Below are 40,813 nucleotides of genomic sequence, written 5' to 3'. Positions count from 1 at the left end.
CGCAGCCGCAGCCGCAGCCGCAGCCGCAGCCGGACGCGGAGCCGGCCGCCGCGTCGGCGGCACCCGTGCGTGACCCGGCTCCGGCTCCCGAGCCGGAGCCCGGCTCCCCCGGCACTACGCGGCCCCCCGTGCTCCAAACCCCGTGGCACAGTGGCAGCAAGCCGCCCATGTACCCGCCCGTCCCCCAGGGACTGCCGGGCGTGGGCGCCGACCCGGAAGCCGCCGTCCTGCCCGACATCGTCGTGGACGGTGCGGCGTACGGTCCCTTGACCGTACGGGCCGTGTCGGTCCGTGGTGACTCCCACCGGTATCTGGGCGAACCCCGGCAGGACGCGCTGTGCGTCACCAGGATCGGCAGCCCCGGCACAGGGGAAATGCTCCTCCTCGCCGTCGCCGACGGTGTCGGGTCCGCGCCCCGCTCACACATCGGGTCCAATGAGGTCTGCCGCCTGGCGGCCATCTACCTGGACAGGGAGGCGGCAGGTCTGTCCGCCGCGCTCGACGCCGGTGACGGAAGGACCTTCGCGGAGCTGGCCGACACAGTGGTGGGCCAGATCGCCGCGCTGGTCACGGACCGGGCGGTGAGTGCCGAGCACGATCCCGGAGCGTACGCCACGACTCTGCGAGCCCTGCTCGTCCCGCTCGACCCCGCCGTACGCAGCCGTGGATTCCTCGCCGTCGGAGACGGCGGAACGTCGCTGCTGCGAGAAGGCGCCTGGCAGCTGGACATCACGGGCGAGGAGGGTGAGGGCTCGGGGATGATCGACACCCGTACGTCCGCCCTCCCGTTCGCCCGCACCGCGGTGACACGGCTACTGGGACCCGCCCGGTCCGGTGACGTTCTCGTGCTCTGCACCGACGGTCTCTCGACCCCCCTGGCGGGAGAACCGCAGATGCGTGAGTTTCTTGGCGCGGCGTGGGGGAGCGGCGACATCCCCGGCCCCGCCGACTTCCTCTGGCAGGCGCAGTTCAGAGTGAAGTCGTACGACGACGACCGCACCGCCGTCGTCCTGTGGGAAGGCACCGCGTGAGCGTTCACGACGGAGCCGACGTACCGTACGCGTCCCTGAAACTGCTCGCCAAGGCCGGCGACGGCGGACAAGGGGAGGTGCACGCGGTCGGCGGTCCCGGAGGGCTCCTGTACAAGAGCTACCGGGAGCCGCACAAGCTCAACGGCGCTGCCCTGGCTGCCCTGGTGTCCCTCCGCCAGGCGCTGGCGGCTGCCGACCGCGACCGGCTCGACCGCGAGACGGCGTGGCCGCTGTGCAGGGTCACCGACGGCGGCCGGGTCACCGGGTTCCTCATGCACAGGGCACCCGACGTCATGACCTGGCAGACGTCCAGGGGGAGCAGCAAGCTCGTTGAGCTGACCTATCTGCTGCATCCCCCCAAGGCCGCCTGGCAGCCGGTCCGCCAGCCCTCTCCCGCGGAGCGGTACACGCTGGCGGTCGTGCTGGTGGAGCTGTTCCAGTGGCTGCACGCGATGGGCCTGGTCATCGGGGACGTGTCCCACGCCAATGTGCTGTGGACCCTGCGTCCGGCCCCGGCCGCGTACCTGCTCGACTGTGACGGAATCCGTCTCGTCGGACAGCGCCCGGTGCTCGACCAGGCGGACACTCCCGACTGGCACGATCCCCTTGCCCCGCCCGGAACGGTTTCCGTCGACAGCGACCGTTACAAGGCCGCACTGATGATCGGCCGGGTTCTCGCCCAGGATGCCTACGCGTCACCGGGCAAGTCGCTGAAGCCTGTGCCGGGAGTACTGGACGACCGCCGGGAGGCGGCGGTGCTGCGCCTGTGGGAGCAGGCGGCCGGTGCGTGCGGAACCCGGCCCGACCTGGGGCAGTGGCGTACCGCTCTGGCCGGACGGGACACGATCAAGCTGATCGCGGCCCGGCCGGCCCCGCGCCCCGCGATCGACCGGTCGAAATTCGACGGCGCCAAGGAGCGGGGCACGATCAGCCTGCGGGACTGAGCACCACGCCGAAGGGGCTGGGACGGTGATCCGTCCCAGCCCCTTCGGCGTACGCACCCGCCGGCTCTAGCTGCCCTTGACGGTGACCTTCTCGTCGTTCTTGAGCTGGTCCACGAGCTGGGCGACCTTCGCCTTGTCCCAGACCAGGTTGCCGCCGTTGCTGCCCGCGATCGGGATGTTCATCGACGTACCCTCGCCGCCCGTGACGCCCTTCATCGCGAAGAACATCTGGCCCAGGGACCACAGGCTCATGTCCTTGTCGACGATGAGCGTGTCGAGGCCGGCGCCCATGGTCGGGTAGAGCTTGAACGGGTTGAGGATCGTGCCCGGCGTCGCCGTCTGGCTCGCCAGGGCCGCCAGGAACTTCTGCTGGTTCTTCGTGCGGTCGAGGTCGCTGCCCGCGAACGCGTACCGCGTGCGGACGAAGGCCAGGGACTGCTCGCCGTCGAGGGTCTGCTTGCCCGCCTGGAAGTCGGCGCCGGACTTCTTGTCCTTGAACGCCTTCGGGATGTCCATCTCCACCCCGCCGATCGCGTCCACGATGTTGGCGAAGCCGGCGAAGCCGATCTCGACGTAGTGGTCGATGCGCAGATTGGTGTTGTGCTCGACGGTACGGACCAGCAGCTCGGGGCCGTCCTCGGCGTACGCCGCGTTCAGCTTCACGCGCCGGCCCTGGGCCGGGAACGTCTTGCCGGACTCCGAGCCGACGAAGGAGGGGATCTCCACGTCCGAGTCGCGCGGCAGCGAGATGAGAGTCGGGCCGTTGGAGCCGTCGTGCAGGATCATCATCGAGTCGGTCCGCTTGCCCTCGGCCGACCCGGTGTGCAGCTTCTTCTTGTCGTCGGCGCTCATGCCCTCGCGGCTGTCGGAGCCGACGATCAGGTAGTTCGTGCCGTCACCGGCCTCCGGCCGGTCGATGACCTTCGCCAGGTCGACCTCGCGCTTGAGCTTGCCGTCCGCCCAGAAGTACGTGCCGATGGAGACGGCGAGGAGCACGACGACGAGCGTCAGTGATCCGACCTTGATACGGCGTCTCCAGTCCGGCGCCGGACCGACGCGCGGCCCGCGGGGCGGGCGGCCGCCACCGCCGTACACCTGGCCGGTGTTGTATCCGTCACCGCGGGAGCCCTGGCCGTAGCCGTCGTCGTACCCCTGCGACTGCGGCGGCACCGGGTGGTGCACCGGAGGCACCGGGGCGGCGGGCGGCGGGACCTGGCCGCGCTGGACATGCCTCATGACCCGCGCGCCCTCGGGCTGCGCGCCGCCGCTGCCGCGTCCGTGCGGGTCGCTGCGGTCGTTCCATCCGTCCGGCCAGTCACTCATGCGGACCAGTGTGCAGGCAGGGGGCGGGTCGCTTACAGGGCGGGTGGGAAATCGGGGCAGGGCTGTTGCAGAGCTGATGCAATGCGCCCCGCGCATAAGGTGGAGGGCATGACAGATCAGCCCCAGCACCCGGAAGGCGATATTCCGGGCAAGCCCACTGCCGCGTCCCGCACCACGCTCAGCCACATCATGACGGGCAGCGACACCAACCTCCTCGGCACGGTGCACGGTGGCGTGATCATGAAGCTGGTGGACGACGCGGCGGGCGCCGTCGCGGGACGGCACTCCGGCGGGCCGGCCGTTACCGCATCCATGGACGAGATGGTCTTCCTGGAGCCGGTCAGGGTCGGGGACCTGGTTCATGTGAAGGCCCAGGTCAACTGGACCGGCCGGTCCTCGATGGAGGTCGGCGTACGGGTCCTGGCCGAGCGCTGGAACGAGTCGACCCCGGCCACGCAGGTCGGCAGCGCCTACCTCGTGTTCGCCGCCGTCGACGCGGACGGCAAGCCCCGCCGCGTACCGCCCGTCGTACCCGAGACGGAGCGCGACCGGCGCCGCTACCAGGAGGCCCAGATCCGGCGCACGCACCGCCTCGCGCGGCGCCGCGCGATCAAGGAGCTGCGGGACAAGCGCGCCGCCGAGGGCCTGGACACGGAAGGCTGACGCGCCGGCCATTGGCCGACGACCAGGTACGGGCCGACGGCCAGGTGCGGGCCGACCACGAGGCGCGGGCCGGCGACGTTACGGGCAGACGACCTGGTCGCCGGTGACCGTGCCGAACTCGCCCCGGTACGGGTCGTCCGCCCGTACCGCCCGCACCCCCTTGAAGTCCGTGCCCGCCAGCACCTTCAGCAGCCCGCCCTGCCCCTCCACCGCGCGCAGGTCGCATCCGGGCAGCGCCGCCTGGAGCGACTTCGCCGAGCGGTCCCAGCGCGGGTCGTACGTGACGAGCGTGCGCTTCACGTCCTGCCGGTCCGCGTCCTCGGGCGCACGGGTGGTCTTGAAGCCGGTGGACCGCAGCGCGTCGTCCACCCGCTTGCCCAGGCCGCGGGTCAGCGTCCCGTTGTAGACCTGTACGGCGATCTGCTGCGGCGCCACCTCGACGACCGTCGTCTTCTTCGCGGGCCGCGGCGGCGCGAGCGGCTTGTCGTCGCGCAGGGCCTGGAACAGCTTCCTGGACTTCTCCTCGTCCCACCTCACGGTCGAGCCGATGCCCTCGACGGGCGGATTGACCCCCGCGACCGGTACGGACGCGAACTCCGACGACGAGGGAGTGAAGCCCCGCATCGCCTGCCCCAGGGCGAGGATCTCCTCCGTACCGAAGCCCTTGTCCGCCCGTACCGAACCGAGCAGCGTGGACGTCACCTCCCGGAACTTCACCGGGTTCAGCAGGACGCCACGCGTGCTCGCCCTGGCGATGAAGGCGGCGAGGAAGCGCTGCTGGCGTTGCATGCGGCTGAAGTCGGAGGCGCCGTCGATGTGCCGGGAGCGTACGTACTGGAGGGCCTGGCCGCCGTCCAGCCGGTGGGTGCCGACGGGCAGGTCGAGGCCGGTGTAGTCGTCCTTGAGCGGGCGGACCGTGCAGACCTCCACCCCGCCGAGCACGTCGACCGTCTTCATGAAACTGGTGAAGTCGACCTCCAGATAGTGGTCGATCTTCACCTTCGTCATGTGCTCCACGGTCCGTACCGTGAGTCCGGGACCGCCTTCCGCGTACGCCGCGTTGAGCTTCGCCGGGTGCGCGTTGTGGTGCTTGCCCGTGGACCGGTCGGTGTGCTCGGGCACCTGGGCGTAGCTGTCGCGCGGCAGGCTCACGATGCTCGCCCGCTCCCGGTCGGCGGAGATGTGCACCACCATGATCGTGTCGGTGCAGTGGCAGGGTTCACCGCCCAGCCGGTACTTCCGCTTCTCCTCCGGCGTGATCTTGTCGCGGCCGTCGGTGCCGACGAGGAGGATGTTCGTGCCGTGGCCGGCCGCGGGGCGGTTCTTCATGTCCTTGAACGGGTCGACCCGCTCGATGCCGGTCTCCATCCCCGTGACGACCGCGTGACCGATGCCTCCCGCGCACAGCACCAGGACCGAGATCGTGGTGAACAGGCGCATCGACCACTGCGGGCGCTCGTCCTGCCTTCGGCTGCGGCCCTGCGGTGGACGGGGCGACTTGGGCACGTGGGAAACCTCCGCGAAGGCAAGGGGGGATCACGGGCAACGTAAGCCCATACGATCAACGACTCCGGGCAGCGACGCGGCTGCCGCGCGACCGTGTCCCCCGTTCGCGGTAACGTGACCCCGATATGAACGCCACACCCGCAGTCTCCGTGATCATGCCGGTCCTCAATGAGGAGCGGCATCTGCGCAACTCGGTCCGTCACATCCTGGAGCAGGATTACGACGGCGAGATGGAGGTGGTGATCGCGATCGGCCCGTCCTCGGACCGGACCGAGGAGATCGCCGCCGAGCTGGTACGGGAGACCGCCTCCAGCACACGCGCCCGCGTCCACACCGTCCCGAACCCCACGGGCCGTACCCCAGCGGCGCTGAACGCCGCCATCAAGGCCTCCCGGCACCCCATCGTGGTGCGGGTCGACGGCCACGGGATGCTCTCGCCGAACTACATCGCGACCGCCGTACGCCTCCTGGAGGAGACCGGCGCGCAGAACGTCGGCGGCATCATGCACGCCGAGGGTGAGAACGCCTGGGAGGACGCGGTCGCGGCCGCGATGACCTCGAAGATCGGCGTCGGCAACGCGGCGTTCCACACGGGCGGCGAGGCCGGGCCCGCCGACACCGTCTACCTGGGTGTCTTCCGCCGCGAGGCCCTCGAACAGCAGGGCGGGTACAACGAGGAGTTCATCCGCGCCCAGGACTGGGAGCTGAACTTCCGGATCCGCGAGGCGGGCGGCCTGATCTGGTTCTCGCCCGAGCTGCGCGTCCAGTACCGCCCGAGGCCCTCCGTCAGGGCCCTCGCCAAGCAGTACAAGGAATACGGCCGCTGGCGCCACGTCGTCGCCCGCTACCACGCCGGCTCCATCAACCTGCGCTACCTCGCCCCGCCGACCGCGGTCTGCGCGATCGCCGCGGGCATCGTCGTCGGCGCCGCGCTCACGCCGTGGGGCTTCGTGGTCCCGGCCGGCTACCTGGCCGCGATCACGGCGGGCTCGGTCCCGGCGGGCAAGGGCCTGTCGCTGAAGGCACGGGCGCGGATCCCGGTCGCCCTGGCGACGATGCACATGTCGTGGGGTTACGGCTTTCTGACGAGCCCCCGATCCCTCGCGAAGAAGGTCATCGCGAGCCGCCGCCCGGCGGTGCGGACGGCTGCGGCCGAGGCGCGGACCCAGGCGTAGTACGTACGAGGAAAAGCCCCGGCCACGCGGTATGCGCGTGGCCGGGGCTTTGTCGTATCACCGCACCCGCTACCAGGTGAAGCCCGGCTGCACCTCCATGCACGCCCCGGTGTCCTCGCCGTTCAGCGCGCGGCCGGACTTGAGGGCTTCGTCCTTGCCCTTGTCGTCGTCCTTCGCCGCCGACTTGGGGTACGTGCTGCCGGTGCGCCAGTCGGCGCCCACGACCAGCGTGACGCCCGAGACGTCGGTGGACTTCTTCACCGAACCGGCCGGCAGGCCCAGGGACTTGGCGACCGCCCGGGCGTCGCCCTCCAGGTCGACGCTCGGGAAGTAGACCGTCGTCCGCTCCTGCGGGTTGCGCTGCGTGTCGGCCTTCGCCTGCGTGAAGCCCTTCTCGGCGAGTACGCCGGCGACCGCGGCGGCGCGTCCCGTCGCCGCTCCGAGGGCGTCCGTGTAGGTGCCGTTCTGCACCATGATCCCGATCTCCGCGTCCGGGGCGGCCGGGTCCTTGGATGCCTTGGGCTTCTGCTTCTTCGACGCCTTGCCGTCCAGCGGGGTGTCCTCGCGGACCATCTCGAAGAGCAACTCGGCCTCGCCCGGCTTGGGGAGGACCCGGCCGCCTTGAGGTATCCACGGCATGGTGGCCATGGTGATGCGGGCTGCCGGGACCTTCTTGAGCTCCTCGCCGAGGTCGTACAGCTTCTTGACGGTGTCGAGCCGCTCGTCGACGGTGAGCGCCCGCGTCGCGGACTCGGCCAGCTTGCGCAGCTTGTTCGGGTCGCTGAGCTTCGTGCTCTTCTTCAGCTCGCGGACCATCGAATTCATGTACATGTGCTGGGCGTGCGTACGGGCGAGGTCGGTGCCGTCCTCGAAGCCGTAACGGGTCCGCAGCCACTGGAGGGCCTGCTCGCCCTTGATGTAGGTCGTGCCCTTCTTCAGCTTCAGGCCCGAGCCCTTGCCTTCGGGGTTGCGGGATTCGACGTTGTCCGTGACGCAGACCGGGACGCCGCCGATGGCGTCCGCCATGGAGACCACACCGGAGAAGTCGATCATCATGAAGTGGTCGATGGTGATGCCGGTCAGCTCGTACCAGGTCGCGACCGTACAGCCAGGACCGCCGCGACCGAGACTCTCGTTCGTCATCCGCAGATTCGTGGTCGCCGGATAGACCTTATCCGTTTCCGGGTCCGTGCACTTGGGCATCTTCAGCAGCGTGTCGCGCGGCATGCTGATCACCGAGATGTTGCTGCGGTCGGCGGAGAGATGCAGCAGCATCTGTACGTCGGCGAGCGGCGGGCTGTCGAAGGTGTCCTTGGCGCCGCCGAGCCGCTTGTTCTCGTCGGAGTTACGCGCGTCCGAGCCGATGAGCAGGATGTTCAGCGGGGTCTGGCCCGCCGCGTTGACCTGGTGACCGGCCATGGGCTTGTCACCGAGGTTGAGTTCTTCCTTTCTCAGGATGCTGTTGAGGTGGCGGTAATAGAGGTATCCGGCGCCGGCCGTGCCGAGTATCAGCAGGGACAGCACGGCGGCGACCCAGCGCAGGACCCGCCGTTTGCCGCGACTGCCGCGCCGCTGCCCGCTCCCGCGCTGCCGGGGCGGCCCGGTGCCGCCGGCGGCGCGGCTCACCGGGGCCGGCGCCGTGCCGTCCGCCGCCCCGGCCGGCCCGTCCTCGTACAGGCTGTCGTCCCAGCCTCGTTCGCCGGCGTCCCGGACGCCGCGCCGCGTCCTCACCCCACGCACGCTGTTCTGCCCCACCCCTGGCCCCCCTGTCGCTCAGGCGCGCCGCATCATCCGGTGACCCGGTTTCACTTGGCGCAGATCTTCTTGTCTGCTTCGACCTTGTCCACCTCGGGCGCCTTCACCGGACCCGAGATGGGCACCCCCTCGCCCTTGAAGTCGGCGCCGAGAGTCAGGACCATCGCCTGCATCTCGCCGGCGTCCTCGGTGCCCTTCTTGAGCGCCGTGGCGGGCAGACCCATCAAATCCGCGAGCTTGCGTGCCTGGTCGGCCTGGTTCGGTGCGTACTCAAGAGTAGTCTTGTCGATCTTCTCCGGGGCGTTGCTCTTGTTGGTCGACTTGAGCACGCCCTTCTCGACCTGCAGCCAGTTGAGGGTCTTCTGCGCGGCTCCGGCGGTCTCGCTGCCGTTGTAGACGTCGACGCGCACCTCGGAGGCTTCCGCCCTCGGGCCCTTGAGCAGCGCGGCCTGCTTGCCCTTGGCGGCCTTCTCCTTCTTCTTCACCTCGGTGAAGGAGGTGTCAGTCTGGATCATGCTGAAGACCTGGGGTGCCTTCACCGGGTCCAGTACGACGGTCGCCCTGACCTGCTCATTGGGGTTGTCGATCACGGGGATCGTCGTAAACGTGATGTTCTTGAGGTTGATCCGGCCCAGTTCCTCGGCGAGACCGGTCAGCTTCGGGATGTCACCGATCGCCTTGTCCACCGTGAGCGCTTTGGTGGCCGCGTCCGCGAGCGCGAGCATCCTCTTCGGGTTGCCGAGGGTCTCTTCCTTCATCTTGCGGATCATCGAGGCGATGAACTGCTGCTGCATCTTGATCCGGTCGAGGTCGCTCTCGTTGCCGAGGCCGTGCCGGTTGCGGAGGAACGCGAGCGCGTCCTCGCCCTCCAGCGTGTGGTCCCCCGCCGCCAGATCGAGCTTGGAGTACTGGTCGTCCTTGATGGGCTCGGTCAAACAGACGTCTACACCGTCGATAGCGCTGGTCAGCGTCTTGACCGCGTTGAAGTCGGCCATCATGAAGTGGTCGACCGGGATGCCCGTGAGCTGCTTGACCGTGCGCATGGTGCAGCCCGGATCACGGCCGGCCACGCCGAAGCTCTCGTTGAACTTCGTGTACGCCTTGCCGGGAATGATCTTTGACGAGCCGTCCGGCTGCTTGGTGGGGCAGTCGGGGATGTCGGTCTTCAGGTCGCGGGGGATGCTCAGAGCGGTCGCGTTGGTGCGGTCCTCGGACACGTGGAAGAGGAACGTCGTGTCGGCGTGACCTGTGGTGTTCTCCCGGTCCCCGTAGCCCTCGTTGCCCTTGCCCGTGCGCTTGTCCGTGCCGATGATCAGGATGTTGAGCGGCCCGTCCTTCAGGGAGCCGCCGTTGGCGGCGTCACCGACGTCGACCGAGTTGATGTTCCCGTTGAGGCGGTCGTAGACGACGTACGCGCCGACCGAGACGCCGACGAGCACGAAGCCCATGACGCCGCCGGTCCACAGCATCGCCTTCTTCTTGCCGGACTTCTTCGCCTTGCGCTTGCGCCGGCCGGCCTGCGGGTCGGAACCGCCGGAGCCCCTGCCGTCGGAGCCGTTCGCGGCCCGGCGACTGCGCTGGACCGGAACCTGCCGCCGGGGGGTGGCGGTTGCCTCCCGTACGGCGCCTCTTCTGGACCGGGGACCCCGGGGAGGAGATGCCGGTGACTGCCCTGCGGATTGGTCCAGTCGCAATTCGTAATCACCGGTGGCCGGGTTGAGCACCCACTGGTCTGCGGGGTCGATTTCGTCGGCCCGCCCACGGTTTTGCGCATCCACGGTTGCTTGAGTCCTCCGTCGGGTGCCACACGAGGCGCCTCCCCCAGGCCCTCTGGCGTTCTTTCCAGCAGTGCGACCTCAGGGCCGGAAGCACCGGATCGCGTCACACTATCTGCCCAGTTCAGCGCGGAGCGACGTCCGTGACAAATTCCACTCCCCTTACAACTGGGCAATACGCCCAATCCAGCTCTGTTGATTGGCCGACCTTGGCCATGGCTTTACTCGCACTCGTCCGTGGCGGCATTGCTGCCGGTGAAAGTCGGCGTCGGAGCCGGACTCTCCGAGCCCACATCGTCCGGCTTCTCGTCGGCCGGAGACCCGCCTTCCTTGTCCGGCTTCCCGGAGTCCGCCGGTACGACCGAGACGGGCGCGTCCTCACGCAGTTGCTCGAACAGGCGGCCCGCGGCCGGCTCGACGAGCTCGTCGCGGTTCGGGTCTCGCGCGTACGGCTGCCGGGGCACCGTCATGAACTGCACCTGCGCGGTGGGGATGTCCCGCATGCCGCGCACGAGGTTGTACAGGTCCTTGAGCGAATTGAGCCCCGGATCGGTCGTGAGGGACTTCGTCGCCTCGTCGAGCACCGGGTAGAGCCTGGTCGGATTGAGCAGTACGCCGTTGCTCTGCACCTTGTTCACCAGCGCGCCGAGGAAGCGCTGCTGGCGTTCCATGCGCTCGGTGTCGCTGCCGTCGCCGATGGTCTTGCGGGCCCGTACGAAGCCGAGGGCCTGCTCGCCGTTCAGCTTCTGGCGGCCCTTGTCCAGGCGCAGAAGAGCGTCGTCGTCGTCGATCGGCTCCTTGAGGCAGATCACGACGCCTTTCACCGCGTCGACCATCCCCTTGAAGCCGGCGAAGTCGATGACCATGTGGTGGTCCACGCGGATGCCGGTGAGCCGCTCGACCGTACGGATCGTGCACGCCGTACCGCCCGACTCGAACGCCGAGTTGAACTGGGTGAACTGCTTCTTCGTGCGCGAGCCGTCGGGCTTGCGGCAGCTCGGGATTTCCACCATCAGGTCGCGCGGCAGCGAGACGGCGGTCGCGCTCTTACGGTCCCCGGCCAGGTGGAGCAGGATCGTCGTGTCCGAGCGCTGGGTGCCCTTGTCCGGGCCGTACTTGCGATTGTCCTTGCCGGAACGGGTGTCGGAGCCGATGAGCAGGATGTTCTGGGCGTCCAGCGCGATCGGCGTGGGGCGTTCCCTCTCGTACGCCTCCAGCTCGGCGGCGGCGGTGGTGTCCGTGGTGATGTTGCCGTCGAGCTTCCGGTAGAGCCACGAGCCGACGCCGGCCGCGAGGAGGAGTACGAAGGAGGCGCCGAGGGCGGTCCAACGAAGCCAGCGCCGCGCGTCGTTGGCGTCAGGGCCGGCATCGGCGCGACGGCCTTCCCAGCCCCGGCCCTCGCCTTCCCCCGTACCCTCCGTGGCCCGGTCCTTCGCCTCGTCCTCCCCGGCCGGGTTGTCCGGTCGGGAGGGCGTGCCAGCACTGTCGGTCACGTCTGCGTCCATCCTTCACGGAGTCGGCGGCGCGCTGGGGCCGCCGGTCGCAGGGGTAGACGGCTGAACCTCGCGCTTGGTTGTGCGGTGCGTACCGTCGATCATCTACCGGAGTCCGGCGCTCCGGCCGGAGGGCTCGGCAGCCGGTGGGCCGGACGGGTGGCCTTCAGGGCGCTTGTAGTACCGCCGTGTTGGTGACCCGCTCGCTCTCGATCCGCTGGGCGAGGCCGTCTTCGGAGAGCCGGCCGAGATTCCGGCAGAGCACCACGGAACCCCCGACCGCGAGCGGCGCGAAGAGGCCCGAGGACAGCCCCTCCCAGGTGTCGTACGCCAGCCCCGACAGCACGCGTGCCCCACGGCCGAGCCCGAGGGTTTCCGCGTCCGCGCGCGCCCGGTCGACCAGCTCGGCGCCCGTGAGTTCCGTACCGCCGACGCGCAGCGCGGGCTCATCCGGGTCCACGGGGGCGTACGGCGCGAAACGGTCGCCCTGCCCCGGCACCTCGACGGCGTAGTCCGCGAACCCGGCCGGCGACTGCGGGAAGCGGCCTCCCAGGGGGCGCAGGGCGAGCGCCACGCGCTCCCCGCCGCAGGCCCGCGCCTCCTCCAGCGTGTCGGGCCCGCTGACCACCAGATCGGCGCCGGCCGGGTCCGCGCCCACGTCGGCGACCACACCGACGGACGAACAGGCGAGCAGCCAGACGGCGGTCTGCCAGTGCGCGGGCAGCAGCAGCGCGAGCCGGTCGCCGGGGGCGGCGGCGAGGTCGCCCTGGAGCAGATTGGCGGTCTTGGCCACCCAATTGGCGAAGGTGGCGACGGACAGTTCCACGCGCTCGCCGGTGGCGTCGTCGTAGAAGGTGACCAGGGGGTGGGCCGGGTCCGCGGCGAGCGCGGATCGCAGCAGGTCGGCGGGGGTGCGATCGGTGGCGTTCACTCGCGCAAGAGTACGCCGCGCCTTCGTGCGGAGGGTTGCGCCGCCGGGGTGCGGGAGGGGCGGCCGTACACCGGTTCGGCCGACGAACCGTCAATTCCCCAATGGACATATTTGTCTGGTTATGTCCAAGATCTGCTTCATGCGTGCATTCCTTGCTTCCGCGATCGGAGTCGCGTGCACCGCCGCTCTGGTCCTGCCCACCGCTGCCCTCGCCGCTCCGGCCCCCGCCGTCCCCGCAAGTGCGGCGCCACCGGGCTCCACCCAGTCACTGCCACTCGTGCCACTTCTGTCGGACGCTCCGGGGGACGACCGGGCCGCGGGCACCGTCCCGCAGGGCCTGACGGAGCGTGACGCCAAGCCGTTCTCCCTGGTCGGGGTCATCTGGAACGACCCCGAGGCCGAACTCCACGGCACGGTCCAGGTCCGTACCCGCTCCACCGGGACGGGAGCCTGGTCCGGCTGGCAGTTCCTGCAGACGCACCATCACGAGCACGCCGCCGACCCCGGTACGGTGGAGCGCGAGACAGGGAAGGTCCGCGGCTCGACCGCGCCCCTGTGGGTCGGCGCGAGTGACGGCGTAGAGGTACGGGTACGGCCCGAACGCGACGCAGCCGTACGCGGCGCCGCCCCCGCCCCGCTCCCGTCCGGCCTGCGCCTCGAACTGGTGGACCCCGGCGACGACCCCCCTGCGGGCACGACGACCACCGCCGCTGACGCCGCCGAAGACAACGCCGACGACGCGGCCGCCCAGACCGGCGCCGCCGACGACGCGGACGACCCCCGGACCTCGGTCCTGACCGCGGAGGACGCCGCGGCCTCGGCGGTCAACGCCGACCTCGTACCGCTCGGCGCCACCGAAGTACCGGCCCTCAGCAAGGCGGAGACGGAGGCCCAGACCTTCGTACTCGGCGGAAAGCCCCGCATCGGACCCCGCCCGCGCATCGTCACCCGCAAGGGATGGGGCGCGAACGAGCAGCTCCGCGAGCGCAACTTCGTCTACACCAAACGCGTCAAGGTGGCCTTCGTGCACCACAGCGCGACCGGGAACAACTACAGCTGTTCGCAGGCCGACTCCGTCCTGCGCAGTATCTACCGCTACCACGTCAAAAGCAGTGGCTGGCGTGACCTCGGCTACAACTTCGCCATCGACAAGTGCGGGAACATCTACGAAGGCCGGGCCGGGGGAGTGGCCAAGCCCGTCATGGGGGCGCACACTCTCGGTTTCAACACCAACAGCACGGGCATCGCTGTCCTCGGCACATACAGCAAGACCAAACCACCCGCCGCCGTGGTGAAGGCAGTTGCCGGCCTCGCCGCCTGGAAGCTCGGTCTGTACGGCGCCGACCCGCGCGCGATGACCACGCTCAAGTCCGGTGGCGGAAACCGCTACAAGAAGGGCACCATCGCCAAACTCCATGTCATTTCCGGACACCGCGACGGAGTATCCACCGACTGTCCGGGAGTCCACCTCTACAGCAAGCTCGACGAGGCCCGGGCCGACTCGGCCCGACTTCAGGGCCGCTGACGGGGCGGCCGGGGCCTGTCGAACGGTCTGCATACACTGGCCTGCCCGTACCCGGCCGGCCCCAGCAGGAAGCAGAGACGACAAGGTGACTGAAGCGATCCTCCTGGTCGGCGGCAAGGGCACCCGGCTGCGCCCGCTCACCGTGCACACGCCGAAGCCGATGGTCCCGGCGGCAGGCGTGCCCTTCCTCACCCACCAGCTGGCCCGCGCGCGGGCGGCCGGAGTCGAACACATCGTCCTCGCGACGTCGTACCTCGCCGAAGTCTTCGAGCCGTACTTCGGCGACGGCTCCGCGCTGGGCCTGCACCTGGAGTACGTCACCGACGAAGAACCACTGGGCACCGGCGGCGCGATCCGCAACGTGGCGTCGCGCCTCCACTCGTCCCCCGACGACCCGGTCCTCATCTTCAACGGCGACATCCTCACGGGCCTCGACATCGGTGCCCTGGTCTCCACGCACACCACATCGGGCGCGGACGTCTCCCTGCACCTCACCAGGGTCGAGGACCCCAGAGCCTTCGGCCTCGTCCCCACCGACCCCACGGGCCGGGTGACGGCGTTCCTCGAAAAGCCCCAGACCCCCGAGGAGATCGTCACCGACCAGATCAACGCGGGGGCGTACGTCTTCCGCCGCTCGGTCATAGACACGATCCCCGCGGGCCGCCCCGTCTCGGTGGAACGCGAGACCTTCCCGGACCTCCTGTCCTGCGGAGCACACCTCCAGGGCATGGTCGACTCGACGTACTGGCTGGACCTGGGCACCCCCCAGGCCTTCGTCCGGGGCTCGGCCGACCTGGTACTGGGCCGGGCCCCGTCCCCGGCGGTGCCGGGCCGCTGCGGCGACCGCCTGGTCCTGCCGACCGCGTCCGTCGCCACGGACGCGAAGCTGACCGGCGGCACGGTGGTGGGGGAGGGCGCGGTAGTGGGCGAGGGCGCCCGCATCGACGGAAGCGCGATCCTCGCCGGGGCTGTGATCGGCGCGGGCGCGGTGATCACCGACTCCCTCATCGGCGCGGGCGCCCGGGTCGGCGCCCGTACGGTCGTGTCCGGCGCGGTGGTCGGGGACGGCGCGACGGTGGGCGCGGACAACGAGCTGCGCGAGGGCGTACGGGTGTGGTGCGGCGCATCGCTCCCCGACGCGGCGCTGCGCTTCTCGTCGGACCAGTAAACGGCCGGCAGCACCCGCCCCACGAAACCCGTAGGCTCGAAGCCACGCACCCCTCCCGCCCCAAAGGACCACCACCGTGTCAGGCCGCTTCGCGCCCCGCCCCGTAACCCGCACCACGGTGCGGGACGGCGACACGACGGTCCCTCCCCAGACACCACGCGAACCCCCCGCGGGCACGCAGGCCGGACCCGCCCGGACCCGGACCTGGACGCCACCGTGGCCACTGGACCTGGGCCTGGTCCTCGGACCACTCCGCCGCGGCCCGGCCGACCCGACGTTCCGTACGACCCCCGACGGCGCCTTCTGGCGGACGTCCCGCACACCGGCGGGCCCGGGCACCCTGCGGGTGGCCGCACGCGGCGGTGCGGTGGAGGCGACGGCCTGGGGCGAGGGAGCCGAACAACTCCTCGACCAGCTCCCGCCCCTCCTGGGGTCGCTGGACGACCCTTCCGCCTTCGAGCCGCGGCACCGCGTGGTCGCCGAGACCTGGCGCCGCCGCCCCGGCCTGCGGCTGGGCCGCACCGGCCAGGTCCTCGAATCGCTGATCCCGTCCATCCTGGAGCAGAAGGTCACGACGGACGAGGCCTACCGGGCGTGGCGCCTGCTGCTGCGCAAGTACGGCGAACCCGCGCCCGGCCCGGTGGACGGCCGCATGCACGTCATGCCCTGCCCCCGCACCTGGTCCCTGATCCCCTCCTGGGAGTGGCACCGGGCAGGCGTCGACAGCAAACGCTCGGCGACGATCCTGCGAGCGGTACGGGTGGCGAGGCGCCTGGAGGAGGCGTCCGAGATGCCCCTTGTTGAGGCCTCGGCCCGCCTGCAACTGATCCCGGGCATCGGCCCCTGGACGGCGGCGGAGACCCTGCAACGCAGCAACGGAGCCCCTGACGCGGTGTCGGTGGGCGACTACCACCTCCCCAGCATGGTCGGCTACGCCCTGGCGGGCGACCGCGACGCGGACGACGAGGCGATGCTGGAACTCCTGGCCCCGTACGCCGGCCAACGCCACCGAGCGGCCCGCCTGATCCTCCTCTCCGGCACCACCCCGCCCCGCCGGGCCCCCCGAATGACCCCGCGCAACATAGCCGCGCTCTAACGACCAACCCCCAACCCCGCCCGCGCCTACGAGGCGCAGCTTCCCCCTACGCCGACCAGCAACTCCCCGACGCGCATGCGCACAACCCCCGCCCCCGCTCAGCGCACCTCGATGTACGCCGCCGAATCCCTCGGCGCCCGTTCCTTCGGCGGTGTCGCCGCGTGGCCCACCGCGACCGCGCCCATCGGGTCCCAGCCCTCCGGCAGCCCCAACACGCCCCGCACCACTTCACGGCAGAACATCGTCGACGAAACCCACGCCGACCCCAGCCGTTCCCCCGCCAGCGCCACCAGGAAGTTCTGCACACCCGCCCCGGCCGCGACCACGAACATCTCCCGCTCCGCCGCGTCCCGACGAGCATCCCCGTACACATGCGAGCCGTCCATCACCAGGCACGGCACCACCAGATAGGGCGCCCGGCGCAGCACATCCCCCCGCCGCACCCGCTTCGCGATCGACTCCTCCGACTTCCCGTCGGCCCGCAGATCCGCCACCCAGGCATCCCGCATCGCATCGAGCAGCGCCCCCCGCGCCGCCTCCGACTCCACCAGCACGAAGCGCCAGGGCGTCGTGTGATGCGGCGCGGGCGCGGTAACAGCCGCCGCGACCGCGCGCCGTACCGCCCCCGGATCCACCGGCTCGTCCGTGAACTCCCGCACCGTACGCCGCAGCGTCACCGCTTCCCGTACAGCCTCGGACGTCCCGAGCCGGAACATGTCGTCACCTGCCGACCGGACCAGGTCACCCGTGCCGCCGTCCTCCTCGCCCACCACCCGCGAAAGCCCCCGCACCACCGCGACCGGCAGCCCCTCCGCCTTCCCCTTCACCAGATCACCGGCGGCCGCCAGTTCATCCCCGACAGCGACGACCGTCACGTTCAGCGGATTGCCGTACGCATCAGTCCCGCCCCGCAAATCATCGAGAACCCGGACACCCGCTGCCCCGATCGCGACATCCGTCAGCCCGTTGCGCCAGGGCCGTCCGAAGGTGTCGGTAAGAACGATCCCCACGTCCACGCCCAGCGCGTCCCGCAGCCCGCTCCGGATCCGCCGCGCCGAGGCGTCGGGATCCTCGGGCAGCAACAGCACGGTCCCGGCCTCGGTGTTGGACGCGTCGACTCCGGCCGCGGCCATGACCAGCCCCTGCCGGTTCTCGACGATACGAAGCGTTCCGCGCCGTGCGACCACACGTACCGTCTCGGCGTCGATGGCGGCGTCACGGTCGGCCGCCTGTACGACGCGGCCCTCCGCCTTGCTGACGATCTTCGAAGTGACGAGCAGGATGTCCCCGTCGACGAGCCCGGGCCCGGTGGCCGCGATGAGCTTGGCGATGTCGTCCCCGGCCCGCACCTCCGGCATCCCACCGAGCGCCCACACCCGATACCCCACAGCTCCGCCCGCCCCCTCCGAGCCCACAGCTCCGCCCGGACCCACAGCTCTGCCAGGACTCACGGCCCCCTCCACAACCCGCCCCGCCCCCTGCGCCGGCACCACCGAGCTCACCCCCGAACCTCCTCGGCCAGGACCAGCGCCTCCCGCGCCATCGCCGCGGTGGCCTCCACGTCGGTCATCATCAGCGGAACGGCCCGGCACCGGATCCCCGCACTCTCCACCTCGTCCACCACACCCGCGTCCACAGTGTCGACAAGCCACCCGTCGAGCAGCCCCGACCCGTAGTGCCGGGCGACAGCCGCAGCGGTCGACTCCACGCCGACCGCGGCCAGCATCTTGTCGGCCATGCCCCGGACAGGCGCGTCCCCGACGATCGGCGAGAGCCCCACCACCGGCACCCCCGCGTCGGCGATCGCCTCGCGGATGCCGGGCACGGCCAGAATGGTCCCGACGCTCACCACAGGATTGGACGGCGGGAAGAGAATCACGTCGGCCGAACCAATGGCCTCCAGGACCCCCGGCGCCGGCTTCGCCTGCTCCGCGCCCACCGGCACGACCGCGTGCGCGTCCACCGACGCGCGCAGCTTCACCCAGTACTCCTGGAAGTGAACGGCCTTGCGCTCCCCGCCCACATCCACGGCGACATGCGTCTCGATACGGTCGTCGGACATGGGCAGCAGCCGAACCCCCGGCTGCCACCGCTCGCACAGCGCCTCCGTCACCGCGCTCAGCGGATATCCCGCGCCGAGCATCTGCGTACGGACGATGTGCGTCGCGAAGTCACGGTCGCCGAGCCCGAACCACTCGGGTCCCACGCCGTACGCCGCGAGTTCGCCCTTCACCTGGAAGGTCTCGTCCGCACGCCCCCAGCCCTGTTCCTCGTTGATGCCACCGCCGAGGGTGTACATCACGGTGTCGAGGTCGGGGCAGACCTTGAGCCCGAACAGATGAATGTCGTCACCGGTGTTGCCGATGACGGTGATGTCCGCGTCAGGCGCGGCCGACTTGAGGCCGCGGAGGAAGCGAGCGCCACCAATACCGCCTGCCAGAACCACAATGCGCATGCACAGCAGTCTGTCAGGCCGGTACGACATCCTGTGACTGGGCGGCCGGGGAGGAGCACCGCGCCGAGTGCATCGGCATCTCGGAGAGGCCGGGGAAGTAGACGTGCAGGCTGACCGCCGGCTCCAGCGCGTCGTTGACGACCTCGTGGACGTACCCGGGCGCGAACACCCGCTGCGAACCCGCCCCGAGGGTGCGCCGCACCCGCCCCGTCCCCGCGTGCTCGGTCAACTCTCCGTCGAGGACGGTCAGTACGCCGGACGACGGCCCGTGATCATGCATACCGCTGCCCTGTCCGGGCACCCAGCTCAGCAGCCAGACCTCGTATCCGGGTCCGGTACGCAGCCGGTGGTACCAGCGGCTGGTCGCGTCGTACGAAATGAGGTGCTCCCATTGCGCGCAGTCGGCGGCGATGGAACGGGCGAGGCCGGCGAACTCGGCGACGGTGGCCGGGTGCTCGCGGGCGGGCTGGAGGAGGTGCTGGACGGCGAGGATGTCGCCGGCGATCTGGAGGTCGCTGTCGCTGTTCATGGTGCGGGGGTTCCTCGGCATGAGAGTGCTGGGGTGTCGCAAGGAAAGGTGTCGCAAGGCAAGTGCAAGACCAGATGCTGCGGAGGCGTTACGCAGAGTCAGGCACAGTCAGGCAGATTCAGCTGGAGCGCGGAGGCTTCAACAGCTGGAACAACAGCAACAGCAACAGCCGAAACGGACCTGGGCAGCACGACGGAACCCACAGGTGTGGGTTCGGAAGAGCACTGCGGTCACTGGCATGCCTTCAAGGAGACCCGCTTGCTCACGCGCTGTCAACCTCGTGACCGTTTTGGGGGTAATGTTTCACCTCATCCGGTTAATGGATGTGGAGAAAGGTTTGTGCAGCCGAGGGGGCGGAGATGTGGCGCATCAACCGCGCAGGCAAACCTCGTTGAGGCGTCGCAGCCGGACTGTGATTCGGATCGCTTCCGCGGGCCGACCGCAACAAGATCAAACCCGCCCGCGTCTCACCCTGGTGAGGGGCTGTGGATGAGCCAGTGGCATGTGCTGCAGCTTTTACCGATTTGAACACTTTCCGCATAGCTTTGGTTCCGCCGGGTGAATAACCGGCTCAATAGCAGATCTCGGCTTGACTGCCTCGGATCCGCACACTTGTAATTTCACTCGTGTCGTTCGGCCGAAAACGGCAACGACTACATCACGGGGAAGCAAAGACAGACGAGGGGCGCACATGACCGAGCTGTTCCAGCAACTGCTGGTCGAGGACGCGGACGAGGAAATCGGCTGGCAGGAGCGCGCCCTGTGCGCACAGACCGACCCCGAATCCTTCTTTCCCGAGAAGGGCGGCTCCACCCGCGAGGCCAAGAAGGTCTGTCTCGCCTGTGAAGTCCGCTCGGAATGCCTTGAGTACGCGCTCTCCAATGACGAACGGTTCGGAATCTGGGGCGGTCTGTCCGAGCGCGAACGCCGGCGACTGAAAAAGGCCGCCGTCTGACCGCCCGACTGTCACACACAGTCGCGACCCACCGGGACCCACCGCGATCCACCGCGACACCGGCCGCGACCCGGCCCCGCGCCCGACGCCTTATTGACCAATTGGCACAAGCGTGCACGTATCAACCGGTCCGTCGCCCGGCCCCCGGCCGCAGGCGGCGGACCGTTGTGCTGCCCAGCCGTTAGTGTGGGGCGCTGTCCGAGACGCAGCAACCGCCCCCAAGGGTCGCGCGCGTCGACGCAGTCAGACAGCAGCCTTCCGGGGGGCGACCCCCGGACCCCGGCCGGAGGGCCCGTACCCCGATGTCCGTGCACAGCCAAACGTCGGCGCCGTACGCGGCGGCCGCTCCCGAGTTCCCCCGCCATGTCGTCACCGCCGTGCTCGTCTCCCACGACGGAGCGCGCTGGCTGCCCGACGCCCTCGCCGGGCTCCTGGGGCAGGAACGCCCCGTACAGAACGTCGTCGCCGCCGACACCGGCAGCGCGGACGACTCCGCCGAACTGGTCACCGAAGCGATCGGTCCCGAACGCGTACTGCACCTCGCGCGCCGCTCCGGCTTCGGCACCGCCGTCGACGAGGCAGTCCGTACCGCTCAGGTGCTCACCCCCGAGGAACTGCCCTACCTGAAGCGGCCCAGCGGCTGGGACCCGGTGAGCAGGTCCTGGCGCGACGACGCGTACGACCTGCCCGAACTCCCGCACGGCGAACCGGTGCAGTGGCTGTGGCTCCTGCACGACGACTGCGCGCCCGAGCCGGACGCGCTCGCCGAACTGCTGCGCGTCGCCGACTCCGACGAGCACGCCGCGATCATCGGCCCCAAGCTCCGCGGCTGGTACGACAGGAAGCAGCTCCTCGAAGTCGGCGTCTCCATCGCCAACAGCGGCCGCCGCTGGACCGGACTCGACCGGCGCGAACAGGACCAGGGCCAGCACGACCAGGTCCGCTCCGTACTGTCCGTGTCCACCGCCGGCATGCTCATCCGCCGCGACGTGTGGGAAGAGCTCGGCGGGTTCGACCGCCGGCTTCCCCTCATGCGCGACGACGTCGACCTGTGCTGGCGCGCCCACGCCGCCGGCCACCGCGTCCTCGTCGCCCCCGACGCCGTACTGCGGCACGCCGAGGCATCCGCGCGCGAGCGCAGGCCCATCGACTGCGCCGGCCGCTCCGTTGCCAGCCCGCACCGCGTCGACAAGGCGGGCGCCGTCTACGCGATGCTCGTCAACGCGCGCGGCGCCCTCCTGCCGTACGTCATGCTGCGGCTCGTCTTCGGCACGCTCCTGCGCACGCTCGCCTACCTCCTCGGGAAGGTCCCCGGACAGGCGGTCGACGAGGTCACCGGCCTGATGGGCACCCTGCTGCGCCCCGGCAAGATCCTCGCGGCCAGAAAGCGGCGCGGAAAGGGAAAGGTCGACGCGAGCGAACTGCGGCCCCTCTTCCCGCCGACCGGCGCGACCGTCAGAGCCACCTTCGAACAGGTCGCGGGCAGCCTCGGCTCCCGCTCCGAGCCCGACTCCGCCTCCGGTTCGCGGCACGGCGTCGTCGAGTCGGGCCCCGGCGGCGACGACGCCGACTACATGGAGATCGAGCAGTTCGCGCGGCTGAAGCGGATCGCCCGCAAGCCGGGCCCCGTGCTCTTCCTCCTGCTCCTGTTCGTCTCGCTCGTCGCCTGCCGCGGCCTCCTCGGCGGCGGTTCGCTGGCAGGCGGCGCACTGCTGCCCGCGCCCGCCGACGTGTCCGACCTGTGGTCGCGGTACGCCGATGTCTGGCACCCCATCGGCACCGGCGGCACCCAGACGGCGCCGCCCTACCTCGGCGTCCTCGCCGGCCTGTCGGCCGTCTTCCTCGGCTCCACCGGGCTCGCGCTCACCGTGCTGCTGGTCTGCTCGGTGCCGCTGGCCGGCCTCACCGCCTACTTCGTCTCGCGCCCGCTCGTCGAGTCCCGGCTGCTGCGCGCCTGGGCGGCCGTCGCGTACGCCTTCCTGCCCGCCGCCACCGGAGCCCTCGCGACCGGCCGGCTCGGCACGGCCGTCCTGGCGGTACTGCTGCCGCTCATCGCCCGGTGCGCCGTCTCCGCGAGCGGTTTCCGCGCCGGGGGCGCGCGCTCAAGCTGGCGCGCCGTCTGGGCGTACGCGCTCCTGCTGACCTTCGCCACGGCGTTCACGCCGGTCGTGTGGCCGATCGCCCTGGTGCTCGGCATCGGCGTACTGGCGCTGCGGCGCGGCGACATCACGGCGTACGGACTGCGCTTCCTCGCCTCGCTCGGCACCCCCGTCCTGATGCTCGCCCCCTGGTCGCTCTCCCTCCTCACCAGCCCCGCCGGCTTCTTCCGCGAGGCGGGCCTCGACTTCAGTACGGGCCCGGCCGGCGCACTCGACCTGCTCGGCGCGAGCCCCGGCGGCCCCAGGGCGACGGGTGGGCTGCTGCTCATCGGCATCGTCCTCGCAGCGCTGGCGGCTCTGCTGCGCAGTGAGCGGACGTATCCGATCCGCACCGCGTGGGTGGTGGCGGTCGTCGCCCTCCTCTTCGCCGTGTTCGCGAACAGGTCCGAAGGCGGCTGGGCCGGACCCGCGACCCTCGTTTACGGCCTGGCGCTCATCGGCGCCACCGTCCTCGGCGCGGACGGCGCGCGCGAACGCGTCGCCACCCAGAGCTTCGGCTGGCGCCAGCCCGTCGCCGTACTGATCGCCTTCGCCGCGGCGGCCGGACCGCTGCTCGCCGCCGCCGGCTGGATGATCGGCGGCGCGGCGGGGCCGCTGGAGCGGCGGGACCCGGTGCAGGTGCCGGCGTTCGTCGCGGAGGAAAGCGGCACGCGCGACCAGGCCCGCACCCTCGTCCTCGGGGGAACGTCGGCCGCGAAGGTCTCGTACACGCTTGTACGCGGCTCCGGAGCCCGGCTGGGTGACGGGGAACTCGCCGCGGCGGGCGGCAGCAGCCCGCAGCTCGACAAGATCGTCTCCAACCTGGTCGCGGGCTCCGGCGCCGACCAGGCCGACCAGCTCGGCGGGTACGCCGTCCGTTACGTCCTTGTACGGGACGGGGCGCCGCGCGCGATGAGCCGCGTCCTCGACTCGACCCCCGGCCTGAGCCGGCTCAGCCAGCTCGACGGCAGCGCGCTGTGGCGCGTCGACCGCCAGGTCGCGCGGGCCACGATCGTCTCCGGCAAGGCGGGCGACGAGCCGCTGTCGGTCGCGTCGAGCACGGTCGAGGCACACACCACGATCCCGGCAGGCGAGGCCGGCCGGGTACTGCGCATCGCGGACTCCGCGGCCGAGGGCTGGCAGGCCACGCTCGACGGACGCGTATTGGAGAAGAAGACCGTCGACGGCTGGGCGCAGGGCTTCGAACTGCCCGCCGAGGGCGGCCGGCTCGACCTTACGTACGAGGCCCCCGTCGCCCACACCGTGTGGATCTGGACCCAGGTCGGCCTCTGCCTGCTCCTGTTGGTGCTGGCCCTGCCGGGCCGCCGCCGCGAGGTCGACGACGACCTGCCGGAGGAGGAGATCGACGTACCCGTGCAGCCGGTGGCGGGCGAGGGCCGCCGGGCGCGCAGGCTGCGCGCGGCGGCGCAGACGGAAGCGCCGCACGCCCCCCAGACGGACGCGCAGGAGGATGACGGGGACCAGCCCCCCGCCGACCCGTACGGTCAGCCGCCCCAAGGGCAGGACGGGACCGCCGTGTACGCGTCCGTACCCCAGCAGCAGCAGCAGCAACAACAGCAGCAGTACGGCGAGTGGGACGCGCAGTCGTACGCGGGCACCGAGTACGGACAGCAGCAGCAGTACGGCGGCCAAGAGCAGCACCAGGGTTACGGCGGCGAGCAGTACCAGGGCGACCCGTACCAGGCGGCCGGGCAGTACGGCGACGGCGGGCAGTACCAGGCGGACCCGTACCAGCAGGCGGACCAGTACCCGTACCAGGAAGGCCAGTACCCGGCGGCCGACCAGTACCAGGAGGGCCAGTACGACCCGTACGGCTACGGGCAGCAGCAGCAGCCGCAGCAGCATCCCTACGCCGAAGGCAACGAGCCCGAGCAGCGTCCCGACGGGAGCAACAACCGATGAACCGCACCACCCTCTCCCTCATGGCCGCCGTCACCGCCCTCGCCGCGGTCACCGGGTTCGCCGTGGTCTTCGCTCCGGAGGACGGCACGACCGGGGCCGCCGCCGGCACGGCGACCCCGGCGCGGATGCCGGTGGAGCGCTCCAGCCTGCTGTGCCCCGCGCCCAGTACGTCCGAGGTTGCGGAGACGGCGTACACGTCGTTCACTCCGGCGGGAACCGGCGCCGCGGACGCGAAAGCGGGCTCCGCCGCACTCGTCCCGACGGACGCGACCCTGGCGGCCCCGGACGACGGCAAGGACAAGAAGCAGGACAAGGACAAAGACAAGGACAAGGACGCGGGAAAGACGGAAGCGAGCAAGCCGGTCCTCTCCCTGAAGGAGCCCGGCAAACCCGTAACCGCCGAGGCGAACACCGCCGAGGCCCCCGCCCTCGTCGGCTCGGCCGACGGCCGCCTGGCCCCCGGCTGGGCCGCCCAGCAGACCACCAAGGTCAGCGCGGGCCAGGGCCGGGGGGTGCTCGGCGTCAGCTGCACCGCGCCCGACACCAGCTTCTGGTTCCCCGGCGCGAGTACCGCCGACGAGCGGCAGGACTACGTACACCTCACCAACCCGGACGACACCGCCGCCGTCGCCGACATCGAGCTGCACGGCAAGGACGGCGTCCTGGAGTCGGACTCGGGGGAGGGCATCACGGTGCCGGCCAGGTCGAGCGTGCCCGTACTGCTGTCCACGCTGAGCGCCGACAGCGCCGAGGACGTGACCGTCCACGTCACCACCCGCACCGGCCGCGTCGGGGCCGTCGTGCAGGCCGTGGACGAGGAGGGCGGCAGTGACTGGCTGGCCGCGTCGGCCGAGGCGTCCGGCAGCGCTGTGCTGCCCGGTATCCCGGCGGACGCGACGTCCGTACGCCTGGTGGTGTTCGCGCCCGGTGACGACGACGCCGACCTCAAGGTGCGGCTCGCGGGCCCAACCGGTTCGATCACGCCCGCCGGCCACGAGACGCTGCACGTCAAGGCGGGGATGACCACGGCCGTCGACCTCAAGGACGTCACCAAGGGCGAGGCGGGGTCCCTGCTGCTGAGCCCGGCCGCACCGGGGCGCCCGACTCCGGTGGTCGCCGCGCTGCGCGTGGTGCGCGGCAAGGGCGCCGCCCGGGAAGTGGCGTACATCCCGGCGACCGGGCAGGTGGGCGAGCGGGCCACGGCGGCCGACAACAGGGCGAAGGGGTCGGTGCTCTCACTGACCGCGCCCGGCGCCGCGGCCGAGGTCAAGGTGACCGCGTCGGCGGGCAGCGAGGCTGGCGAGGCGGTCGTCAAGACGTACAAGGTGAAGGCGGGCACGACGCTCGCCCTGACGGAGCCGCCGGTGCCGTCCGGGCTCAAGGGCTCGTACGCGCTGACGGTCGAACCGCGGTCGGGCGGCCCGGTCTACGCGTCGCGGGCGCTCGAACTGCCCGAGGACGGCGTTCCGATGTTCACCGTGCAGACGATGCCGGACGACCGCGGGACGGTCGCGGTGCCGGAGGCGGAACAGGATCTGTCGGTACTGGACGACTGACCGGGCCGGACTGACCGGGCCGGAGGACGGGCGGGCGGGCGGGCGCCGGCATTCGCCCGCCCGCCCGCCGACCGGTCAACTCCGCCCAGCCGTTCCCCCCTACCCCTCAGTCCTGCCCGTCCCCGTACCGCGGATCGACGGATTCCGGTGACAGGCCGAGCAGTTCCGCCACCTGTTCCACGATGATCTCGTGCACGAACATGGCGCGCTCGTCGCGGCTCTTGGTCCGGATCTCGACGGGCCGCCGGTAGATGACGATCCGCGCCGGATGCGCGCTCGTCGCGGCGATCATGCCGCCGAGCGGCACGGACTCCGCGGCGTAGGGGCCGGAATCGTCGCCGCCGGCGGGCGGCACGTCGAGCACCAGGAAGTCGACCTCGGCGAGCTGCGGCCAGCGCCGTTCCAGGCGCTCGACCGAGTCCTGCACGAGGTCGCCGAAGGCGGCGGCCCGGCTGGTCGAGAGGGGCACCTGCGGCGGGGCCACGGGGCCGCGCATGCCGCGCCCGTGGCGGTCGCGTCGCCGCGGCCCGGGGCCGGCGGGGAGGGGAGGTACGGGACTGTCCATCACTGACGCAGGGTAGCCCTCATCGGGACGGTTGAATCGCGCCGGAGGGGTGGCATGGGGCATGTCGCATATTGAGCATTCCAGCCAAGATTGGGCTCGATTTCACGCCCGTACGCGACCGTCGATCTCGCATCGCTTGTCGGCATTTGCCCCAAGTGGCGACTGGTCACGGCCCGGTCACCGGCTGTGCCCACCGGCCTCCCCGCAGGTCAGGGCAGTTGCGCAAGGGGCCGCTGGGGCGAAGTGAGACCCGCGACACGGTGGAGTGACGTGGGGGAGAGTCGTCGCGGCCCGCTCAAGAGTGCGGTACCGTCCAACGTCGTGAGCCCTGTACGTCGCTGTTCGCGCACCGCGTGCGGCCGCCCTGCCGTCGCGACACTGACGTACGTCTACGCGGACTCGACCGCAGTCCTCGGCCCGCTCGCCACCTACGCCGAGCCCCACTGTTACGACCTGTGCGCCGAGCACTCGGATCGGCTGACCGCGCCGCGCGGCTGGGAGGTTCTCCGGCTCGTCGACGGCTCGGCCCCTTCCCACCCCAGCGGCGACGACCTCGAAGCGCTCGCCAACGCCGTACGTGAGGCCGCCAGGCCGCACGAACGCGCAGCGGAAGCGGGCGGCGGGCCCCGTGCCGCGGACCCGATGGAGGTCGCGCGCCGCGGGCACCTGCGCGTACTGCGCTCCCCGGACTCCTGAGCAGGCTCCTGAGCGCCTGCGGGTAGCCTCAGGGCACCAACGGGGACTTCAGGAGGGCTGACCGTGGCTGCTGACCGGGCTGATCTGTCGCAGATCGTCAAGGCGTACGACGTGCGCGGAGTGGTTCCCGATCAGTGGGACGAGTCGCTGGCGGAACTGTTCGGAGCCGCGTTCGCGCAGGTGACGCAGGCCGATGCGATCGTCACCGGGCACGACATGCGGCCCTCGTCGCCCGGTCTCTCGCGGGCGTTCGCGCGCGGGGCGGCGGCGCGCGGAGTGGACGTGACGGAGATCGGTCTGTGCTCGACCGACCAGCTCTACTTCGCCTCCGGGCAGCTCGGGCTGCCGGGCGCGATGTTCACCGCTTCGCACAACCCGGCGCAGTACAACGGCATCAAGATGTGCCGGGCGGGAGCGGCGCCGGTGGGGCAGGACACGGGACTGGCGGAGATCCGCGCACTGGTGGAGGAATGGTCAGCGCAGCCGGCGACGCCGCCCGCCGCGCGTACCGGAACCATCACTCACCGCGACACGTTGTCGGACTACGCGGCCCATCTGCTCTCTCTCGTCGACCTGTCCTCGATACGCCCCCTCAAGGTCGTGGTCGACGCGGGCAACGGCATGGGCGGCCACACCGTCCCCACGGTCTTCGCGCCCCTCCCGCTGACGCTCGTCCCCCTCTACTTCGAGCTGGACGGCACGTTCCCGAACCACGAGGCCAACCCGCTCGACCCGAAGAACCTCGTCGACCTCCAGGCCAAGGTCCGCGAGACCGGCGCCGACCTCGGCCTGGCCTTCGACGGCGACGCGGACCGCTGCTTCGTCGTGGACGAGCGCGGTGAGGGCGTCTCCCCGTCCGCGATCACGGCGCTGGTCGCCGCGCGCGAACTGGCGCGCAACGGGGGCAAGGGGGCAGTGATCCACAACCTGATCACGTCGTGGTCGGTCCCCGAGGTCGTACGGGAAAACGGCGGCACCCCGGTCCGTACCCGCGTCGGCCACTCCTTCATCAAGGAGGAGATGGCCCGCACCGGCGCGATCTTCGGCGGCGAGCACTCGGCGCACTACTACTTCCGGGACTTCTGGAACGCGGACACCGGCATGCTGGCCGCCCTCCACGTCCTCGCGGCTCTCGGCGGTCAGGACGGCACGCTCTCCGCCCTGGTCGCGGAGTACGACCGCTACGCGGGCTCCGGGGAGATCAACTCCACCGTGGACGACCAGGCGGGCCGCATGGCGGCGGTCAAGGCGGCGTACGCCGGCCGCGAGGGAGTCACCATCGACGAACTCGACGGCCTGACGGTCACCGCAGCGGACTGGTGGTTCAACCTCCGCCCGTCGAACACGGAGCCGCTGCTGCGCCTGAACGTAGAGGCGAGGGACGAACCCACGATGACCAAAACCCGAGACGAGACCCTGACCCTGATCCGCGCGTAGCCGGCTTAGCGGGCGGCTGCCCATCACCGGGTCACCCCCGCTCGGTCACCCCGCCCGATCAACTCGCCCGGTCAACCGCGCCCGGTCAAGCCCACCGGTCAACCGCGCCCGGTCCCCCCGCCCGGTCCCCCCGCTCGGTCCCTCCACCCGGTCAACCGCGCCCGGTCAAGCTCACCCGGTCAAACCCCGCCGCCGGCGATCGGCCCCGAGCCGCGCCTGCGGCGTGGACCGCCGATTCGGCACGGTATGCGCGCGCCATGATCGTCGCACTGGCGCGAGGCTGACTACGGCGAGCCTGGTGCTTGGCCTGCGCTCAGACGTGCGGTGCGGACCATTCGCTCGTCCCGCGCACGCCTGCGCCGCGTAGCTGCCGCCTTCGGCGTGCGGGGTGCACCCGCAGCCGCACCCCGCCCCCACCCTCCGGGGCCTGGGGCTTGCCCCAGTTTCGGGAAGGGGCGGGTAGGGGACAAGCTCGCGCAGCGGCCGTCTACCCGCACCCGGCCACCCCCCGCCCTGCCCCCTCACCCACCTCACCGGCCCCCGCGCCCACGCCGCCCCGCACCGGCCTGACGCACCCCCTGCTCCCCTCCGAACACCCACCACCCCACCCCAAACGCAACCAGCGACGAGGAACACCCACGTCCCGCCAGCCCGCGCCGCCCCCCACCCGGCGGTAGGCTGACCTGGCCCAATCCGTACCCGTATCCGCATGCTCGAAGGGACCCACCCCATGCCGCTCGAAGCCGGCCTCCTGGAGATCCTCGCCTGCCCCGCCTGCCGCGCGCCCCTCAGCGACGCGTCCACCGCGGAGACCCCCGAGCTGATCTGCACCAGCAAGGACTGCGGCCTGGCCTATCCGGTACGGGACGGCATCCCGGTACTCCTCGTCGACGAGGCCCGCCGCCCCGCCTGACGCAGCCGGCCTGAACGCAGCCCGCCCGACGCGCCCTGCCGCCCGCACGCCCCGCCCGCGCCGGCCGCCCGCGCCGCCCGCACACCCCCGCCCTGCCTGACGCCCCACCCACCACCCCCGCGCAGCGCCCCACCACAGGCCACGCGCCCGGCGATCGGAGGCCCGCACCATGCTCGACGAGTCGTTGCTCGACGACCCGGAGTCCCTGGCCCGAGCCGACCACCGCGGCCTGCTGCGCGGCGCCGCCGAGGCAGGCGCCCGCGTACGGACAGCCGCCCGGCACGCCACAGAGGCCGGCCTGGCCGAGATCAAGCCGGAGGGCCGCCCCCGCGCCGTACTGATCGCGGGCCCCGGCACCGCCGCGAACGGCGTGGCCGACCTCCTCGCCACGCTCGCCGGCGCCTCCTGCCCCGTAACCCGGCTGCACTCGACCGGAGTCGCCCCCGCCGCCGGCGCCCTGCGCTGGACGCTTCCGGGCTGGGCGGGCTCGGTCGACCTGCTCCTCCTCGTCACCCCGGACGGCGCCGAACCCGGCCTCGCGGTCCTGGCCGAGCAGGCGTACCGCCGCGGCTGCACGGTCGTCACCGTGGCCCCGCAGCGTTCCCCGCTGAGCGAGTCCGTCAACGGCGTGCACGGCCTGGTCGTACCGATGGCGACAGCCCCGTACGAGGAGTACGACGAGGGCACCGCCACCGGCCCCGGCGCACTCTGGGCGCTCCTCACCCCCCTCCTCGTCCTCTTCGACCGCCTCGGCCTGATCACCGCACCCCCGGACACCCTCCGCCTCGTCGCCGACCGCCTCGACCGCACCGCGGAACGCTGCGGTCCGGCCATCGCGATGTACAGCAACCCGGCTAAGACGCTCGCGTCCGAGCTCGCCGACTCGCTCCCGCTCATCTGGACCGAGGGCGCGTACGCCGGCCCCGTCGGCCGCCGCTTCTCCTCCGTACTCGCCGAACTGGCCGGCCGCCCCGCCCTCTCCGCCGAGCTGCCGGAGGCCCTGCCCGCCCACGGCGTACTGCTCTCGGGAGCTTTCGCCGCCGGCGCCGACCCCGACGACTTCTTCCGCGACCGCGTCAACGAGGCACAGGCACTGCACGCCCGAGTGGTGCTCCTGCGGGACCGCCCGACCGGCGGAATGACCGCGGCCCCCGCCGCCCGCGAACTCGCGCTGAGCCACGACACAGCCATCAGCGAGATGGAACCGGAGGACGGCAGCGAGCTGGAGAACCTCGCCGAGATGCTCGCCATCACGGATTTCGCCGCCGTTTACCTGGCGCTCGCTTCCGCAGGCGGATCATGAGCACCAGCACCAGCACCACCTGACCGCAGCCGGCCACCTCCCAAACGCCACAAGGCCACTGGCCCTCACCAAGGTCACCACACCCAGGGGAAGCCCCATGGACCGCCTCTCGAACACCGTGCGCCCCTACGCCTGGGGCTCCACGACCGCCATCCCGGCCCTCCTCGGCACCGCCCCCACCGGCGAACCCCAAGCCGAGATGTGGATGGGCGCCCATCCGGGAGCCCCCTCCCGGATCGACCGCGGCGACGGCAAGGGCGAACAGCCGCTGTCCGCAGTCATCGACGCGGATCCAGAAGCGGAACTGGGCGAGGCCGCGGTACGGAAGTTCGGCCCCCGCCTCCCCTTCCTCCTCAAAATCCTCGCGGCCGGCGCCCCCCTCTCCCTCCAGGTCCACCCGAACCTCGCCCAGGCGAAGGAGGGTTACGCAGCCGAGGAGTGCGCCGGGGTCCCGATCGACGCCCCGCACCGCAACTACAAGGACGCCAACCACAAGCCCGAACTGATCTGCGCGCTCACCCCCTTCGAGGGCCTGTGCGGCTTCCGCGCCCCCGCCGAGTCGGCCGACGTACTCGCCGCGCTCGAAGTCGACTCCCTCAAGCCGTACGTCGACCTGCTGCACGCCCACCCCGAAGAGGCCGCCCTCCGCGAGGTGCTCACCGCCGTACTGTCGGCGGACCGCGCCGAAATGGCCGAGACCGTCACGTCCGCCGCGGCCGCCGCGAACCGCCTGGGCGGCGCGTACGCCCCGTACGGGATCCTCGCGCACCACTACCCCGGCGACCCGGGCGTCATCGCCGCCATGCTGCTCAATTACGTACAACTGCAGCCCGGTGAGGCCCTCTTCCTCGGCGCCGGCGTCCCGCACGCGTACCTCAGCGGCCTCGGCGTCGAAATCATGGCCAACTCGGACAATGTCCTGCGCTGCGGCCTGACCCCGAAGCACGTGGACGTCCCCGAACTCCTCCGCATCGTCCGCTTCGAGGCCCGCGACGCCGGCATCCTGCGCCCCGAGGCGTCGTCCTCCACCGGCGAGGAGCTGTACGACACCCCGATCGACGAATTCCGTCTCTCGCGCCACGTCCTGGCGCCGGGCGCCACCCCGCGCACTCTCCCGTCCGGCACGCCGCAGATCCTGCTCTGCACGGCAGGCGAGGTCCGCGCGGGCGAACTGACTCTCGCGCCGGGAGAGTCAGCGTTCGTACCAGCAGGCGAATCGGTCGATTTGTCCGGTACGGGCACACTCTTCCGCGCCACAGTGGTCGCCTGACGTACCGTCCGTACGGGCAGCCGCGGCAAGCTGCAACAATGTGCGGCCGTACGGCGGCGCCAGGGCCGCGGCACCAAGGAAGGGACATCCGGCACCCATGAGTGCGTCAGGCGGAACCAAGGCGATCGTGGCGGCACTCGCCGCCAACCTCGCGATCGCAGTAGCCAAGTTTGTGGCGTTCCTCTTCAGCGGCTCGTCCTCGATGCTCGCGGAGAGCGTGCACTCGCTCGCCGACTCGGGCAATCAGGGCCTGCTGCTGCTCGGCGGCAAGAAGGCCAAGCGCGAGGCGACCCCGCAACACCCCTTCGGCTACGGGCGCGAGCGCTACATCTACGCCTTCCTCGTCTCGATCGTGCTCTTCTCGGTCGGTGGCATGTTCGCCATCTACGAGGGCTACGAGAAGATCAAGCACCCGCACGAGATCGAGTACTGGTACTGGCCGGTCGGCGTGCTGGTCTTCGCGATCATCGCGGAGACCTTCTCCTTCCGTACGGCGATCGTGGAGTCGAACCGGACGCGCGGCAACCTGTCCTGGAAGGACTTCATCCGTCGCGCCAAGGCGCCCGAGCTGCCGGTCGTCCTCCTTGAGGACCTCGGCGCTCTGGTCGGCCTGATCCTGGCCCTCGTCGGCGTGAGCCTGGCGATCGTCACGGGCGACGGCGTCTGGGACGGCATCGGCACCCTCTGCATCGGTGTCCTGCTGATCATCATCGCGATCGTCCTGGCAGCCGAGACGAAGTCGCTGCTCCTCGGTGAGGCGGCGGGCACGGAGGACGTGGACAAGATCCAGGCCGCGCTCGTCGACGGCGACACGGTCACCCGCGTCATCCACATGCGTACGCTCCACCTCGGCCCCGAGGAACTGCTGGTCGCCGCCAAGATCGCGGTCCAGCACGACGACACGGCCGCCGACGTCGCCCACGCGATCAACGCGGCGGAGGACCGTATCCGGGCGGCGGTCCCGATCGCCCGCGTGATCTACCTGGAGCCGGACATCTACAGCGAGACGGCGGCAGCGGCGGGCGAGAACCCGGCCAACACGCCGGGCGGCCCGTCCGCACACTGACGCCCGCAACACCCACACGACGAAGGCCCCCGCCGTCCACCGGCGGGGGCCTTCTCGCTGACCGGAACCGCCCGGTCGCCCGGAACCCGGCTCGGAACGGCGCTGACCACGCCACTGCCCAGGCCCGAACCCCCGGACACCCGGACGACCGGCTGGACGCCGAGCCCTCGGCGCCCCGGCCAGGAGCGAGCAGAGGACCACGTCGCGGCGCCGACCGGTCGCCCCTGGGACGACTGTCCGTCCGTACGACGACTACTGAATCTCGCCCAGCACCCGCAGAATCGCCGCCTCGTCCGGCGCGGCCGAAAGCCGCTCCCGGAAACCGGTGTTCATGAGCTTGCGCGAGAGCAGCGCCAGGATCCGCAGGTGCTCGTCGCCCGCGGCAGCCTCCGGTACGGAGATCATGAAGACGAGCTTGGCCTTCGTACCGTCCAGCGAACCCCACTCGATGCCTTCGGCGGACCGGGCGAACCCCACGACAGGCTCGCTGACCGCATCGGTCTTGGCATGCGGAATGGCGATCTCCTCACCGAGCCCGGTCGTTCCCTGCTTCTCCCGGGCGAGCGCGACCCGTACCAGCTCGTCGACGTCTCGTACGTGGCCGGAGGCGGCCAGCATCTCGGCCATCTCCCGGATCGCGGCGTCCTTGTCGCGGGAGCCCAGCAGCACCTTGACGGTCTGCCCGGTGAGGTACCCGGACAGCACGCGACCGCGCTCAGCAACCGCAACCGCAGCCCCCACAGCCCCCACAGCCCCAGCTTCCCCCGCTTCCCCAGCCCCCACAGCCCCCACAGCCCCAGCCTCCGCACCCACGGCACCATCACCAGCGCCCGCACTCATCCCAACACCGGCAACCGCGGACCCAGCCGCCACCTCTCCGCCCCCGGCCCCACTCCCGACCGTGACCGCCACCGCCACGCCGCTCCGCCGGCTCCGCTCCTTGATGCCGATGAGCGCATTGGTGGTCACCGCGGTGACCACCACCCCGATCGCCACCGCCACAAAGAACATCGGCACGCCGCCCACCGCGCCCAGCCCGGCGACGATCGGCCCACCGTGCGGTACGGCGTCCGTAACCCCGGCCATGCCGGCAATCGCACCCGCGACCGCCCCACCGAGCATGTTCGCCGGAATCACCTGCGCGGGCCGCGCCGCCGCGAACGGGATCGCACCCTCCGAAATCCCGAAGAGCCCCATGAAGAGCGCGGCCATTCCCGTCTCGCGCTCCTGCTCCGAGTAGAGCTTGCGCCGCATCAGCGTGGCCAGCCCCTGCCCCAGCGGCATCACTGGAATCGCGGCAGCGCACATCCCCATCACCGTCTGGTTGCCGGTGGCGATGAGCCCGGCGCCGAACAGGAAAGCGGTCTTGTTGACCGGCCCACCCATGTCGAACGCGATCATGAGCCCCAGAATCGCGCCCAGCAGAATCGCACTCGTGCCGGTCATCCCGCTGAGCCAGCCCGTCAGATGCTCAAAAACCCAGGCAATGGGACTCCCGATCACGTACACGAAGAAAAGCCCCAGCGCCGTAGTCGCCAGGATCGGAATCACGATGATCGGCATGATCGGCCGGGCGAACTTCGGGACCTCGACCTTCTTGATCCACAGCACCAGGTACCCGGCGAGGAACCCCGTCACGATCGCGCCGATGAACCCGGCCCCCGCCTCCGAGTCGTACAGCGAGCCGTCATTGGCGATCCAGCCACCGATCATGCCCGGCACCAGCGCGGGACGGTCCCCGATGGCGTACGCGATATAGCCGGACAGGACCGGCACCATCAACTTGAAGCCGATGACCCCGACGTTGTTGACGTCCATCCAAAAGGAATCCTTCGGGATGACCAGCCCCTCCGGCGTCGCATGCCCGCCCAGCGCGAGCGAAATGGCGATCAGCAGCCCGCCGACCACCACGAACGGGATCATGTAGGAGACGCCGTTCATCAGCGCCTTGTACGCGACGCTCCGCTCCTTGCCCCCACACCCACCGCTTCCTCCGCCGCCGCTGAGCGCCGCATCGGCAGAACGCTCAGCACCCCCGTCCCCACCCGACGCCCCCTGCACGGGCGCGGTCCGCACCTGCTCGATCAGCTGCTCGGGGTGGCGAATACCTTCCGCCACCCCCACAGCCAGCACGCGCTTCCCGGAGAACCGGCTGCGGTCCACGTCCTTGTCGGCCGCGATGATGACGCCGTCCGCCTCTCTGACATCGTTGTCAAAGAAAACATTCTCGGCCCCGATGGAGCCCTGCGTCTCCACCTTCATCTCCACGCCGAGACGCTCGGCGGCCTGCGCCAGCTTCTCCGCCGCCATGTACGTGTGGGCAATACCGGTGGGGCAGGCGGTGACAGCGAGCAGCTTCGGCCGCTTCTCGCCGCTCACGTCTCCATCCCCCGAGGGGCGAGCCGGATCAGTCACGTGAATCTCCTGTCGCGCATGTGTTCCCGATGCGATGCACAGGCATGGTGCTACACGATCCGGCCAGACCAAAAGCCCAGAAAGAACCCTTCGGGGCCGCCCGTCACCCCCACTCCCTGGCGCAGTCCTGACCAGGGCGGCTGGGGACCACTGGGCCGATCGGTGTAGATTCGTGACCTAGCCAGACGTCGCTGCTGATGGCGGTCGGGCGGTCCCGTGGACCGGCCGAGGGAGAGAGGGCCTCCGACGGACTGCGCTGCGAGCGCCGGGCACTCGTATGCCCGCCGCCGCAGAGTCAGCCGTACCCGCCTCGACCCATAGCCACGAGGAGCAGCCCGCATGACGACTGTCGCAACCGGCCAGGACTTCAAGGTCGCCGACCTCTCCCTCGCCGCCTTCGGCCGCAAGGAGATCACTCTCGCCGAGCACGAGATGCCCGGCCTGATGTCGATCCGCAAGGAGTACGCCGCCACCCAGCCGCTCGCCGGCGCCCGCATCACCGGTTCGCTGCACATGACCGTGCAGACGGCCGTCCTCATCGAGACGCTGGTCGCCCTGGGCGCCGAGGTCCGCTGGGCCTCCTGCAACATCTTCTCGACCCAGGACCACGCCGCGGCCGCCATCGCGGTCGGCCCGAACGGCACCCCCGACGCCCCCGCCGGCGTCCCGGTCTTCGCCTGGAAGGGCGAGACCCTGGAGGAGTACTGGTGGTGCACGGAGCAGGCCCTGACTTGGCCGAACACGCCCACCGGCGGCCCGAACATGATCCTCGACGACGGCGGTGACGCCACCCTCCTCGTCCACAAGGGCGTCGAGTTCGAGAAGGCAGGCGCCGCGCCGGACCCGTCCACCGCGGACAGCGAGGAGTACGCCCACATCCTCACGCTCCTCAATCGCACCCTCGGTGAGAGCCCGCAGAAGTGGACCCAGCTTGCCTCCGAGATCCGCGGCGTCACGGAGGAGACCACCACGGGCGTCCACCGTCTGTACGAGATGCACCGCGACGGCACCCTCCTCTTCCCGGCGATCAACGTGAACGACGCCGTGACGAAGTCGAAGTTCGACAACAAGTACGGCTGCCGCCACTCCCTGATCGACGGCATCAACCGCGCCACCGACGTCCTGATCGGCGGCAAGGTCGCCGTCGTCTGCGGCTACGGCGATGTGGGCAAGGGCTGCGCGGAGTCCCTGCGCGGACAGGGCGCCCGCGTGATCATCACCGAGATCGACCCGATCTGCGCGCTCCAGGCGGCCATGGACGGCTACCAGGTGACGACGCTTGACGAGGTCGTGGAGATCGCCGACATCTTCATCACCACGACCGGCAACAAGGACATCATCATGGCCGCGGACATGGCCAAGATGAAGCACCAGGCCATCGTCGGCAACATCGGTCACTTCGACAACGAGATCGACATGGCCGGCCTCGCCGCCATCCCCGGCATCGTCAAGGACGAGGTCAAGCCGCAGGTTCATACTTGGAAGTTCCCCGATGGCAAGGTCATCATCGTCCTGTCCGAGGGCCGCCTGCTGAACCTGGGCAACGCGACCGGCCACCCCTCGTTCGTGATGTCCAACTCGTTCGCGGACCAGACCCTGGCCCAGATCGAGCTGTTCACCAAGCCCGAGGAGTACCCGACCGACGTCTACGTGCTGCCCAAGCACCTCGACGAGAAGGTCGCCCGACTCCACCTCGACGCCCTCGGCGTCAAGCTCACGACGCTCCGCCCCGAGCAGGCCGCCTACATCGGCGTCGAGGTCGAGGGCCCGTACAAGTCCGACCACTACCGCTACTGAGCCACACGCAAAGCACTGAACGCTCAGCAGCAGTAGCTGTCAGGCAGGCCCCCGCACCCCCGTGCCGGGGGCCTGCCCCGTGTCGGACCCGAAGAGTTCGGACAGACCCATGCCCCGCGGCCGATATTCGCTTCACGACCTCCACGACCACACCCCCCTGGGTGAAGAACACTTCCACTGCGCCCCCGGCCCCTCCGGCTGGCGTTACGTCGCGCAGATCACCACCCCCTCCAGCGACCACGCCGGCTCCGTCGACCTGGCCATCGACGAACTCGGCCGCCCCATCCGCCTGGAACTGCACTCCTCGAGCTGGCAGGTCCGCGGCGCAGCCATCGACGGCGTCACCTGGGTCCGCACCGACCCGACCGGCACTCACGCCACCGAAGGCAACGTCCGCGCCCACGCCTTCACCGGCACATCCCCCGCCTTCCTCATCGCCACCACCCGCCTCCTCCGCCTCACCCCCGGTTCCCCTGCCACCCGCGTCCGCCTCGTCGCCTTCACCGATCCGGTCCTGGCTCCCCGCACGATCGACCAGTCCTGGGCCCTGCTGAAGAGTGAAGCGCATGCCACTGACAACGGCCCCCTGATGGTGGACGAATACCAGGTCAACGCCCTGGACACCGGCGAGCAGCACCACATCTACATCGCAGGCGACGTGGTCCTGTCAGCCCCCGGCATCGAACTGGAACACCTGGAAACCCCACCCTCAACGTTCTCCTGAGCCCTCCAACGCCGAGAACAAGCCCGCACCAGCGCCCCAGCCCCCAGACCAAGCCGCCCCACACCCGCAAAACCGCGACCGAACCGGCCCGCACCACCCTCCTCTCCAGCCGGTCTGTCCTCCACCACATCAGCCCGTCCGGCGTCTGAGGACCGGGGTCTGGGGCGGAGCCCCAGTTACGGGAAGGGGCGGGGTGGGGGAAGAAAGCCCGCCACCCTAAGCAGGCGGCGCAAACCCCGTCCGCGACGACGAGCCCCCCGCCTCAGGCGCAGCGGCCACCCCCACCCCAGCCCCACCCCCAGCCGGGACCGGAACCGGAGCGCCGGCCACGCCAGCCGCACCCCCACCCGAGCCAGCCGCACCTCCACCCGAGCCAGCCCCACCAGAACCAGCCCCATTCGAACCGACCGCACCCCCACCACCACCCGCCCCCACAAACGCCCGCCGCGCATCCCGCGCCTGCCGCTCATTCACCACGGCCGCCAGGTACGCCGCCGCCGGCACCTCCCGCGGCGCCGGCGCCCCCGTACGCGCCGCCAGATCCCCGGCAAGCCGCTCAGCCATCGACCGGCTCACCTGCGGATCCAGCTGCCCCATCCGCGTCAGGTACTGCCGTATCGCAAGCCACAGCCCATCCGGCACCCCCGACAGATCGAGCCCGGCGAACCGCCCCACCAGCCACGGCGGCGGAGGCGGCACCACACCCACCCGTCCCGCGGACACCCGTTCACGTACGACGAGAGTCCCCGCGAGCACATCCCCGATCCGCCGCCCCCGCTCGGACACCAGCGAAGCAATACACGCGATGACCCCGAACGTCATCAGGATCTCCACGACCCCCACCGCCCCCCGGACCAGCGCATGCCGGAACCGGATCGGCCCCCCGTCGTCCCGCACCACCCGCAGCCCGCACGCCATCTTCCCCAGCGACCGCCCATGCGTGAGCGTCTCCACCGCGATCGGCGCCCCGACCAGCACCAAAAGAAATGACGCCACGGCAATCGCCATACCGGCCGCCTCGTCGAGCGAGGCGGTGGCTATCGCCAGCCCCACCGACACACTCAGGTAAACCGTCCACACAACCGCCATGTCGATCGCCAGAGCAAGCGCCCGGCTCGGCAGCCTCGCCGGCCGCAGCCCAAGTACCACCGCGTCGCCCGTAACAAGCTCACTCACCGGAAACCCACCCTCCGCCACCCATGGCCGCTCTGCGCCGCCCCATCCCTGCCCCCTGAATCCCCAGTCTGCCAAGCTGGCCCGCAGCACGCGCCGCGTAGTACGGACCGTACGGACCCAGTGCCTGGAGCAGCAGCCGATCATGGACCTCGACGTCTTCGTCACCGCCCACCACGCAGAGTGGGACCGACTGGACCACCTCCTGCGCCGCGGCCGCCGCCTCACCGGCGCCGAAGCCGACGAACTGGTCGCCCTCTACCAGCGCACGGCCACCCACCTCTCCCTGATCCAGTCGAGCGCCCCGGACCCCACCCTCACCGCACGGCTCACCCAACTCGTAGCCCGCGCCCGCGCCACGGTGACCGGCACCCGCCGCGCGTCCTGGCGCGACGCCAGCCGCTTCCTGACCGCAGGTTTTCCCGCCGCGATCTACCGCACCCGCCACTGGTGGATCCCCACGGCCCTGCTCTCCATCGCCGTGGCCGCCGTGATCGGCTGGTGGATCGGCACCCACCCAGAGGTCCAGTCAGCAATCGCGGCCCCAGCAGAACTCCGCGACATGACCCGCCCCGGCGGCCAGTACGAGACGTACTACTCCAGCCACCCCGCCGCTTCCTTCGCGGCCCAGGTCTGGACGAACAACGCCCAGGCAGCAGCCATGTGCCTGGTCCTCGGCGCCTTCCTCTGCTTCCCGGTGCTCTGGATTCTCTTCCTCAACATGCTGAACCTCGGCGTGGCCATCGGCCTGATGTCCTCGGCGGGCCGCCTGGACGTCTTCCTCGGCCTGGTCATCCCGCACGGCCTGCTCGAACTCACCGCAGTGTTCGTAGCCGCCGGTACGGGCCTGCGCCTCGGCTGGACCCTCATCGACCCCGGCCCCCGGCCCCGCCGTGCCGCACTCGCCCAGGAAGGCCGCGCAGCGCTCGGCATGGCGATCGGCCTGGCCCTGGTTCTCTTCGTCTCCGGCCTGATCGAAGGCTTCGTTACGCCGTCGGGCCTGCCCACCTGGGCCCGTATCGCCATCGGCGTCGTCGCCGAGCTGGCCTTCCTTGCGTACGTCTACATCCTGGGCGGCCGAGCGGTCCGAGCCGGCGACCGCGGCGACGTCGAACAGGCCGACCGCAGCGCCGAGCTCCCCACCGCCGCGTGATGTGCGTACGGCCCCTGCGAGCTGGTACTGTCCTGTCCTGCCCACAAGAGCTGTTGACATGGCTGGCGTGGGGAGGTAGGTTTTAACGGTTGCAACGAGCGGACATGCTCACTGGCAACCCTTAGTGTCTGTCTCGCTCTCCAGTGGAGTCACCTCCCCGAGAGCCTCTCGATTCATATTCGAATCACGAAGCCGATTAGCTCGGCGGAAATGCTTCTGATAAAGTCGGGGACAAGCCGAATGGCAAAAGGCCACTTCAACCGGCCGCCAGAAACAAACTCCGAACCGGAAACGGAACGGGAAACGGATCTGGTAGGGTTGGAAACACGAAATACCGAACGAAAGCCCGGAGGAAAGCCC

General features: G+C 70.7%; 32 protein-coding genes. 19 read left to right on the top strand and 13 right to left on the bottom strand.

Going from position 1 to position 40,813, the window contains the following annotated elements:
- Together G412_RS33005 and G412_RS0102890 are read left to right on the top strand one after the other, a co-directional pair.
- Nucleotides 1–1,031, top strand: a 1,031-nt coding sequence (locus G412_RS33005; RefSeq protein ID WP_208857835.1) for a protein phosphatase 2C domain-containing protein, incomplete at its 5' end; no start/stop codon positions are given.
- Entirely contained in the window at nt 1,028–1,975 is a 948-nt protein-coding gene (locus tag G412_RS0102890) for a hypothetical protein (protein ID WP_028810754.1), read from the top strand. The genes G412_RS33005 and G412_RS0102890, both read left to right, overlap by 4 nt.
- A 66-nt stretch (nt 1,976–2,041) precedes the next feature.
- Here G412_RS0102890 and G412_RS0102885 read toward each other — a convergent pair whose 3' ends face one another.
- Entirely contained in the window at nt 2,042–3,298 is a 1,257-nt protein-coding gene (locus tag G412_RS0102885; RefSeq protein ID WP_028810753.1) for an LCP family protein, read from the bottom strand.
- A 108-nt stretch (nt 3,299–3,406) separates the two neighbouring features.
- On the opposite strand from G412_RS0102885, the gene G412_RS0102880 reads away from it, so the two are divergent.
- A complete protein-coding gene (locus G412_RS0102880; RefSeq protein WP_028810752.1) occupies nt 3,407–3,961 on the top strand; it encodes an acyl-CoA thioesterase in 555 nt (184 codons plus the stop codon).
- Between the two features lie 78 nt (nt 3,962–4,039).
- Here G412_RS0102880 and G412_RS0102875 read toward each other — a convergent pair whose 3' ends face one another.
- A complete protein-coding gene (locus tag G412_RS0102875) occupies nt 4,040–5,467 on the bottom strand; it encodes an LCP family protein (RefSeq protein WP_244282831.1) in 1,428 nt (475 codons plus the stop codon).
- A 125-nt stretch (nt 5,468–5,592) separates the two neighbouring features.
- On the opposite strand from G412_RS0102875, the gene G412_RS0102870 reads away from it, so the two are divergent.
- Nucleotides 5,593–6,642 carry a glycosyltransferase family 2 protein gene (locus G412_RS0102870; protein ID WP_028810750.1) on the top strand — a complete coding sequence of 350 codons (1,050 nt, stop codon included), beginning with the start codon at nt 5,593–5,595 and terminating at the stop codon, nt 6,640–6,642.
- Nucleotides 6,643–6,711: 69 nt separating this feature from the next.
- Here the strand turns inward: G412_RS0102870 and G412_RS0102865 are convergent, their stop codons facing one another.
- From G412_RS0102865 to G412_RS0102850, 4 genes are all read right to left on the bottom strand, one after another.
- Nucleotides 6,712–8,382 carry an LCP family protein gene (locus G412_RS0102865; RefSeq protein WP_244282853.1) on the bottom strand — a complete coding sequence of 557 codons (1,671 nt, stop codon included), beginning with the start codon at nt 8,380–8,382 and terminating at the stop codon, nt 6,712–6,714.
- Nucleotides 8,383–8,447: 65 nt separating this feature from the next.
- Nucleotides 8,448–10,175 (bottom strand): LCP family protein, encoded by a 1,728-nt coding sequence (locus G412_RS0102860; RefSeq protein ID WP_028810748.1) that lies wholly within the window; start codon nt 10,173–10,175, stop codon nt 8,448–8,450.
- A 218-nt stretch (nt 10,176–10,393) separates the two neighbouring features.
- Entirely contained in the window at nt 10,394–11,677 is a 1,284-nt protein-coding gene (locus G412_RS33000) for an LCP family protein (protein WP_078606756.1), read from the bottom strand.
- 154 nt (nt 11,678–11,831) lie between these two features.
- Nucleotides 11,832–12,596: a TIGR03089 family protein gene (locus G412_RS0102850; protein WP_028810747.1), complete on the bottom strand. Its 765-nt coding sequence runs from the start codon at nt 12,594–12,596 to the stop codon at nt 11,832–11,834.
- Between the two features lie 139 nt (nt 12,597–12,735).
- Here G412_RS0102850 and G412_RS0102845 point away from each other — a divergent pair, with 139 nt between their 5' ends.
- The 3 genes from G412_RS0102845 (at nt 12,736) to G412_RS0102835 (ending at nt 16,385) form a co-directional block, all read left to right on the top strand.
- Nucleotides 12,736–14,121: a peptidoglycan recognition protein family protein gene (locus tag G412_RS0102845; protein ID WP_028810746.1), complete on the top strand. Its 1,386-nt coding sequence runs from the start codon at nt 12,736–12,738 to the stop codon at nt 14,119–14,121.
- 85 nt (nt 14,122–14,206) lie between these two features.
- Nucleotides 14,207–15,289 carry a mannose-1-phosphate guanylyltransferase gene (gene manB, locus G412_RS0102840; RefSeq protein WP_028810745.1) on the top strand — a complete coding sequence of 361 codons (1,083 nt, stop codon included), beginning with the start codon at nt 14,207–14,209 and terminating at the stop codon, nt 15,287–15,289.
- A 76-nt stretch (nt 15,290–15,365) separates the two neighbouring features.
- Complete coding sequence (locus tag G412_RS0102835) at nt 15,366–16,385, top strand: DNA-3-methyladenine glycosylase family protein (protein WP_028810744.1); 1,020 nt, start codon at nt 15,366–15,368, stop codon at nt 16,383–16,385.
- A gap of 98 nt (nt 16,386–16,483) precedes the next feature.
- Here G412_RS0102835 and G412_RS0102830 read toward each other — a convergent pair whose 3' ends face one another.
- The 3 genes from G412_RS0102830 to G412_RS0102820 all read right to left on the bottom strand — a co-directional run bounded on the left by G412_RS0102830 (nt 16,484) and on the right by G412_RS0102820 (nt 19,369).
- On the bottom strand, nt 16,484–17,800 hold the full coding sequence (locus tag G412_RS0102830; RefSeq protein WP_028810743.1) for a coenzyme F420-0:L-glutamate ligase: 1,317 nt from the start codon (nt 17,798–17,800) through the stop codon (nt 16,484–16,486).
- An 83-nt stretch (nt 17,801–17,883) separates the two neighbouring features.
- On the bottom strand, nt 17,884–18,840 hold the full coding sequence (gene cofD, locus G412_RS0102825; protein ID WP_028810742.1) for a 2-phospho-L-lactate transferase: 957 nt from the start codon (nt 18,838–18,840) through the stop codon (nt 17,884–17,886).
- Between the two features lie 13 nt (nt 18,841–18,853).
- On the bottom strand, nt 18,854–19,369 hold the full coding sequence (locus tag G412_RS0102820; protein WP_028810741.1) for a cysteine dioxygenase: 516 nt from the start codon (nt 19,367–19,369) through the stop codon (nt 18,854–18,856).
- Between the two features lie 691 nt (nt 19,370–20,060).
- Between G412_RS0102820 and G412_RS0102815 the strand changes: the two genes are divergently transcribed.
- From G412_RS0102815 to G412_RS0102805, 3 genes are all read left to right on the top strand, one after another.
- The gene (locus G412_RS0102815; RefSeq protein WP_028810740.1) at nt 20,061–20,324 is read left to right on the top strand and encodes a WhiB family transcriptional regulator; all 264 of its coding nucleotides are present in this window, start codon (nt 20,061–20,063) and stop codon (nt 20,322–20,324) included.
- Nucleotides 20,325–20,626: 302 nt separating this feature from the next.
- Nucleotides 20,627–24,385 carry a glycosyltransferase family 2 protein gene (locus G412_RS0102810; RefSeq protein WP_028810739.1) on the top strand — a complete coding sequence of 1,253 codons (3,759 nt, stop codon included), beginning with the start codon at nt 20,627–20,629 and terminating at the stop codon, nt 24,383–24,385.
- The gene (locus tag G412_RS0102805; protein WP_028810738.1) at nt 24,382–25,941 is read left to right on the top strand and encodes a DUF5719 family protein; all 1,560 of its coding nucleotides are present in this window, start codon (nt 24,382–24,384) and stop codon (nt 25,939–25,941) included. The genes G412_RS0102810 and G412_RS0102805 overlap by 4 nt, the downstream gene beginning before the upstream one ends.
- A gap of 106 nt (nt 25,942–26,047) precedes the next feature.
- Here G412_RS0102805 and G412_RS0102800 read toward each other — a convergent pair whose 3' ends face one another.
- Nucleotides 26,048–26,506 carry a metallopeptidase family protein gene (locus tag G412_RS0102800; RefSeq protein ID WP_028810737.1) on the bottom strand — a complete coding sequence of 153 codons (459 nt, stop codon included), beginning with the start codon at nt 26,504–26,506 and terminating at the stop codon, nt 26,048–26,050.
- Between the two features lie 321 nt (nt 26,507–26,827).
- Between G412_RS0102800 and G412_RS0102795 the strand changes: the two genes are divergently transcribed.
- The 6 genes from G412_RS0102795 (at nt 26,828) to G412_RS0102770 (ending at nt 33,191) form a co-directional block, all read left to right on the top strand.
- A complete protein-coding gene (locus G412_RS0102795) occupies nt 26,828–27,202 on the top strand; it encodes a DUF3499 domain-containing protein (RefSeq protein ID WP_028810736.1) in 375 nt (124 codons plus the stop codon).
- Nucleotides 27,203–27,265: 63 nt separating this feature from the next.
- A complete protein-coding gene (locus G412_RS0102790; RefSeq protein WP_037647559.1) occupies nt 27,266–28,639 on the top strand; it encodes a phosphomannomutase/phosphoglucomutase in 1,374 nt (457 codons plus the stop codon).
- A gap of 730 nt (nt 28,640–29,369) precedes the next feature.
- Nucleotides 29,370–29,552: a Trm112 family protein gene (locus G412_RS0102785; protein ID WP_028810734.1), complete on the top strand. Its 183-nt coding sequence runs from the start codon at nt 29,370–29,372 to the stop codon at nt 29,550–29,552.
- Between the two features lie 169 nt (nt 29,553–29,721).
- A complete protein-coding gene (locus G412_RS0102780; RefSeq protein ID WP_028810733.1) occupies nt 29,722–30,855 on the top strand; it encodes an SIS domain-containing protein in 1,134 nt (377 codons plus the stop codon).
- Nucleotides 30,856–30,952: 97 nt separating this feature from the next.
- Nucleotides 30,953–32,125 carry a mannose-6-phosphate isomerase, class I gene (gene manA, locus G412_RS0102775; protein WP_028810732.1) on the top strand — a complete coding sequence of 391 codons (1,173 nt, stop codon included), beginning with the start codon at nt 30,953–30,955 and terminating at the stop codon, nt 32,123–32,125.
- A gap of 97 nt (nt 32,126–32,222) precedes the next feature.
- Nucleotides 32,223–33,191, top strand: a complete 969-nt coding sequence (locus G412_RS0102770) for a cation diffusion facilitator family transporter (RefSeq protein WP_028810731.1) — start codon at nt 32,223–32,225, stop codon at nt 33,189–33,191.
- A 252-nt stretch (nt 33,192–33,443) separates the two neighbouring features.
- Here the strand turns inward: G412_RS0102770 and G412_RS0102765 are convergent, their stop codons facing one another.
- Nucleotides 33,444–35,606, bottom strand: coding sequence for a fructose-specific PTS transporter subunit EIIC (locus G412_RS0102765; RefSeq protein WP_028810730.1), 2,163 nt, complete (start codon nt 35,604–35,606; stop codon nt 33,444–33,446).
- A gap of 339 nt (nt 35,607–35,945) precedes the next feature.
- Here G412_RS0102765 and ahcY point away from each other — a divergent pair, with 339 nt between their 5' ends.
- Nucleotides 35,946–37,403, top strand: coding sequence for an adenosylhomocysteinase (gene ahcY, locus G412_RS0102760; RefSeq protein WP_028810729.1), 1,458 nt, complete (start codon nt 35,946–35,948; stop codon nt 37,401–37,403).
- A gap of 109 nt (nt 37,404–37,512) precedes the next feature.
- The gene (locus G412_RS0102755; protein ID WP_028810728.1) at nt 37,513–38,127 is read left to right on the top strand and encodes a hypothetical protein; all 615 of its coding nucleotides are present in this window, start codon (nt 37,513–37,515) and stop codon (nt 38,125–38,127) included.
- A 216-nt stretch (nt 38,128–38,343) separates the two neighbouring features.
- On the opposite strand, the gene G412_RS0102750 is transcribed toward G412_RS0102755, so the two are convergent.
- Nucleotides 38,344–39,303, bottom strand: a complete 960-nt coding sequence (locus tag G412_RS0102750) for an RDD family protein (protein ID WP_028810727.1) — start codon at nt 39,301–39,303, stop codon at nt 38,344–38,346.
- A 142-nt stretch (nt 39,304–39,445) separates the two neighbouring features.
- Here G412_RS0102750 and G412_RS0102745 point away from each other — a divergent pair, with 142 nt between their 5' ends.
- Complete coding sequence (locus tag G412_RS0102745; protein ID WP_028810726.1) at nt 39,446–40,453, top strand: stage II sporulation protein M; 1,008 nt, start codon at nt 39,446–39,448, stop codon at nt 40,451–40,453.
- 173 nt (nt 40,454–40,626) lie between these two features.
- Here the strand turns inward: G412_RS0102745 and G412_RS40420 are convergent.
- A partial coding sequence (locus G412_RS40420; RefSeq protein ID WP_208857834.1) for a hypothetical protein occupies nt 40,627–40,813 on the bottom strand: 187 nt, incomplete at its 5' end.

The sequence above is a fragment of the Streptomyces flavidovirens DSM 40150 genome (assembly GCF_000429085.1).
Classification (GTDB): Bacteria; Actinomycetota; Actinomycetes; order Streptomycetales; family Streptomycetaceae; genus Streptomyces; species Streptomyces flavidovirens.
The sequence above is the reverse complement of the archived record's forward strand: the minus strand, read 5'-3'. Positions and strand labels throughout refer to the sequence as shown.

What these genes read in the sequence shown, in the direction of transcription:
- G412_RS0102885 (WP_028810753.1), bottom strand. Translation starts at nt 3,298, where the DNA reads ATGAGTGACTGGCCGGACGGATGGAACGACCGCAGCGACCCGCACGGA.
- G412_RS0102815 (WP_028810740.1), top strand. Translation starts at nt 20,061, where the DNA reads ATGACCGAGCTGTTCCAGCAACTGCTGGTCGAGGACGCGGACGAGGAA.
- G412_RS0102820 (WP_028810741.1), bottom strand. Translation starts at nt 19,369, where the DNA reads ATGAACAGCGACAGCGACCTCCAGATCGCCGGCGACATCCTCGCCGTC.
- G412_RS0102810 (WP_028810739.1), top strand. Translation starts at nt 20,627, where the DNA reads ATGTCCGTGCACAGCCAAACGTCGGCGCCGTACGCGGCGGCCGCTCCC.
- G412_RS0102745 (WP_028810726.1), top strand. Translation starts at nt 39,446, where the DNA reads ATGGACCTCGACGTCTTCGTCACCGCCCACCACGCAGAGTGGGACCGA.
- G412_RS0102870 (WP_028810750.1), top strand. Translation starts at nt 5,593, where the DNA reads ATGAACGCCACACCCGCAGTCTCCGTGATCATGCCGGTCCTCAATGAG.
- G412_RS0102845 (WP_028810746.1), top strand. Translation starts at nt 12,736, where the DNA reads ATGCGTGCATTCCTTGCTTCCGCGATCGGAGTCGCGTGCACCGCCGCT.
- G412_RS0102800 (WP_028810737.1), bottom strand. Translation starts at nt 26,506, where the DNA reads ATGGACAGTCCCGTACCTCCCCTCCCCGCCGGCCCCGGGCCGCGGCGA.
- G412_RS0102770 (WP_028810731.1), top strand. Translation starts at nt 32,223, where the DNA reads ATGAGTGCGTCAGGCGGAACCAAGGCGATCGTGGCGGCACTCGCCGCC.
- G412_RS0102755 (WP_028810728.1), top strand. Translation starts at nt 37,513, where the DNA reads ATGCCCCGCGGCCGATATTCGCTTCACGACCTCCACGACCACACCCCC.
- G412_RS0102805 (WP_028810738.1), top strand. Translation starts at nt 24,382, where the DNA reads ATGAACCGCACCACCCTCTCCCTCATGGCCGCCGTCACCGCCCTCGCC.
- G412_RS0102780 (WP_028810733.1), top strand. Translation starts at nt 29,722, where the DNA reads ATGCTCGACGAGTCGTTGCTCGACGACCCGGAGTCCCTGGCCCGAGCC.
- ahcY (WP_028810729.1), top strand. Translation starts at nt 35,946, where the DNA reads ATGACGACTGTCGCAACCGGCCAGGACTTCAAGGTCGCCGACCTCTCC.
- G412_RS33000 (WP_078606756.1), bottom strand. Translation starts at nt 11,677, where the DNA reads ATGGACGCAGACGTGACCGACAGTGCTGGCACGCCCTCCCGACCGGAC.
- cofD (WP_028810742.1), bottom strand. Translation starts at nt 18,840, where the DNA reads ATGCGCATTGTGGTTCTGGCAGGCGGTATTGGTGGCGCTCGCTTCCTC.
- G412_RS0102785 (WP_028810734.1), top strand. Translation starts at nt 29,370, where the DNA reads ATGCCGCTCGAAGCCGGCCTCCTGGAGATCCTCGCCTGCCCCGCCTGC.
- G412_RS0102880 (WP_028810752.1), top strand. Translation starts at nt 3,407, where the DNA reads ATGACAGATCAGCCCCAGCACCCGGAAGGCGATATTCCGGGCAAGCCC.
- manA (WP_028810732.1), top strand. Translation starts at nt 30,953, where the DNA reads ATGGACCGCCTCTCGAACACCGTGCGCCCCTACGCCTGGGGCTCCACG.